This is a genomic window from Yoonia vestfoldensis (assembly GCF_002158905.1).
GTDB lineage: Bacteria > Pseudomonadota > Alphaproteobacteria > Rhodobacterales > Rhodobacteraceae > Yoonia > Yoonia vestfoldensis_B.
Genome location: NZ_CP021431.1, coordinates 57672 through 114200 on the forward strand (window position 1 = coordinate 57672; position 56529 = coordinate 114200).

A 56529-nucleotide genomic window follows, 5' to 3' on the forward strand; every position below is an offset into this window, starting at 1 on the left:
TATGCGGATCAAGGGGCTGCAGCCAAAAACCCAGACGATGTATTTGCGGGCGATGCGCGATTTTACAGGGTTTCTGGGGCATTCGCCGGATAGCGCGACACCCGAGGAATTGCGCGCGTTCCAGCTGGACATGAAGGAGAAGGGCGTCGGCGCACCGACCTTCAACAACCGGCTGACGGTTCTGAGTTTCTTCTACGCGACCACCTGCCCGCGTCCGGAGATGAAGCGGCACATGCGGTATCAGAGGGCGGCGAAGAAGATCCCGGTTGTGCTCAGCGCCGAGGAGGTCACCCGCATTCTCGAAGCGGCACCTGGACCGGGGCTGAGATACCGGGCTGCCTTCAGCGTGGCCTACGGTGGCGGGCTCCGAGCGAGCGAGGTCACACATCTCAAGATCGGCGACATCGACAGCGACCGGATGCTGATCCGCATCGACCAAGGCAAGGGCCGCAAGGATCGCCACGTGATGCTGTCGCCGAGCCTGCTTGTGCTGCTGCGCGATTATTACCGCGAAGCACGGCCAGCGGGCTGGTTGTTCCCGGGCCGCAACCGGGTCGACCCGATCTCGACGCGGCAGTTCAACCGGGCCTTCGGAGTGGCCTGTGATTTTGCAGAGATCAAGAAGCGGGTCTCGCCCCATACGCTGCGACACAGCTTTGCCACGCATCTGCTGGAGGGAGGGACGGATATCAGGGTGATCCAGGTGCTGCTGGGCCATGCCAAGCTGGAGACCACAACGATTTATACCAAGGTGGCGATCAAGACGATCCGGGATGTGACCAGCCCGCTCGACCTGCTGGTGCGACGGGAGGCCGGTGCCGGATAGACCCCGGATCCGATGCCTCGTCCCAGACTGGAGGTCGCGGATATCTTCCGCGATCATGGGCCGGCCTATCGCCGCGAACATGCCGGACACCTGAACCTTCCACAGTTGAAGGTCATGTCCGCGATTGAGAACTGCCGCACCGCCGCTCTCGGCGGGCATGTCGCTGCCTGCACAGAGTGCGATCACCAGCACATTGCATACAACTCCTGCCGCAATCGGCACTGCCCGAAGTGTCAGGGAGCAACCGCAAAAGACTGGATGCAGGCGCGCATCGAAGACCTTCTGCCGGTTGAATACTTCCATGTGGTGTTCACGCTGCCGGCCCAGATTGCGGACATTGCCTTCCAGAACAAGGCGGAGGTCTATGGTCTGTTGTTCAAGGCATCCGCGCAGACTCTGCTGACCATTGCGGCCGATCCAAAACACCTTGGTGCGCGGATCGGTATGACCTCGGTCTTGCATACCTGGGGCTCGGCGATGACGCACCACCCGCATGTGCATGTCATTGTGCCGGGTGGCGGGCTGTCGCCGGACGGGTCCCGCTGGGTCGCCTGTCGCCCGGGGTTCTTCCTGCCGGTGAAGGTCCTGTCGCAGCTGTTCCGGCGTTTGTTCCTCGAAGGGCTGATCAGACTGCACCAAACGGGCAAGCTGGCCTTCTTCGGGGAACTGGCCGGACTGGCCGATCCCGATGCCTTCGCCTCCCATCTCGCGCCGCTGCGCAAAGCCAGCTGGGTTGTTTATGCCAAGCCACCCTTCGGCGGGCCAGAGGCGGTGCTGGCCTATCTGAGCCGATACACCCACCGGGTCGCGATCTCGAACCACCGCCTCGTCAGCGCGGATGCCGAGACCGTCGCGTTCCGATGGAAAGACTACCGCATCAAGCGCGGCGACCGGATGAAGGTCATGCGCCTGCCCACGGGCGAGTTCATCCGGCGGTTCCTGATCCATGTCCTGCCATCTGGCTTCCATCGCATCCGCCACACAGGGTTCCTGGCCAATGGAATCCGTCGTGACCGGATCGCGGAGATCAGGCGTTTGCTCAATACAGAACCAAAACCCGGCCAAACGCCAGTCGAGGGGGAAAGTGACAACCCCGCAGGTCTTGATGCCCATCAGCCTTGCCCAAAGTGCGACGGCGCCATGATCGTCATCGAGACCTTCACACGGGGCCAAACACCCAGATCCCGCGCACCGCCACGGGAGAACGCCGCATGATACGACGCAAAAACCCGGCGCTTTCCTGTGCAAACACCGGACCAGTCAGTGCGGCCACCTCACCAGACCCCGCGTTGCACCAGGCCAGTAGCGGCAGGACGGAGCACTGGTCGGCCGTGTCCTGTTGGGAAAACCGACTTATCTGCGCGGCCTGTCATCACAATGTGGTTCGCTCTGCTCCTCAGGCGATGCAGCCGTAACGCTCAATCCCCATAGCTCCGAGATCCGCCCGCGCTTTCCTCCTTGTCAGATTTGTCGCCGCTGCAGCTCACGCTGACAGCAGCCACAAACCTTAGACAAAGCTGACCTTGGGTTTTCCGCTTTTGCTCACGCAGCATTTCTTCGCGTTTGCGGCGACGATTGTTTGGTGGTGCAGCATATTTCACAGAAGCTGCCATTCAAACGGGTCAACCGCGCCGGATCTGATCTTTCGCTGCACGGTGCATGAACTCACATGTCGCGGGACCAACTCGACATTGCTGCATCATAGATGAACGGCCACTTTATAAATTTTATTTCAATGCGGCATGGGCCACCTAAGGTTCAGAGTTTTAAGGTTAGATCGCATGGGGGACCCATTACCTGGGCTATCTTTGCTTTAGACCAGATGTCGAAAAAGCCTGAAGGATTACCTTAAACAACGCGATGGCGCGTTGCCTTTGATCGGTTGCTAGGAGGTGGTTCTGATAGCTCGCAAATTACTGGTTCAATTCGGCAAAGCGAGATTTCAGCATGGCTTCGTCATATTCGCCCTGCGCTGTACTGTCGTAGACTACGCCACCACCGACATTCATTTGAACGGTTTGGTCTCGGCGACAGATTAGAGTGCGGATTGCGACGTTGAATTCCATCGCGCCGTTGGGGGCAATCCAACCGATAGAGCCGCAGTAGGCCTCGCGCGGCTGCGCTTCAACTTCACGGATGATCTGCATGGCTCGCACTTTGGGTGCCCCAGTGATTGAGCCACAGGGAAAAAGTGCTTCAAACAACTCTTTGAACGTTGTCCCTTGGCTGATTTGGGACGTGACGCAGGATGTCATTTGATGCAATGTTTCAAACCGTTCAACTTCGAACAACTCCGGAACTGTTACGCTGCCTATTTCTGACACACGGCTCATGTCATTGCGCAACAGGTCGACGATCATCAGATTTTCGGCGCGGTTCTTTTCAGAGATCCGCAGCTCTTCTCGGAACGAGTCATCCTCGGCCATCGTTTTTCCGCGCGGTGCTGTACCCTTCATTGGGCGGGTGGTCAACTTACCATCCACTGACAGCGAAAAGAACAGCTCCGGCGAGCGAGACAGTAAAGCAGTGCCACCCAAATCAACCAATGCCCCATGAGGGACCCACTGACGGCGCTGAAGCTGTGTGTATAACTGCTCAATGGTGCCCGTAAAACGCGAGGCCATCGGAAAGGTCAGGTTCGCCTGATAATTATCACCTGCCGCGATGTAGTCATGCACCGTTTGGAACGCGTTTGCATAGCGCGCAAAATCCCAAAGCGGTTGCGGTTGGTCCAATGTTGCGGGTGCCTCGTTCAATGCGCCCCTGCGCGGGACCGGAGCATCGAACACACCAAAATGGATCAGCGGCAATTCTCTGGCAGGAGGCAACAAGGGTGCGAGCTTTGGCGACAACAAATAGCCAAGCTCGTAGGACATATATCCTGCCAGCCATTTGCCGTCCGACTGCGCCTGCTGCATGGCATCGAACGCGCGATCAACGTCAGCCGATGCGCTTGCCTTAATCACTGCATTTGGCGCGGCAAAGACCGAGCCCCCGGCTAGGGGGCCGCAATCAAAGACCACCTTGGCTTCGTGCACCAAGGTCAAAAGTCTGCAGCGATCCGCATTTCCCGCAGCGGCCTCACGATATCAATCGCTTGCTGGTAAATTGGGTGCGCCTTGTAAGCCGTCAGTGCAGCATCATCTTCGAACTCTGCGTAAACGACCACGTCGATTTCACGCGAGAGCTGATCGACGCGGCTGTTTTGAACGACCTCAAAAACCGAGGCATGCGGGATATTTCTGAGCAAAGACAAGCCATCAACAATGCGCACGACGTCATTTTCGTCTACCGCACTGAAGAAGACAACATGCCGGATGAAAGTTCTGTCTGACAAGGTGAAACCTGCGTTCAAATTTCTAGTGGAGCTCCCCAAGCAATTCTCGAAATCCAACTCAAATTGCAAGGGGTATAACCATGTCGTAACGGTTCATATCAAACATGCTTGATCGCAACCCGTGCGGCGGAAAGCGCATCCGAGCCCACATGTTCATCGACCAACTCGTGCGCCGCTAGGACTGTCAGCTTTCGATATGTGCCATAGTTTCAAACAATGCGTCGTCGAGCGGCAACCCACTGTTAGGTGCCGTGAGCAATACATCTCCATAAAAGATCGAGTTTGCCCCTGCCATGAAACACAAAATCTGATCACTTACTGAAAACCCGTCGCGACCCGCTGAAAGCCGCACGCGGGTCTTGGGGATCAAGATGCGGGCTGTTGCTACCATACGGACCATTTCCATCGGGTGAATGCGCGGCAAATGCCCTAAAGGTGTTCCAAGAACTGGTATCAAAGCATTGATAGGTACACTTTCCGGTTGTGGGTCAAAGCTTGCGAGCACCGCCAACATCTCAGCGCGATCACGCAGGCTTTCGCCCATACCGATGATCCCGCCACAACAAATCGTAATCCCAGCCGCCCGAACGTAATTCAGTGTTTCAAGCCGGTCACGGTAGGTTCTTGTGCCGATAATTTCGCCATAAAATTCGGGACCGGTATCAAGGTTGTGGTTGTATGCAGTCAAGCCCGCGTCAGCCAGTGCTTCCGCTTGATGTGGTTGTAACATGCCAAGTGTGACGCAGGCCTCCATCCCCAACTGTCTGACGCCGCGCACCATATCGAGAACAGCGTCAAATTCCGCGCCATCGCGCACTTTGCGCCAGGCCGCGCCCATGCAAAACCGATCCGCCCCCATCGCGCGCGCCTGTGCCGCCATTTCTATGACCAGATCGGGGCTCATGAAATGTTCTTTTTGCAATCCGACCTCTTTGTGGTGTGCAGATTGCGGGCAGTAGGCGCAGTCTTCGGGACAGCCGCCGGTCTTCACGCTAAGCAAGCTGGCCTTCTGAATGTCTTCTACATCGTGATGCGTCCGGTGAACGGACGCCGCGTTGTGCAATAGCGTCAGCAACGGGCTGCGTAGCAAGGCTTCGGCTTTGTCAGCCAAAGGTGCTATATCTAGGCTTGCGAGATCAAGCATAAGATCAATTCCTAACCCAGCGCCTCAAGCCTGCGGGTGCATACGCAACGAGTACCGCAGCCAGAGCAACTTTTACAAGATCGCCAAGAAGAAAGGGCGTCAGGCCAAATGCTAGAAGTTTGTCCGCGGGGACGAACTGCGCTAGCCAAACCAGTCCGGCACCATAGATTGCAGCCAAACCAAGAGGCATTGCAAACCAAACAGCTTTTATACCGAAGCGATCAACGGCCCAGCCCACAAGAGCCGCCGCAATAAGAAAGCCGAACAAATAACCACCAGTTGGACCAGCCATGTATGCAAGACCTACGCCTTTTTCGGGGGTGCCGGCGAAGACGGGCAGTCCGGCAGCCCCTGCCATTAGATATGCCAACATGCTTACTGCGCCCAATTGAAGGCCGCCGATACCGCCGATCAGAAGAACAGCGGCAACCTGCATCGTCATCGGCACTGGAAAGAAGGGGACCGTCACCTTCGCCGAAACCGTCAGGATACAAACAGCCAGAGCGACTTTAAGTAAGCGGCTGTTGGCGAGGGACATATGGCGTGGCAGAGTTTTTTGCATCGGTTTCTCTTTTATCTATAAAAATGCAATCCGCGATCGCGAATCATATTATTTATAGATTTAAATTCAAGGCACGTACAAGAGGTAGTCAGCGGCGCAAGTGCCGTATGAGAACTTGGCAAGCTGCTTGAGCATCCGCGCGCGCCAAAGCATGAACAATTGCGCCGTGGTCCCGATCTGATGATTTGACCCAATCTTCACGCCATCGAGAGTGGAAACGATGCGCCGACAGGCGTTGCAGTTGCGCAATGCGTTGGAGTAAGCGTGGACGCTCGCACGCGTCGAGGATAGTTAAGTGGAAAGTTCGATTAGCCTTTTCCCAGCCAATTGGCTCGGATGCATTGTCGCAAGATGTTCTTGCCGCCTCGATTTCGATAAGTTTCGCAGACGTCATTTTGCTCGTCGCGCGATGCAGGGCGAGAGGTTCCAACGCCAGTCTCATTTCCTGAATCTCAAGATGGTCTTCTGGCGATAGAGAAAACACACGGACGCCGCGACGTGGCTCCGTAGTTGCCAGTTCCATCTGAACGAGCCGCTGTAATGCTTCGCGCACCGGTACGTGGCTACTTTGAAAGCGGTCGGCAATATGATCCTGTCCAAGACGTGATCCGGGTGGAATCTCACCGCGAATAATTTCTTCAGCCAGCGCTTCGGCGATAAGGGCGGGTTTTGTAGATAATTTCGTCATGAACGTGGTCTATCGCAATGAATACACTTTGCGAAGTTAAGATCTGACAATCATTCCGCCCATGCGTCTGAAATTTGTGAACCCATTTGGTGCTGCAGGGCTCAGATGAATTTTTTGCGGCACCTTCCGACGCGTGCTTATTTGCCCAACGGATCAATTGCGATATTGTCGATCAATCTCACACCGGCCAGCCACGCCGCTGCCAGAAGCCGCGCGGGACGCTCTGGGCTGTCCATCAATTCAAGTTTATCCGCCGATCTTAAATCGAGATACTCGACCTCGGTGAACCTGGCCCGCTCGATCCGCTTAATCGCTTCGGTCTTCAAAACGACTAGATCACCCCCTGCGGCCAACCCCTCAGCCATTTCTTCCATAGCGCGGTTCAGCTCTGGCGCCCATGCGCGCGCTCGGTCTGACAACAGCAGGTTGCGCGACGACATCGCCAATCCGTCTTCTTCGCGAATTGTTGGGCATGCAACGACTTGTATTGGCAAATCCAAATCCCGCGCAAGCTGTGTAACAACCTGTAGCTGCTGGTAATCTTTCTCACCAAAATAGGCCCGATCCGCTTGGGTTTGGCTGAACAGCTTTGCCACAATTGTTGCTACACCATCAAAATGCCCGGGCCGATGTGCGCCGCACAGCCCTTGTGTGATAACTTCAACAGAGACAGTTGTTGCAAACCCGACCGGGTACATCTGCGCCCCGTCTGGAACGTAAACCACATCTGCCTTAAGCGAGATCAACTTGCGCGCATCCTCTTGCTCTGTGCGCGGATAGTTTTCGTAATCGGCTGGCGTGTTGAACTGCTTTGGGTTGATGAAAATCGTCACAATTGCGCGATCACACTGCGCCTTGGCGGCCCTAACAAGGCTTAGATGCCCCTGATGCAACGCGCCCATTGTCGGGACAACACCGACGCTTTCCCCTGAAGCCTTCCAACCGGCAACAACTTCGCGCAGTTCAGCCAGCGTTCGAATAATCTTGGGTGTCATGTTTCGGAAACCTGGTCAGCAAACACATGCTCGGGCCCAGGAAACGCTCGTGCCTTCACCTCGTCTGCATAGGCTAGAACAGCGACTTTGGCCTCGTCGCCCAAATATGCGTAGCGCTTTACGAATTTTGCCTTAAACGCGGTGAACAGTCCCAGCATGTCGTCGACGACCAAAATCTGCCCATCGCATTTTGCCGACGCGCCAATACCGATGGTCGGGATCGGCACGTCGCGGGTTATCTGATCGGCCAAGCTTTCGGGCACTTTCTCCAGCACAACCGCGAACGCGCCCGCTTCTGCGACGGCCTTTGCATCTGCCATCAATTGATCACCGGTATCCCCACGTCCCTGCACTTTGTAGCCACCCAAAGTATGAATAGATTGCGGCGTCAGTCCGATATGGGCCATCACTGGGATGCCCCGCTGGGTAAGAAACGCGATCGTCTCGGCCATGACCTGTCCGCCTTCTAGCTTAACCGCGCCAGCGCCTGTTTCTCGCATCAGAATGGCGGCGTTGGCAAAGGCTTGTTCTGGGCTTTGTTCATAACTGCTGAACGGCATGTCTACGACCAACATGGATCGCGACAATCCTCTTCTGACAGCTTGGCCATGCAAGATCATCATCTCCATCGTCACATCGAGTGTAGACGCCAAGCCATGCAGTACCATCCCGACGGAATCCCCAACCAGTACGAAATCACAAACCCCATCCATGACTTCGGCCATCGGCGTCGTGTAGGCGGTCAAGCTTACGATAGGCGTCCCACCCTTTTGGCCCAAAATATCCATCGGCATCGGGGCAGTCTTGCGAGCGGTGGAACTCATGCATGCAGTCCTCTCTGAGCGAGTTTTCGATTACGTACTAATATTCTGTCAATCTGCATGGGAACAACCCACTACTATTCTAAAACCCTAAAGGTACCGGCAGAGGTTGAAGAATCCAATGTCAAGGCGGCCATTGGTTCTATCCGCTGCATCGGTCAAAGTGGGCGCTGCCGTAAGAAGTATCAAACGATCATGACCGCTTCAAAATGACGAACGGCTCCAACCATTCGTCAGAATTTTCAGATATCAATCCTTTCTGCTATGCTCGGCGCGTCTTCGAGCTCGACCCCCAGATATCTGACGGTGCTATCAACCTTTGTGTGGCCATGCAGAAGCTGAACAGCACGCAGGTTGCCTGTCTTGCGATAGATTTCCGCCACTTTCGTTTGGCGTATAGAATGGGTGCCGTAGCGACTTGGTTCCAAACCAACCGAGACGACCCAATCCCGAACCAAACGCCTATACTGGCGTGTTGATATGTGCGGCCGAAGAAATCGGCTCGGAAATAAGAACTGTGCATCCGGTCATTTCCGGAGACTTGATCCAGTCGGTCACCGTTTATGCGTGTTTTCAGCAAGTTCAAACTGCACAGGCTTGTTCGTTTCGCTTTGAACGACGGACGCGCGTTCACGAATTCGGACGTCCCTGAGAAGGTCAATGACCTTCAGAGACACCAAGTCGCAACAGCGCAACTTGCTATCGATTGCGACATTGAACAGAGCCAGATCGTGAAGATTGCCTGCGAGTTCAAGGCGTGCGCGGATGGCCCAAACCTGTTTGGGAAGTAGCGAACGCTTTTGCCCGACAAGGCGGCCCCTATTCCAAGCTCTGCGGTTAGGGGTGACGGCGGGAAGTTGGACTCTCGGCATGATTTGCCCTCCACCAACCCTCCAGCCCAAACATCAACATAGCGCTGACGACGTATTATGGCCTAAAAACTTATGTCGGCTTCGCTGCTGGCGCACGATCAAGTGTTTCTGCAAAAAGCAAAAGGCGGCTTAGAGTCCACATTGACCAATTCTGCGTCTTGCGCGAAGGTCTGCTCTTAATGACAAGTCTTGATGGGACCTTCGAACAGAGAAGTTTTTGGTCGCTGGCCCTCATGAATTTGTCTCAGGCTGAGTTATTGTGATCTGGCGCGTTCAATGGAGATGACCAATGCGAGGCAGTTGCTTGTGTAGTACAGTGAATTTTCAGGCGTCTAGTCGCATGAGGTCGGCTGCTAACACACGTTCTTCGAGAATACCGCATGATTGAGTTGTCAGACATCCATGTCACCTTGGGGCGCGGCAAAGGGCGCACGGATATTCGCGCCCCAAACCTGAGCGTGGCGGCGGGTGAAGCGGCGTGTCTGTCAGGCCAAAATGGGAGCGGCAAGACAACGCTTTTGCGGGTGTTGGCAGGGTCGGTCAGCCCAGCGACAGGACAAGTGCGTGTCCAGCGTCCAACAGTCGCTTTCACAGATATAGACCGCCAATTGCAGGCGTATTTTGGCCGTTCGCTTCCAGCATTTACGATGACTCATCAGAGTGGTCCTTGATCTTCTGAAATCTATTAGATACGTAAGTTTCACGCAGGGGAGTCCCAACTGAGGGACTGAGAGGCGACTGACAGCATTGCTGTAGTGTCGCGACCCTTTGAACCTGACCCAGTTGATACTGGCGTAGGAAGCAATGGTCGCTTTTCCCGAGTTGGGGGCGCGGCCAGACAGGGGGCATGCCCCCGTTTCCAAGCCAAAAATCGTCTGTGTCTTTTTGAGTTATCAACTTGAGGAGCACGCCATGACTATTCCAAATCCTAAAATAACCACGGGTGAATTGCCTTCATCGCGCAAAATCTATGTGAACGGCAATCTATATCCCGAGATCCGCGTGCCCCTGCGCGAAATTTCGGTTCACCCGACCGCAGGTGAGCCGCCCCTGCCAGTGTACGACAGTTCTGGCCCATATACGGATTCCAACAGTCTGCCAGACATTAGACAGGGCCTGCCCGGAGTGCGCCAAGACTGGATCATCGGGCGTGGCGATGTTGAACCCTATCAGGGGCGCAACACGCAGGACGCCGATAATGGGTTTGTGAAGGGGGATCGCCTGACCCCAGAATTTCCGGTAAAACCACGGGCCTATCGCGCAAAAGAGGGCAAAGCGGTGACGCAGCTGGCCTATGCGCGCGCTGGTATTGTTACCCCCGAAATGGAGTTTGTGGCCATTCGCGAAAACCAGCTGCGTGAACCGATCTCCGGGCCGCGTGACGGCAATGACTTTGGCGCAAACATCCCGGATTATGTCACGCCCGAATTTGTGCGCGACGAAATCGCCGCAGGGCGGGCGATTATCCCCGCCAACATCAACCACCCAGAGATCGAACCGATGATCATCGGGCGCAATTTTCTGGTTAAGATCAATGCCAATATGGGCACGTCCGCCGTCACGTCGTCGATGGAAGAAGAGGTGGATAAACTTGTCTGGGCGATCCGCTGGGGCGCCGATACGGTCATGGACCTGTCGACGGGGCGCAACATTCACAACACCCGCGAATGGATCATCCGCAACAGTCCCGTGCCCATCGGGACCGTGCCGATCTATCAAGCGCTGGAAAAAGTAAACGGCGTTGCCGAGGATCTGACGTGGGAGGTTTTTCGCGACACGTTAATTGAACAGGCCGAACAGGGCGTCGATTACTTTACCATTCATGCGGGCGTACGGTTGCATATGGTGCCAATGACGGTGGGCCGCGTGACAGGAATCGTGTCGCGCGGCGGATCGATCATGGCCAAGTGGTGCCTGCATCACCACAAAGAAAGCTTTCTGTACACGCATTTCGCCGAAATTTGCGATATTTGCCGCGCCTATGATGTCTCGTTCAGCCTTGGCGATGGCCTGCGACCGGGGTCGATTGCCGATGCCAACGACGAGGCCCAATTTGCCGAACTGGAAACACTGGGCGTGTTGACGAAAATCGCTTGGGCCAAGGATTGTCAGGTGATGATCGAAGGGCCAGGCCATGTCGCCATGCACAAGATTAAAGAAAACATGGACAAGCAGCTTGAGTGTTGCCACGAGGCGCCGTTTTACACACTTGGGCCACTAACGACCGATATCGCGCCGGGGTATGATCACATCACATCCGGCATCGGGGCTGCGATGATCGGTTGGTTCGGCTGTGCGATGCTGTGTTACGTGACACCAAAAGAACATCTTGGCCTGCCGGATCGTGACGACGTGAAAATCGGCGTGATCACTTATAAAATTGCCGCCCACGCCGCCGATTTGGCCAAAGGGATGCCCGGTGCACAACGCCGCGATGATGCCTTGTCTCGTGCCCGGTTTGAATTTCGGTGGGAGGATCAGTTCAACCTGTCGCTGGATCCGGAAACTGCGCGTGATTTTCATGATCAAACCCTCCCGAAAGAGGCGCACAAGGTGGCGCATTTTTGTTCCATGTGCGGGCCGAAATTCTGCTCGATGCGGATCAGCCATGACATTCGCGCCGAGGCCCAGAAAGACGGAATGGAGGCGATGGCCGCAAAATTTCGCAACGGTGGTGACCTTTATGTGCCGGTAGATGATGAGACTGACGCATGATCACCATCGCGGGGGCCGGTCTTGCCGGATTGGCCTCTGCTCTTGAACTGGCACGGCGCGGGGCAGAGGTGCGGGTGTTTGACGTCGGCGATAAACCGGGGTCGCACAGCGTTGCGCGGTTTGCGGGTGGCATGCTTGCGCCTTGGTGCGAGGGTGAAACGGCGGATCAGCAGGTTGTAAAACTTGGGGCAATGGCGGCGGATTGGTGGGCACAAATCACGCCGGTCACGCGGCGCGGAACACTTGTGCTTGCCCCGCCGCGCGACCGGGGCGAACTGACGCGATTTGCCAGACGCACCACTGGTCACCGCACAATCCCTGCGGGTGACATCGCGGAACTGGAACCTGCGCTGGCGGGCCGCTTTTCGTCGGGGCTTTATTTTCAGCGTGAGGCGCATCTTGATCCGCGCCAAGCGCTGCGCGATTTATACCGTGTCGCGCGGGCATTGGGGGTCGCGTTTTCGTTCGACACACATGCACCCGCAAAGGTTGATCTCGATTGCACCGGCATCGCGGCCGATCTGCCCGATCTACGCCCCGTGCGCGGCGAAATGGCGATCCTGCACTGCCCTGATCTGCACATTTCGCGCACCATCCGGCTGTTACATCCGCGCATCCCCCTCTACCTTGTGCCGCGCGGAGACGGGGTTTATATGATCGGCGCGACGATGATCGAAAGTTCATCCACGCGCCCGCCAACGGTGCGATCGCTGACGGAATTATTGTCAGCGGCGTACGCCCTGCATCCCTGTTTGGCCGAGGCTGCGGTGATCGAAATTGGCGCGGGTCTACGCCCGGCTTTTCCCGATAATTTGCCGCGGATCGTGCAGCTAAACGACAGGCTTTATCTGAATGGCCTTTACCGCCACGGCTTTCTGCTTGCCCCTGCGATGGCGCTGAACGTGGCTGATATTCTTATACCGGAGGTTCGTAATGAAAATTATACTCAACGCACAACAGCATGACGTTTCGGCTTTGACGTTTGCGTCCGCACTTGATGAACTTGGGTATTCAAACCCTGCCATCGCCACCGCGCTGAATGGCATGTTTATCCCACGCGACGCCCGCGAAATGACGCAGATAAACGAAGGTGACCGCCTCGAAGTCCTCGCTCCGATGCAGGGAGGCTGAAATGCAGCTTTATGGCATTGAAATCACCTCCCGGCTTTTGCTGGGCACCGCGCAATACCCGTCGCCCTCGATCCTTCGGGATGCAATCACCGCCAGTGGTACGGAAATCATCACCGTTTCGCTGCGACGGGAAACTGTTGATGGGTCGGGGGCAGGGTTTTGGGCCGGTTTGCGCGCCCTAAATATGCACATCCTGCCCAACACCGCCGGATGTTATTGCGTACAAGAGGCCGTGACGACCGCGCATATGGCGCGTGAGGTTTTTGGAACGGACTGGATCAAGCTGGAGGTGATCGGTCATGCAGACACGTTGCAGCCGGACGTTTTCGCGCTGGTCGAGGCCGCGCGCGTGCTTTGCGGCGACGGGTTCAAAGTTTTCCCCTACACGACGGACGATCTTGTGGTGGGTGAAAAGCTGATTGAGGCTGGCTGTGAGGTTTTGATGCCGTGGGGGGCGCCGATTGGGTCGGGCCAAGGTTTGCGCACGCCGGATGCACTGCGCAGCATGCGCGCCCATTTTCCGGACATTCCGTTAATCGTGGATGCAGGGATCGGGCGGCCATCGGACGCCGCCCATGCGATGGAACTTGGCATGGATGCGGTTTTGTTGAACACGGCCGTGGCCAAGGCGGGTGAACCGGCAAAAATGGCGCATGCCATGGCCTTGGCGATTGAAGCCGGGCGCGCGGGCTTTGCCGCCGACCTGATGGAGCCACGCGACATGGCCGTGCCATCAACGCCCATCATGGGGCTGGCGAAATTGGCATGATGGAACGGTTTTATCTAATTGTCAGTCATGTTGCCCGCCTGGAATTGTTGGTGCCTCTCGGGGTGAAGCTTGTGCAGTTGCGGATCAAGGATCAACCTGACACCGAAATCCGCCGCCAGATAACGCGGGCCCGCGATTTTTGTGCCGTGCACGGTGCGCAACTGGTTGTGAATGATCATTGGCGCGCCGCCATCGATTTGCGCTGTCGTTTTGTGCATTTGGGGCAAGAGGATATGCAAACCGCGGATTTCGTGGCCTTGCGAACAGCCGGGGTTCGCGTTGGGCTGTCGACCCACGATGAGGCGGAATTGGATCGCGCGCTGTCGCACGATCCGGCTTATGTCGCACTTGGGCCGGTCTATCCGACGCTGTTAAAGAAAATGAAATGGGGGCCACAGGGGCTAGAACGGGTGGCGCAGTGGAAAAAAATCGCTGGTCAAACGCCCGTGGTCGCCATTGGCGGGCTTACGCCGGATCGATTGCCGGGCGTGTTTGCAGCAGGGGCTGACAGCGCGGCAGTGGTGACGGACATCCAGATGGCAGATGATCCCGAAGCGCGGACCAGAACATGGCTGACGGCGTGTGCGTCATGAACCGGTATGCGCGTCAAATAATCCTGCCTGAAATCGGGACTGAGGGGCAATCAAAGCTAAGCCGCGCCCGTGTTCTGGTGGTGGGGGCAGGCGGGCTGGGCTGCCCCGTGTTGCAATATCTTGTCGGGGCAGGGGTCGGGCAGATTACGGTGCTGGATCCTGATATCGTCGAAGAAAGCAATTTGCACCGCCAACCGCTTTATACGATGTCGGATGTGGGACGGCCCAAGGTGTTGGCCGCCCGTGATCACCTGTTGGATGCCAATCCCGCATCGTCATTACAGACACATATGACGTCACTTTACCCCGGTAATGCGGCGGCACTGGTGAACGATGCAGACGTGGTCGTTGATGCGGCTGACAGTTTTGCCGTGACTTATACGCTGTCGGATGCCTGCAAAATTGCCGGTGTGCCCCTGATTTCCGCCAGTGTCCTTGGCCAATCCGGTTATGCGGGCGGGTTTTGCGGGCCTGCGCCGTCAGTTCGCGCCATTTTCCCTGATTTGCCAGCGCGCGCGGGCACATGCGCCACGGCTGGTGTGATGGGGCCGGTCGTGGGCATGATCGGCACGGTGCAGGCGCAAATGGTGCTTCAAATCATACTGGGCCACGCGCCCAGCCCGCTTGGGCGGATCGTGACGTTTGACGCGTCTACGTGGCATTTTGGGGGCTTTTGTTTTGCCGGTACGCCGGAACCGCAACATCGGCCTTCGTTCGTGGGGCGTGCGGACATTTGCGGCGATGACCACGTAATCGAATTGCGTACCGAAGAAGAGGCGCGGGATACCATCACGTCGCAGGCCGAAAGATGGAGCGTTGAAACGATCCCTGATTTTGTGCCGCGGGCCGGACGCCGCGTGGTTTTGTGTTGTGCAACGGGGGTACGGGCGTGGCGCGCGGCATCAATCCTCAATGAAAACGGGATCACAAATACAGCCTTGCTTGCAATAAGGTGCTGCGAATGACGCGCGTGCTTTTGATTGGTGGAACGGACAGCAGCGGCGGCGCAGGATTGATGCGGGATGGGGCCGTGACATTTGATTTTGACTGCGTGCCTCTGCCGATTGTGACAGCGGTTACCGCGCAAACAGATCAGGCCGTTCAGGTTGTTCATCTGGTCCCGCCGGAGATCGTTGTTGCGCAACTGAAAACTGCTTTTGTCGGTGATCCACCGGATGCAGTTAAGATCGGAATGGTGGGGACCCGTGAATGTGCGCGTGCCGTCGCAAGTGTGTTGATGAACTATCGGATCCCGATTGTTTTGGACCCGGTGTTGCACGCAAGTTCTGGCGCGGCTCTTTATGCTGGGGGGGGGGTTAGCCCGCTTACAAAAATTGCAACGCTTTTGACGCCAAACCTGAATGAGGCAGCGGCGTTGCTTAACCGTCGTCCGGCCACTGACGATGACGACATTGCGGACCAGGCACGGGCGTTGCGCGCTCGCGGTGTCAACGCAGTGTTGATGAAAGGGGGACATTCACAGGACCATGAGTGCACGGATCACCTGTTTGATGCCGGCGGACATCACCTATTTACGGGCAAGCGGCAGCCAATGACGCGCCGCGGCACCGGATGTACCCTTGCGACCGCCATAGCGTGCCGTTTAGGGGCACATCGACAGCTTGTTGATGCGTGCCGGGATGCGTTTGACTATACGAAAATGTGGATTTCGGCTGGCCAGTTGCCCTGACCGCAGAGGCCCAATTCACAAGGCCCACGCCTTGCGACGCATAATTTCAGCCTTGTGTCTGGTGCTGATCCATGTGCCTTTGGTCGTGTCTGGTGCCCCGAATTGGGGAGAATCGGGAAGCTGGTGAAAGTCCGGCACGTGCCCAACGCTGTGAAGGTGATGATCTTTGTTTATGCCACTGGAGCAATCCGGGAAGGCGCTCAGATCAGAAGACCCTAAGTCAGAAGACCGGCCAGACAGCATAGCCTGTTCCACGCGGACGGTGGGGCGGGCGATTACAAGTATTGTTGGGGATAAAACAATGCCAAATACGTCCGCGCTGGCGCAGGCCGCGCCCTTTTCTAAAGCCGAACGCGACGCCGTTTACAAAGCCATTTATACCCGCCGCGATGTGCGCGATCAGTTTTTGCCAGATCCGATTCCGGACGAAGTTCTGCACAAGTTGCTTGATGCGGCGCACCATGCGCCCTCGGTCGGGTTTATGCAGCCGTGGAATTTCATCGTCCTCCGTGCGCCGCAAGATCGCGAACGCATGTGGCGGGCGTTTAATACGGCGAACGAGGAAGCCGCTGGCATGTTTAGCGGTGAACGCCAGTCCACGTACCGATCCCTAAAGCTGGAAGGCATCCGCAAGGCACCGGTAAACATCTGTGTGACCTGCGACCGCTCGCGCGGCGGCGAGGTGGTGCTGGGCCGCACGCACAATCCGAACATGGACCTATACAGCACGGTCTGCGCGATCCAGAACCTTTGGCTTGCTGCACGGGCCGAAGGGATCGGAATGGGCTGGGTCAGCATTTTTCATGACGCTGACGTTAGGGCGCTTCTCGATATCCCTGACCGGATCGAGATCGTCGGTTACCTGTGTCTCGGCTATGTCGAGCAGCTTTATGAACGCCCCGAACTTGAGGTCAAAGGCTGGAACCGGCGCACGCCGCTTGAAGAGCTGATCTTTGATGGGAAATGGCAAGGCGACCCGTAAGGCCGTCTTACCCACGCCCGCGATAGGTCGGGACACCTTGATCAGGAATCCAGACGCCGCTGGGTTGCGCGCCGGTCTGGAAAAAGACATCAATCGGGATGCCGCCGCGCGGATACCAATAGCCGCCCACGCGCAGCCATTTCGGCGCTAATGACTCAATCAGGCGCTTGCCGATCGTCACGGTGCAGTCTTCATGAAACGCGCCGTGGTTTCGGAACGAGCCCAAAAACAGCTTCAGTGATTTGCTTTCCACCAACCAGTCGCCTGGTACATAATCCAGCACGATATGGGCAAAATCCGGCTGGCCGGTCATGGGGCAAAGCGAGGTGAACTCTGGCGCGGTAAAGCGCACGGCGTAATCGGTCCCCGCCTGCGGGTTCGGGACCCGTTCCAGCACAGCCTCTTCCGGGGTTTTCGGCAGCGTGGTTTGGCCGCCCAACATGGTGAGGTTTTTGTAGATATCTTCGTTTGACATAATCAGTTCCTTGTCTCACACGCCGCGCTTGTTGCCCCAGATCAGGGTATGAAGCTGCGGCAGAATATGGGGGGTGAACCAGCGGTCACCCAGTGTTTTGTCGACCAGCCACTGCATGCGGTCGATGATACCATCTATGTCGATGACGGCGTCCTGCGCATCTGGCGGCGGTGGGGTATGATTGCCCGGCTGAAGATAAAGAGGCAGGGCGGCGTAGCGGCCGGCCACGTCGCGGGCCCAATTATAATCGACCTCGTCGAATATAACGATCTTCAGGACTGTCCGCGCGGTTTTGGCCTGCGCGAGGCAATCGTCAAACTTGTCCCAGTCCACGGTTTCACCCGATGAGGGCGGTTTGGGGCTGAGCACCAGAAGATCGAGGTTCTCAAACCAGTCCTGCGCAACCGACCCCTGCGTTTCCAGTGCAAACTTGTACCCCTGCGCGTGGCCCATACTCATCAACGGACCAAAGTTCTGGATTGCAGGGTTGCCGCCCGAGAGGGACACGGTCAAAGGTGTGCCGCCCGACAGATCCCAAACCTTGGCCCAAATGTCGTCGGTTGTCATTTTGGCCCAGTCGTGGCGGTATTCGCTGTCAACGGCGTGCAGGCTGTCACACCAGCTGCACCGATAATCACAGCCACCGGCCCGAACAAAGACCGTCGGCGCGCCGATCAACGCGCCTTCGCCCTGAATGGTGGGGCCGAAAATTTCGGCGATGCGTAATGCGGTCATGGCCGGTATTCCGCCCAGGTCTTGGGCGTCTCGCTGACCTTAACGGCGCTGGTCTGGTCCCAGCGCGCCTTGCACCAGTCATACAACATCTGCGCCATCCATTCCGATGTCACCTTGTCGTGGCCAAACACCTCGTTCAGATGGCGGTGGTCCATCTCGTCGTCGATGTAGCGTTTTAGCGGGGCAAGCGCGTTGTAATCCAACACGAACCCGTCCTCGTCGAGGGTGTCACACGCCAATTCAACCACGACGATGTAATTGTGCCCGTGCAGCCGCGCACAGGGATGATCCTGATGTAGATGGCACAGCTGATGGGAAGCCGAAAAATGGAATTCTTTAGTAATTCTGAACATTACAATTGCCCCTTTTCGACAGTGGTCTTCCAGAAGTCAGGGTCGTCGTATTCGGTCGGGTCAATAACCTCTGCCAAGGCAAATGCCTCTTGGCGCTCAACGCAGGTGCCGCACCGCCCACAATGTTTTTCACCGCCTTTGTAGCAGGACCATGTGTCGCCAAAGGGTGTGCCGTGGGCCGCGCCTTCGATCACGATGGCGGATTTCGGGATGTGCACGAATGGCGTGTAAAGCCGGATCGCGGCGTACCCATCCAGCGCGTGTTTCTGCATGGCTTCGAAGGCGTCGATGAACTCGGGGCGGCAATCTGGATAAATGAAATGATCGCCCCCATGCACCGCCGCCGCCACTGCGTCCGCCCCCTTAGCCGCACCAATCCCGAAGGCAATGGCCAGCATGATCGCATTGCGGTTGGGAACAACCGTAATCTTCATGCTGTCCTCCGCATAATGCCCGTCCGGCACATCAACATCATCCGTCAACGCCGACCCGCTAAGATGTTGGCCAATATGGCGCATGTCGATCAGATCATGCGGCACGCCCAGCCGGTCCGCACAGCGCGCTGCAAATTCGACTTCTTTCTTGTGCCGCTGGCCGTAGTCAAACGAGACGAGGCCAATGAGGTCGTTTTCGTCGGCCACTTTATGGGCAAGCGAAACAGAATCGAGACCGCCTGAGCAGATTACAATCGTTTTCATGTCATATCCTTGTTTTCTAAACCGGGTAGGCTGCGACCGGTGTCTGGGCTTTCCAGACACCGCATCTTTATCAACCACATTCTGGAATGTGAAGACGATTGGCAGCCACACGCTCTTGCGTCGGCTGTGGAGCGCGTCTCCGCAACTCGCGGAGTCTGCTTACCGCGCTTCGCTTCAAATTGATTGCAGTAAAGCGTCCGGAACTATGGATTCAATGCCGCCACATACCCCGCCTTGATACATAACCGGCCCGGGAAGGCGAACAGCATAAAGCCGTTCTACCACGCATCAAATGTCGATCTTCTCGGCGATGCTCAGCGCATCTTCAAGTTCGACACCGAGATATCGCACTGTACTGTCAACTTTGGTGTGTCCAAGCAGAAGTTGGACCGCGCGGAGGTTGCCAATTTTACGGTAGATCGACGCCGCCTTCGTGCGCCGCATCGAATGCGTACCGTATCCACTCGGATCGAGACCAATCGCTGAGACCCAATTCCGAACCAGACGACCATACTGCCGTGTCGACACGTGTGGCCGATCATGGAAACGGCTCGGAAACAGGAAACTGCACCCGAGCATTTCCGGACTGCAAACCCAATTCCACAGAGAATCGCGCGTGCTTTCAGAGACTTCGAACTGTACTGGCCGATTGGTTTCACTCTGGATGACCGAAACACGTTCGCGAACCCTATCGTTGGAGACGAGATCAGTGACTGTCAGTCGGACAAGATCGCAGCCCCGTAATTTGCTATCAATCGCGAGGTTGAACGGCGCCAAATCTCTGAAACTTCCTGCGAGTTCAAGCCGAGCACGAATGGCCCAGACCTGCTTGGGCAGCAATAGGCGCTTTTGACCAATCAGCCGCCCCTTGTTCCAGGGTCGGCATTTAGACTTGACGGCAGGAAGTTGGATTCTGGACATGAGTTTTCCTCCATCCATCCCTCCAACCCAAGGCATCGACACAGTGTCGACGGTCGAATTCGATCAAGAAAGGTAAATGGCCGCTCTCAGGGTGGCGTGATCGCGCTGAACCGCAGCGTTGCGAATGGCAGTGATGAGCCCAAACAACCGATTTTCGGGATATAGAGAAGGCTAGACGCGTTTGGTGGCCTGCTCCTTCAAGCATCAAGCGCGCATCTGTAGATTTCTTCGAAAACTCCAATTGAACATCAAGATGTCATTCGGGCATAATGCCCCCATCAAATATCCAAGAATGGAAAGCAGTTAACACATGGCCAAAGTAGCGATTATCACGGGTGGTTTGTCAGGGATGGGTCTGGCAAGTGCCAAGCGGTTGATCGCTGATGGCGTGACTGTTTGTATCGGCGCGCGGCGCGGCGATGATGCCGATGCAGTAGCCGCGCTACATGCCAAACTGGGCGTCGTGGTGTTTGTCGCCAAGCTAGACGTGCGCGACAGCGACAGCGTTGCGGGTTTTGTGTCGGCGGTTGTCGCGGCCCATGGCACGGTTGATATCTTGCTCAACACGGCGGGCGTATACGAAGAGTCCGCGGTCATCGATCACCCTGATGACATGTGGGATGCTCATATCGACACCAACTTGACCGGCACGTTCAAAATGATCCGCGCAGTGATGCCAATTATGAAAGCCAAAGGCTGGGGCCGGATCATCAATCTCGCCTCGACGGCGGCCCATGAAGGGCTGGAAAATAACGTGGCCTATTGCACCTCTAAGGCCGGACTTTTGGGGCTAGGCCGCTGTGTCAGCCTTGAGGGGGCGGCCCATGGCATTACCTGCGTCAGCATCAGCCCAACTTGGGTCGAAACCGAAATGCTCAAGTCCTTTGTGGATCAAGAGACCACTGAAACAGGTCTGCCTCGCGCCAAAATTCAAGCTAAATATGAGGCCTCAAATCCGCAAAATGCCTTGGTCCAGCCGTCCGAAATCGCTGATCTTGTCGCGTTTTTGGCCAGTGATGCGGGTCGCGCGATCACCATGGAAGACATCAAGGTGAACGCTGCGACGAACTGGTAAAGCGGCGCGCCACCAAGGCCTGTGGGTCAGCGGCCGCCGCAAGAGGTGTTCCGGTGATCTGACCCCATGCCGTTTGCGCCGCCCCATGATCAAAACAAGACGCCGCACGCAGCACGCTGGTGTCCGAGGCGATCAAGGCGCGCTCTGCCTCTGACAAAGGCGCGTCGCGCAGCCATGTTTGCAACGGGAGCACTGCAAACCCTGCCGGGATCATCTCGGGTGTGACAAAGGCATCAGGGGCAAAGTTGTAAAACGCTTGCCCCTTGCCTGCGGGGAGCCCGACGAGGAAATTTGCGACCTCATGCACATCTACCATACGAAATGTGAAACCCTCAGGCACCGCGTTCATGGCCATGCAAGCTTTCATGATGATCTCGTAGATGTCTTTGGCATTGGGCGCCGCAAGGTCGTAAAGCGACGGCAGGCGCACAATGGCTGCCGGGACATTTGACGCTGAAATCTGGGCCTCGGCTTCGATTTTTGCGGCCCCATAGCCAGAACTCCCATCGAAGACTGTTGTTCTGGCCTCTGGGTACGGGCCGCCGGTATCAGGGAACACCGCAGACGATGAGGTGAAGCGCAAATCCGCGCCCGCATCGTCGCAAAACTGCAAGATAATGGTGATACCCGTTTGGGACCATGTCTGCGTATGTCTGCGATCCACCGCAAGATTAACCATCGCCGCACAATGGATCACCGAAGTTACACAGGAGACCAACGCGCCATAGCCGGGTGCATCCAATCCAAACCGCGCCTCATCAATAGAACCGGCAATCAGAACCAAGCGATCAGGGTCCACACTTTGGTCTTTTGCAATCCGCAACAACCGATCTGTGGGTGCATTGCGTTTTTCACGGATCACGCAGTAGATCACTTGATCAGCAGGTAAGGCACGTGCGGCGGCTGCCAGCACGCGACTGCCCAAAAATCCGGTGACTCCCGTTAGTAAAATCCCCTTGCGGGTAAAGGCGGTGTGGGGCTCTGGCGTGCTTTCAGTCTTAGCAAGAATGTCATGCAAACGTCCCAACGGCACATTCAGCGCAAAGTCAAAATCCACGCTTCGGCTGTAAATCTCTTCCAGTGCCAACAGCAGGGTTACGGCCATCAATGAATCACCACCTTGGGCGTGAAGGGACAACGCGGGGTCAAGGTCGCTGACCGAACAGCCCATGACCTTTGCGCATTGCACGATAGTCGGGAGCGCGTCCAATGCGGCGTGGTCATCGATTTGGGCCAACGTGATGTCGGGCAAGGATTTGAAATCGCATTTGCCCGACACAGCATGGATTGGTATCTCGTCCAGCCGCACCAGATAACTGGGGATGCAATAGGCTGGCAGGTCCTTGCGCATGACTTTGGATAGGGCGGATGGTATGCGTATTTGGCCTGTGCCCAAGGCCCAATTGCGGTCATTTTGCGCGGCTTGATCCGCATCACTGCTATAATAAATGATCAGGGCTTTGCCACGGCCTGCGATATCTTTGATCCAAGGCACGGCCTGACCAAATCCGATATAGGCACGCAGCGTTTCCACCAACTCACGCGTCTGAATACTATGCCCTCGGAGCTTGAGCATATGGGCAATGCGCCCCATGACAAACACGGCTCCTTGCGCATCCACATAGCCCTGATCACCGGTGTCATAGAGCCGCACGCCGCGACCTTGAAGCGTGAGATTGCGGAATCGCAACGCTGTTTCATCAGGTCTGTTAATGTAGCCCGGCCCCAGCATTTGCGGCCCCTCAAAATGCAACAATCCCGGCTGTCCTTCCGGGCAGACTTGATCGCTGTCATCCAGCACAACTGCGCGTAGATGTGGCATGGGCACCCCCACAGACACTGGCCCGCTGTTGGATTGACGCTGTGTGACATCAGTTATCGCAATGTCATGGGTCTCGCAAATACTATATAGGTTCCAGAGCTTCACATGCGGCAACTTTGCATGCACCGCCGCGATCAGATCATCACTGACGACTTCACCGTTGAGGATGATGCGCTGCAACGCTACGCCTGTGATGGCCGTTGCAGGCAAGGCCTGCAGAGCGTTCTCTAAGGCCGATGGGGTGAACAGCATTTCCGTCACGGCGTGGCGATGCCAAAATTTTACCAAATCAAGCGGGCTCATGAGTTCGTTGAATTGGGCAAAGCAAATGGTGGCACCTTTTCGCAAAGGGCGGAACATTTCCCAAATCGCAAAGATATAACACCCGACCCGGTCATCAGGGCCATAAGGCGTATAGGCGTCACGCCATTCATAGGACAAAAACGCAGAGGTCTGTGTCACAGGAATACACTTTGGTTTCCCAGTCGTGCCAGACGTCGCCACGATATAAATGATGTCATCTGGTGCTACTTGTGCTCCGACGACGGGACGCGCAGGCTGGTCATTCAGATTTTGAGCAAGCGCCGCGACATCAAAGCAGGCGCAGCTTTGTGGCAATTGCCCTGTCGCGGGCGGCTCGGCGTGAAAAATCACGCCGATCCCAAGCTCGTCGATGATATTGCGTAACACATCATGTGGCATCGCAGGATCAAGATGTACAAAGGGGCGTCCAAACACGACACAGGCTGTCACCGCAGCGCCAAAAGCAGCGGACGGTTTCCCGAAGACTGCAACCGGTGCTGCCGTTGGCATATACGTTTGAAGCCGCTCAATAAAATCTGCCAGCTGACCATACCGTATCGATGTATTCACATCGGTCAGGGCAATGAGATCATGGTGATTTTGGAGGGCCTGTGCGATCTGCGCGGGAACATTTGAAAGTGCGGTCAATGAGTTTATCACTTTATGGGTTCCTAACGACGCTTTAACTAGGGATTGCGACACTCATCATCGTATCTCTTTCGAAGATCAAGGCGCAAAACGGCAAGGTCCGCTGTAAAAAAAGAAATAGGCCATTAATGAGGAAGCTGGATGCAAAAGGCATCCACATGGTTGCTGGTCAACGACGTAATCTCGCAATGCCAAGTGAGGCTGCAGACATTGAAACTCGTGAAGGGAGTGTTGAGTTTGTTCCGAGGGGCAGTCCCAAAACGTCCTACTTGCAAAGTGCCCAAATGACAGATTTTCAGTGATCATATCGTTGATACCGACTTGCCTCCGTTATTCTGAAAGTCCGGAAATTCATCGCTAAATGCTAGCGCAACGCAAGCGTCAAAAATCCAAACCAATATCAACGGTAGCTGCCGAATGCGTCAACGCGCCGGATGAGATGTAGTCAACGCCCGTCGCTGCGATCGACGCGATACGACCGCGTGTGACGTTTCCGCTTGCTTCCGTCTTCATGCGCCCATCAACAAGTTCAATTGCTTCGTGCAGCATTTCGGTGCTCATATTGTCCAGAAGAACGACTGACGCCCCACCTACCTCAAGGACGTCTGCCAATTGATCTAATCGGTCCACTTCGATCTCAACAGCCATCATGTGGCTTGCATGAGCCTTGGCGGCTTCAAGCACTTGCCGCACACCACCCGCTGCCGCGATGTGGTTATCCTTGATTAAGATTGCGTCCGACAATGAGTAACGGTGATTGAACCCGCCGCCGTGGAGCACCGCTAGTTTCTCGACCAAGCGCAGGCCCGGCGTCGTTTTGCGGGTGCAGGTCACGCGGGCAGCCGTGCCTGCGGTTTCCGCGACAAAAGAGGCCGTCTTTGTTGCAATACCCGTTAAGCGCCCCGCAAAATTTAAGGCCACCCGTTCCCCTGACAAGATCGACGCTGCACTGCCTTTAATGGTCATCAGGGTGTCGCCAGCTTTACAGGGCTGGCCATCCACAACATGAGTTTCAATCTCAAGCGTTGCATCCACCAGATGAAATGCAATACGCGCCACCTGCATGCCCGACACAATGGCGTCGGCCCGAGCATTCAGACATGCTGTGTATGTCGTCTCGGCCGGGATCACTGCGCGGGTTGTTACGTCGCCGTAGCTGCCCAGATCTTCCATGAGTGCGTTACGGATCATCGGTTCTAGGATCATGTCAGGAACACAGGAAAAGCTCATGATGCTTCCTCGCAAATTTGGGACCGTATAGTCATGGCGTCGTTTAGCGTGAGGCGTGACCGTTGGCCGTCGCCGGGGAATATATCTGGAAAATCTGACCGTTCATGCGCGCCTCGGCTTTCTTCACGGGTGAGTGCTGAGGCCGCGATCAAAGTAGCGGTCGCCGTCATATTTAGAAATGAGACACTTGCCCCGAAGGTCGTCTCAAGCTCAGCGATCTTGCGCAGTGCCGTCTTGAGGCCATTTGCATCACGCACGACGCCCACAAAAGTTGTCATGGTTTGGCGTAACTCTGTCACCGCATCAGGATCAGGCGGCGCACCGCCGTCTTCGAACGTGATGTTGATCTCAGGTGCCGTGCCGTCTGGCACTACTGCTGCTATACTTTCGGCGCAAATACGCGCGTAGACCAAGGCCTCAAGCAAGCCGTTTGAGGCCAGACGATTGGCACCGTGTAATCCGGTTGAAGATGCCTCGCCGCAAACCCAAAGATTACCTAAAGACGCGCGGCCATCGGTGCCCGTTTCGATCCCTCCCATGTGATAATGCGCGGCGGCGGCCACCGGAATGGGCATCATCGCAGGGTCGATTCCGTTCCGGGCGCAGGCTTCTGCGACGGCAGGATAATCTGTCTTGATTGTCTCGCCCAAGACATCACGTGTATCAAGCATTGGACGCTGCCCAGCTTGGGATTGGGCAAATATCGCGCGAGCCACGACATCACGCGGCGCAAGCTCAGCATCGGGATGCAAGGCCTGCATGAACCGTTCACCTTGATTATTGATCAAGATAGCACCTTCACCGCGCAGAGCTTCGGTTGCCAGTGGGGCAGGATCTTCACCAACGTTCATCGCGGTTGGGTGGAATTGAACAAACTCTGGGTCTGCAATCGTAGCACCTGCACGGGCAGCCATACCAATCACCTGCCCACGAATGCGGGGCGGGTTTGTCGTCACAGCATAAAGCCCACCGGAGCCACCACCCGCTAGCAACACGGCACTGCCCCGCAGCATCACAGGGGCAGAGCACAGGTCATCGGAAGATTGAATCGCGATGCCGGTAACCTGCCCACCCGTGACTTCCAGATCACGCGCCATGGTGCCTTCTAAAATCTGAATTGACGGGGTCTTGCGGACCTTTTCGATCAATGCGCCCATGATCTCGGCACCAGCTTGGTCTCCTTTGACGCGGACGACACGGGCAAAGCTATGGGCGGCTTCTCGCGACATGACGTAGTCACCGTTTTCGGCTCGGTCAAAGGGTGTTCCAAGAGCCGTCAGATCAAGGATGTGGGTACGCGCCTCTTGTGTGACCAAATTGGCGACGACGGGATCAACGGTTCCGTCACCTGCCTTGATCGTATCGGCGGCATGGCTTTGGGCACTATCATTGACGTTCATCGCCGCGGCAACGCCACCTTGCGCCCAAGCCGAACTCGCCCCTTCCCCCAAACACTCGGGAGAGATCACCACAACGGGCCGCGGCGCGAGTTTGAGCGCCGCATAAAGCGCAGCAAGCCCTGCGCCGACAATGACAATACGATCGGTCTGAATGGTTTTCATCTGTGTCAAAGGCCCAGTTTGCGCGACATGTCGATCATCGCTTGCACGGATTGGCGGGCCTTTTCAGCGACGGTAGGGTCTACGAGCACTTCGTTTTCACCGCTATGCAGAACCCACAAGATTTTCTCAAGTGAGATTTTCTTCATATAAGGACACATGTTGCAAGGGCCAACAAAGTCTACCTCTGGCAGGCGATCCGCGATATTGGACGCCATTGAGCATTCGGTGATTAGCATTGCCTTTTCGGGCTTTTCGTCCGTGACATACTTAAGAATACCGCTGGTCGAGCCAGAGAAATCTGCCTCTGCCACAACGTCTGGCGGACATTCAGGATGCGCAATTAACCGTGTGCCCGGATTCCATTCGCGGAATTCGCGCAGGTCTTTGGCGGTGTATTGTTCGTGAACGATGCAAGAGCCGGGCCAATATACCACGTTCTTATGGCTTTGACTGGCGACGTTTTGTGCAAGGTATTTATCTGGCGTCATAATAACCGTGTCGCTTTCCATCGCGTTCACGATTTGCAGCGCATTTGATGAGGTGCAACAAATGTCTGACGCGGCCTTCACTTCGGCGGTTGTGTTCACATAGGTCACGACCGGCGCGCCTGAGTATTTAGCACGCATCTCATCAATACCAGCCGCCGTGATGCTCTCCGCCAAGGAACATCCGGCATCCATATCGGGCATCAAGACCGTCTTTTGCGGGCTGAGAATTTTCGATGTTTCCGCCATGAAGTGAACGCCAGCTTGAACGATCACATCCGCATCAACGTCACTGGCCTTCATCGCAAGCTGTAAGCTGTCGCCAACGAAGTCAGACACGCCATGAAAAATCTCGGGCGTCATGTAATTGTGCCCAAGAATAACAGCATTGCGCTCTTTTTTTAAAGCGTTGATTGCCTTGACATAGGGCGCATAAGTGACCCAATCTGGCGGCGACACGACGCGCGACATACGCGAGTAGGTATCTTGCAATTCCGAAGCACATTCGAGTGAAGGGGTAAGATCATAGTGACCTGAAAGAACGGTGCGAATATGCGAAAGGTCTAGCATTGAGGGTGTCTCCGGTTATTTTGGACATCCAATACACGGCAAACGCCCGCAGGCCAATCTCTTGCTCATGTAACAGTGATTTTCGGCGTGACTTCCAAAACCAGCCATTGGAACAGCGGCAACCAACGGCGGATTTGTCCGCAGTGTGTGAATTCAGGTCTTCAGAATTGCTGCAAAATGCCCCAATGACCGCATTCACCTCTGCGGCGCGGCGACGATTTCGCGGCGGCGCAGCAGGTTCTCGTGCTGCGTGCGCACGCAGCGAATTTTTGACACTTCCGGTGTGGGCTCACGGACGAAGCCGCTCGCGCGGCAATGGCGCTCGTGGCTGGTGTTGGTCTTGATCTGATAGACCAGCGCATTTTGCGATTTGGCTGACTTGTTTGACGATTGGGGTTTCTCAATCGACGGACAGGAGGATTTCATGGTCAGTGAGAGAACAACGCCGCTTCGTGAGCGGATGATCGAAGACATGCGCATTCGGGGGCTGGGGCACCAATCCCAGCGATCGCATATCCGGGCGGTGAAGGATTTTGCTTCGTTTCTGGGGCATTCACCGGATACGGCCACGCATGAGGAGCTGCGCGCGTATCAGCTTCATATGACGGATACCGAGGTCACGCCCTCAGTTTACAACGCGCGGATCACTGCCTTGCGTTTCTTTTTCTCAATGACCTGCGGACGTGATGAGGTGAAGAAGTACATGCAATTCCGCACCGAACCGCGCAAGCTACCCGCTGTGCTCAGCGTCGAAGAGGTTTCCGAGCTTCTGGCCGTCGCACCTGGTCCCGGGCTTAAGTACAGCGCGGCGCTCAGTATCTCATATGGTGCGGGGCTGCGCGCCTCAGAGGTTTGTAACCTCACCACCGGCGATATCGACAGTGATCGCATGCTGATCCATGCCCTGCAGGGCAAGGGGCGTAAAGACCGCAAGGTGATGCTGTTGCCCGGATTGCTCGACCTGTTGCGGGATTATTGGTGCGAAGCACGGCCTGAGGGGTGGATGTTCCCTGGCAAACCGAAGATTAATCCGATCTCACCGCGTCAACTCAACCGGGCCTTCACATCGGCTAAACGCATGGCCGGGATCAACAAGCCCGCGACGTTGCATACACTGCGGCACAGCTTTGCCACCCATCTGCTGGAAGCAGGTACCGATGTGCGGGTCATTCAAGTGCTGCTTGGCCATGCCAAGCTGACGACCACAGCCCAGTACACCAAAGTCGCCACCAAGATGATCCGGGATACGACCAGTCCGTTTGAAGCCCTCAAACAGTTGAACCTCCAGACCCGCAAAAAGCGACCGGAGTGACGGACGGGGATTGCCGCGCGCAAGGCTGGAGGTCGCTGACATATTCCGCAAGCATGGTCCCGCATGGCGGCGGGCCAATGCAGGGCATGTCAGCCTGAGCCAGCTTAAGGTGATGTCAGCGATAGAGGCCTGCCGGACCGAGGCGCTCGGTGGGCATGTGGCAGCCTGCACCAAGTGCGATCACCAGCATATCGCCTACAATAGCTGCAAGAACCGGCATTGCCCGAAGTGTCAGGGACCTGCTGCGCGCGACTGGATGGCGGCACGGGCCGAAGACTTGCTGCCCGTTGAGTATTTCCATGTGGTCTTCACCCTGCCAGCCGAGATTGGCCTAACTGGACCGAACGTGCATATTTGGGCATCTTGAAGAACAAGTTGAGAACATTCGGCGTTCGCTGACTTTCGCTGCGCCAGCCACGAACTGGTGAGATGCGGACGAAGCGTAAATTCGCTGCGCATGCGTGTACGGCTGCTTAAGCGCGCGTTGCGGCCTTTCAAGATGGTTTGCTGACCTTCATTGGTAATGGTCTCTATCGGGTAAGAGAGTCTGCTCATCGTTCCGACTTCGAGCCATAATCCAAACTTCTGTCACATAGCTGACCGCCACGCCATGTGAAGTGGCGATCAAAGCACGTGACTTAGGTGGTTAGACCTACGAATGGCGCTCAAACACAATGGTCTCTCCACCATGCAATACAAGTAGCGTTTCGAAAGCATCGCGCTGGTCCCCCATCTCCATGCCGGGCGAGCCGATCGGCATTCCGGGAACGGTCAGGCCAACGGCATCTGGACGCTCAGCCAACAGGCGTTGGATGTCAGCCGCCGGGACATGGCCCTCGATGACGTACCCTTCTATGAACCCTGTGTGACAGGAGCTAAGCTCGGGTGTTATCCCTGCATTGTCCTTGGCGGCCCACAAGGCATCTTGCGTGATGTCTTGCGCATCGACGTCAATCCCGGCGGATTCAACGTGGGCGATCCATGCCGAGCAGCATCCGCAAGTCGGGGATTTGAGCACTTTCATGCTTGGCGTTGCGGCAAAGACCGGACCAGCGGCAAGTGCTGAGCCAGCGGCGATCATTAGGAAGTTTCTACGGTTCATTGGATTTCTCCTTTGGTGTTTTATTCTGGCGCTACGTGGTTCACGCCACGCGCAGCCATGTCATCATTCCGCCTGCAGAATGCTCCAGCATGTGGCAATGCAAAAGCCAATCTCCGGGATTGTCGGCAACAAATGCGATCTGCGCGGTCTCGCCTCGGTCCATAAGAAGCGTGTCACGAAGCGGACCTGCCGTCCCATTCGAGCCGATCTGGCGGAAATGGTGACCATGAAGATGCATCGCGTGGGGCCAGGCCGTATCGTTGGTGATGTCGATCCGAACGGTTTCGCCCCGATCAGCCGCAACCAAAGGCTCATCCGGCATGTCGGCCATGCCGTTGAAGGCCCAGACTTTACCGGCTCCGGCCATCTCGCGCATGCCCATCATCTGTCCGCCCATCATGGCACCACCCATACGTCCCATGGCCCCGCCTTCCATCAGAAGGGCTGCCTTTCTGGCAGTCTCCAAAGGGCCAAGCTGCGGCACCGGGTTGGGTGGCAGTGGTGACGGAGCGTCCAGACGTTCGGATCGGGCGATCGCTGTGACATCAAATGTTGCGATTGCATAACCGCCGTCACGCTCGAAACTCACAAGGAAAGCTTCCTCGCCAACGCTCGCTGTCACGTCAACAATGATATCCGCCCGTTGTGCCGGTGCCAGTGTCAGGCGATCCAACGGTTGTGGTGCATCAAGCGGCATGCCGTCCAACGCAATGATCCAGCCCCCAAGGCCCTGAGCCTCAAGCGAGAAAATCCGCGCATTTGCGGTGTTCACAAGGCGCCAACGATGACGACTGTGCTGCTGAACAGGTTTCCGCCAGTCACCCAATCCGTTCACAGTGATCCAGTTCCCGATCCGACCGGCATGCGCCCAATCGTGCATATCACCGAAACCGCCCGCGATCTGGGCATCCTCCGCCAGACGCCAGTCATCAATTAAAAGCACCTCATCGTTATCGACTTCGGGGCCTCCCCCGGCCTCTTCGACGACCAGCGCCCCGGATAGCCCCCGCGCCATCTGCTCATAAGACCGATTGTGGGGATGATACCAATAAGTTCCGGCATCTGGCACAACGAAGTCATAGAGAAATGTCGCTCCAGGTTCGACGACGTCTTGTGTCAGACCGGGGACGCCATCCATCGCGTTGTCGAGGCGGATCCCATGCCAGTGGATGGTGCTCGGCTGCGGGAGTTCATTTTGAAATCGGCGCGTCATTCGGGCGCCTTGCGGCAGCCTGATCATAGGACCCGGAACCGCTCCGTTGTAGCCCCACACCTGTGTTTCAGGGTAGTTCGCGGGCGCAAGTTGAAGCACGCCTTCACGCGCGATCAGGTCTGGCGGCGTTCCAGCCTGTAGAGCTGTCGGACGAAAGCCAGTTGCCGCCAATGCCGCAACCATCCCACCTCCAAACCTCCGACGTGTGATCGTTTTCATAAGAAACCCCCTCTGTTCGTTTCTGTGGTCTGACCGCTGGCGGCCGCACTCCCGATTTGGTTTGTCGCTTCGGGCGCGCTTATCGTTGTCAGGATTGCTGTTGTCACAAGGATCAGTGCCACAAGCACCGATTCCATTTGAATGCTCCGACGCAGATGCGCGCTGGCACCCGGCTCTTGCCGGAGCAAGGCAGGCGTAAGCCGCAACTTGTTCCATGCGGCAAAGCCAATGATGCCGAGAAAAACGCCCAGCTTGATTGCAAAAAACTGCCCGTAGGAGGTAAAAAACGCATCCAGTACGTTGCCAGTTAGCAGCCATAGGGTAACTCCCCCCGCCAAGGTCAACGCACCAACGACCCAGACGGCAATCCGGCCAAAATCGTGGCTGACCTGCCCGGCGACACTGGCCGTGTCCGCCCCCGAAAGGCGGTAGAGCGGCGTGAAGGCCCCAATCCAGAACGCCAAGCCCAGGATATGGAGCGAGATGAGTGCGGCAAGCAAAAAGCGTGGTTCTTCCAGCGCATGGCCGCGAAACACGAAAGATGCCGCCACGACAAGGACGCCGAAGACCGCGAGCGGTCGCCCTTGGCGTGCGGGCAGCAGGATCGCACAAATCAAAGCCAGTCCGACAAGCCGCAAAACGATGCTGGAGCCCAGGGGGCTTTCCGAAACCATCGTCAGCATCATCGGATCAGTTGCGCCCTGCCATGTGCCGCCCATCAGGAAACTCGCACGCAGCGGAAGTCGCAACAGAGACAAAAGGGCTGCCCCAATGGCGCAGAAGACCGACAACCGGCGCAGCGTTTGCACCTCGGGTGCGGGAAGACGGCGGAGCATTAAAATACTCAATATGCTGCCCATTGCGATCAAGGCCGTCGCGTAGACAAGCGCCTTTACGCAAATGGACAGCCAAGTGACCAAGTCAGCTGAAGCGAGCGCGCTCAGCATCGGCTCTCAATTCGAGATTTCAAAACTGAACGTCCCTTGCATTGGATGACCATCGGTTGCCAGTCCCCGCCACTCGACCTTGTACTGACCTGCTGGCAACGCTGGCGGCGCGGCACTGAATTCACTGACAGGCTGCATATTGTCGCTGCGCGTCACATCATGCGAAGCTCCATCCTGATCGGTGAGAGAGATCAGAGTGACGCGCATTGGCATGTCAAAGCGCATTGAAATTGTCGGCGGAGACGTCTCCAGAACGGCCCCATCCGCTGGCTCCGTTGCCTCTTTCTTGGAATGCGCATCTGCGCTTGGAGATGCGAACGCCAGCGAAAGTGCCGCGATCGCGGCAAAGTAAACGGCAGGTTTCATATTTTGCTCCTGAGCCTGGATTTGAAAAACGCTGACCGGAAACCAGGTCTCCGGCCAGCCGTCGCCGCCTTATTCAGGCATCATCGCGCCAATTGCATACATGCCGTCGTCGCCCTTGATCAGCATCAGCGTGACGGAATCTCCAGCCGCAATATCGCCCATCATTTCCGCGTCGGGCATCATCGCCAAATCCATCGTCATGGCGGGCCAGCCGATTTCAGGGATGGGTTCGTGACTGACATTGGCAGTGCCTTCGCCGATGGAATTCACCACGGCCTTGGTATGTACGGCACCTTCCATCATTTCGTCACTCATCGGCATGTTCGAATGGTCCATGTCCGAGTGGTTCATTTGCGCAAACGCCAGTGGCGCGCTCAGAACGAGAACGGAGAGGGCAAGAGGGAGAGTTTTCATGGGTAGTCCTTTCAGGTTGGGTTTTGATTGGCAGGTCCTATTCCGCCGGTACAGGTGCTGCGGGTTCTTGAGCTGGTTGCAGCAATTCTCTGTTGACCCGTTTCAGGGCCAGCCTTTTCCAGATCACGAAGATCGACGGAATGACAAAGAGCGTCAGAAGGGTCGCGGTCGCCATGCCACCGATCATCGGAGCCGCGATCCGCTGCATGATCTCGGACCCGGTTCCGGTGCCGTACATGATCGGAATCAGTGCTGCGAATATGGTTGCGACTGTCATGACTTTGGGACGGACGCGTAGGAGCGCGCCTTCAAAAACAACCTCTTCCACATCTAGCGAGGTCATTTCGCGCCGCTCAGTCGCGGCTTCTTTCTTGCGTTTTTCCCATGCCAGATTGAGATAGAGCAGCATCACGATGGCCGTTTCGACCGCCACGCCAGCCAGCGCGATAAAGCCCACCAGAACAGCGACCGAAATATCGAAGCTGAGATACCATAGGAACCAGACGCCCCCGGCCAGGGCGACCGGGAGGGCGGCAAGGATAATCCCCACCTCGATTACCCGATTGAAGGCCATGAACAGCATCAGGGTGATAATTAGAAGTGTCGCCGGAGCTACGAGCTTGAGCCGTTCCTGCATGCGTTCGATGTATTCGTACTGCCCGGACCACGTGATCGAATAACCCGTTGGTAGTGTGACCTGATCGGCGACGAGCGCACGAGCTTCGTTGACATAACCACCCAAATCACGCCCCGCGATGTCAATAAAGACAAATCCGGTGCGTCGGGCGTTCTCAGAGCGGATCATGGCAGGTCCATCGACGACTTTGATTTCCGCCAGACTGCCGAGCGGAATGTGCGCACCCGAGGGCGTCACCACCGGCAGATCGCGCAGCCGTTCGGGGCTGTTGCGCCATTCCTGCGGGTAGCGCAGGTTAATCGGGAAACGCTCAAGACCCTCGACGGATTCAGATACCTGCATTCCGCCTATGGCAGTCTGCACAACATCCTGAATGTCGCGGACAGACATCATGTAGCGGGCAGCGGCATCGCGATCCACGTTGATCTCAACAAAACGCCCGCCAATGGGGCGTTCAGCGTAGGCCGATGCCGTACCATCAATATTGGCCACCACGCGCTCTACCTCGATCCCGATCTGTTCGATCACACTGAGGTCTGCGCCGGATATCTTGACGCCCACGGGTGTCTTTATGCCGGTCGCCAGCATGTCGATCCGGTTCTTGATCGGTTGAATCCAGACATTGGTAACGCCGGGGATCTGTACCACACGATCAAGCTCGTTGCGGATCATCTCCATCGTCATGCCGGGGCGCCACTCGTCCTCGGGCTTCAACTGAATGGTGGTCTCGATCATCGTCAACGGCGCGGGATCGGTGGCGGTGTCCGCCCGGCCCAGCTTGCCATGCACGGTCAGAACCTCGGGCACCGTCGCAATCAGGCGGTCCGTCTGTTGCAAGACCTCGCGCGCCTTGCCGATAGACACACCGGGATAGAGCGATGGCATATAGAGGAAATCGCCCTCGTTCAGTTCGGGCATGAATTCGGTTCCGATACGCTGAAGCGGCCACATCATCGAGGCGACAAGTGCGCCCGCCAGCACCGTCGTGGCCCATGGCCACGCCACAGCGGCGTCCAAAAACGGGCGGTAAATCCAGATGACGATCCGGTTCAGCGGGTTCTTTCGTTCAGGCAGAATGCGCCCGCGCACGAAGTATCCCATCAACACCGGCACCAGCGTGATCGACAGGATTGCAGCAGCGGCCATTGCGTAGGTCTTGGTGAAGGCGAGCGGTTTGAAAAGCCGCCCCTCCTGGCTTTCCAGCACGAACACCGGCAGGAAGCTGACCGTGATGATCGCAAGCGAATAGAATAGGGCGGGCCCAACCTCTGAGGCACATTCACTGACGATGCGCCAACGATTTTCGTTCGTCAGTTTCTCCTTTTCGATCCGCCGGTGCATCGCCTCGATCATGACGATCGCGGCGTCCACCATGGCGCCGATGGCAATGGCGATGCCGCCCAGCGACATGATATTGGCGTTCACCCCTTGCAGCTTCATGATGATAAAGGCCGCAAAGATGCCAAGCGGGAGCGACAGCAGGATCACCAGCGACGACCGGATGTGTAAAAGAAAGGCGGCACAGACCAAAATGACGACGATGAATTCTTCAGTCAGTTTCTTTTGCAGGTTCTCGATCGCACGCTCGATCACGCCCGCGCGGTTGTAAGTGGTGACGATCTCGACACCTTCGGGCAGGCTGGATCGTAGCTCTTCGATGCGGGTTTCCACGGCCTTGATCGTGGCCAGCGCATTGCCGCCCCAGCGCAGGATCACCACGCCGCCGACGGCGTCACCCTCTCCGTTGAACTCGCCCACACCCCGTCGCATCTCGGGGCCAAGGCGAATGTCGGCGACATCGGCCAAAGTGATTGCCGCACCGCGCGCATTTACCATCAAAGGCGCTTTGGCCAGATCGGCCAGTTCGTCGACATAACCCGTGGAGCGGACCATGAATTCGGCCTCGCCCATCTCGATCACGCTACCGCCTGTCTCGCGGTTCGCGCCCTGGATAGCGTTGCGGATCTGGGCAAGCGTTACATCATAGGCGCGCAGTTTGTTGGGATCGACGACGACTTGGTATTGTTTGACCATGCCACCGATGGTGGCGACCTCGGACACGCCGTCGACAGTTTGCAGCTCGTACTTCAGGAACCAGTCCTGAAGCGTGCGCAACTCGGCCAGATCATGGCCGCCGGTGCGGTCGATGAGCGCGTATTGGTAGATCCAACCTACGCCCGTCGCGTCCGGTCCAAGCTGGGGTGAGACACCTTCAGGCAGATCGGCAGCGATCTGGCCAAGGTATTCCAGCACCCGCGTGCGCGCCCAGTAGAGATCGGTTCCGTCCTCGAACACCACATAGACATAGCTGTCGCCGAAGAACGAAAACCCGCGCACGTCGCTGGCCCCCGGCACGGCAAGCATGGCGGTTGCAATGGGATAGGTGATCTGGTCCTCGACCACCTGCGGCGCTTGACCGGGATAGGGCGTTTTGACGATCACCTGTACATCCGACAGGTCAGGAATCGCGTCTACGGGGGTTTCCCGAATTGCCCAGATACCCGCAACGGCCATCATCACCGCAAGAGCCAGAATGATCACGCGGTTCGCGATGGAGGCACGAATGATGGCCGGGATCATTGAATCACCTCGGGGGCCGCAGCCACGCCAACAAGCGTCAATGAGAAGTCCGCGTTGCGCTTGAGCAGAAGCGTGATCTCGTCTCCCTCCGGCAGGCGCGACACATCAACTGACGGATCAATGGCAAAATCCATCGTCATCCCCGGCATCCCGATCTCCATCATCGGGCCGTGGGTGATGTTTGCCACACCCGCCGCGGTATCGATGGCATTGATCGTGCCTGGCACTTCCATCGGTGGGGCAATGGGTTCGGCTGAAGCAAGGATCATTGTCATACCATCCGGGCGGGCGAAGGTCAGGGTCATCTCCTGCCCGGTAATCAACGCGGCAGGATCAAGCGCCGCCTCCAAGGCGAAGCCCATGGTCATGCCGGGCATCCCGATCTCGACAATTGGTCCGTGCGCGATCGTGGCCATGCGGGTCTCTGGATCAACGCTCTCGATCGTTCCAGACACCACAATCGGCGAGGCCGCAGCATCGTCTGTTGCCGCTTCCATCGGCTCAGACATGTTCATCTCGTTGTCGCTCATCATTCCGTCGCCTCTCACGGCGACGATTGTGAAGAGCCCATCCTCCCCTTTGGACAAATCAAACTCGACGGGCTGATCGAGCGGCACCTCTGCAACGTCGAACCCTGCAACTGGCATGTCCATCTGCATTGAAGGCCACCCCAATTCCGGGATCGGATCATGAGATAGTGTCAGTTTGCCATCCGCCGTAACGGCCATGACAGTTCCTGTGCCTGTTGCGGCAATTCCATCGTCGCTGCCAAGCTCGATCAGGCTGAGCAACCCGTCCGCGCCGCGTGCCGCGCGGAACGCCACCTGCAGACCCGGTTCCAACCGGCCCAGCGGAACATCGGCGCGCAACGGAAAACGCGATGTCATCGCAGGCCAATCCAGCGCGTCCAGTGCCGCATGTCTGATCGTGGCGCTGCGGTTTTCGATATCGAGCGCAATCAACTCGCCTGTCCCGCGCGCAGGAGCCTCATCCGTCGGTGCCATTCGCATCAGACCAGCGCTCAAAGCGCTCTCGCTGTCGATCAAAAACTGAGCGGAGGCCACGACTTCTTCACCGGGGGCAAGGCCCTGCACGACTTCCGTCCGGCCGCCTCCGCCAAAATTGTCCCGCAAGCCCGTTGTGATCAGGCGGGGCTTGAACGTGCCCTCTCCGGTTTTCAAAATGACGCGTTCGGCAGCGCCTGTGCGAATGATCGCCTCGGTCGGAACCGTCAGCGCCATGCGGGTCTCGTTCGGGATCAAGCTGACATTGCCGAACATGTTGGGCCTGAGCAGCCCTTCGGAATTGTCGAACCGCAGGCGCACGGGCAGCGTGCGGGTCTCGGCATCAAGCTCGGGATAGACGTAATCGACCACGCCCTCGAAGGTGCGTCCGTGCAAGTGCTCGAACCGCGCGACGGCACGCATATCTTCGGTCATGCGGGCGATGTCGCGCTCGAACACATCGACGATCAGCCAGACGGCACTGAGGTCGGTCAAAGAGACGGCGCGAACACCAGGTTGCAGGAACATCCCATCTGCTGCCTCGAGGGAGATGACCACCCCGTCCTGCGGGGCCAAAACCTCAATGTTGCGCGCAAGCACACCTTCGGCTTCGATCCGGGCGATCTGGTCGTCCGACATGCCGAGGCTCCGCAAACTGCTGCGGGCGGCTTCGAGGATGCGGGGGTCGCCATCTTCAACCGCGCGCACCAGATCGCTGCTGGCAGAGCCGATCTGGGGCGAGAACATTTCGAATAGGACGTCGCCCTTGCGCACCGGATCTCCGACGGCGCGGACGTTCAACGCCTCGATCCAGCCCTCGACGCGGGTATGCACATGGCTTGTCAGGTGTTCGTCATAGCCCACGAAACCCACCGTCTCGATCCGCTGCGAAATCTCGGCGGTCTGCGCAATCGCGGTGCGGACACCGATCGCATTGATCTCGGCCGCTGAAAGCGTCACCTCGGATGGATCGCCGGAGGGCTCCTCACCTGCAAAAACTGGCACCAAATCCATTCCCATGGGGGATTTGCCGGGACCCGGCTGCCGGAAATTGGCATCCATCGGCGCAACCCAATAGAGGATTTCTGGCCCTGTCGATCCGGCCATGTCCGAAGGATTGAAGTACAGTCTTTCCAGATAGATGCCACCAGCAACCCCGGCGGCAAGCGCCAGAATGCTCAGGGCTGAATATCGTCCACGCATTGTTGCCTCGACCCCAGTTCCGACAACGGAACTGTTTCTAATCAATTGCAGTCGCGCAGTCGCAGGATGCGGCCACGGTTCGGAAATCAATCAGAAGTGTCTTGGGGGTCGATCTTTTGAGGAGCTGACGCTGGAAGTTATAAGCCTGCCGCGATCCAGCAATGTGGCATCGGGCAAAAGCATGCCCGCAGCGAGGGGTTCCGATGACGGGAACGTCATGTGAAAGCAGCACGTTGAAGGCACGCAGTGCGCGCACTTCTCCTGTGACACACCATTTTCTTGGGCGGTTTCGGCAGTGTTCGCCATCTTTGCCAAGTGCATCGGACAGTCACTCTCTGTACCCGACATGACCTGGTGGTGCGCCTGGCTATCGAACATAGAGGCAGCGGCATGTGCAGAAGGCGATATGAGCTGAAAAACGAACACCAAGATCAGGAGCAAAAGCCCCATCGGTCGCAAAGCCGACCCGATCCCGAATCTTTCATTCAGCCATGTCATGCAGAGGTCATCCAGTGTTCAAGACCGAAATGCAAGTCAGATCGGCGTGAACGAGCTGATCAGCGAAGATCTGCAAACGCTAAGGCTCTGCAAATAAAAGCTGATTGATCGTTCACACGAAACGCTTTTCAAAGTCTGCCGTATCCAACCTGCTATAGTTTTCCTTTTTTGTTCGGAACCTTCCATCGCAGGAATGTTGTTTGTTTCCAAAGGCTGCAGTTTGGAGAATGAAAAATGAGCTATACGAGATTCATTTCAATGATCGTCACATCGACGGTCGTAATGTTCGGGTTAATGTATCTGAATACATATGCGTTGGGACACATCCAGTTCAGCGAAACACGGGCGTATATGGCGCTTTATATGGGTGCGGTGATGGCAGTCATAATGCTGCTTTTCATGTGGGGCATGTATAAAAAGAAAGCGTTCAACTATGCCATCATCGGATCGAGCGTGGTTGTCTTTGCCGTATCGCTCTTCTTACTGCGATCACAAACAACCGTTCAGGATGTGTCTTGGATGCGGGCGATGATTCCGCACCACTCCATTGCGATCTTGACCAGTGAGCGCGCGGAAATCTCTGACCCACGAGTGCAGCGACTTGCCCAAGACATCGTTGAAGCGCAACGCCTCGAGATTGCGGAAATGAATGCCTTGATCGCTGACCTTCAGGGAGGACCGCCCGCGACGCCGGAAATAGATGGGCGATGAGGCGGCCTTGACCTTCCAGTCACTGGAAGGACTATGTTGAGCCTATGGAGGACCTGAGCATGTCGGAGACAGCACTCGCCGAGAAAATCATCACGCGCGATCCCGTATGCGGAATGACAGTCGACGCGGACGCGGACAAACCGCGTCTGGAGCATGATGGGCATGTCTATCATTTCTGCCACGACGGATGCAGGGATAAGTTCGTCAAAGATCCTGAGGCGTATATCGAGGCGACCGATCCCGTTTGTGGGATGACCGTCACGCGGGCGACAGCGCAGTTTCTGTCAAAACATGCGGGTGATCGATTCTATTTCTGCTCGGAACGCTGCCAGCACAAGTTCGATGAAGCTCCCAACGACTATCTGGGGGATCGTGCCGAGAGTGAGCCGATGCCGGAAGGCACCATGTATACCTGCCCAATGGACCCTCAGATCGTTCAGGAAGGGCCGGGTGACTGTCCGATATGCGGCATGGCACTCGAGCCGATGATGCCCACAGCTGATGCAGGACCAAACCCCGAATTGGTCGACTTTCGACGCAGGCTCTGGATCGGAGGACCATTGGCGCTGGCCGTCCTCGCGCTTGAAATGGGCGGGATGATCGGCATTCCGTGGGCTGGGTGGTTCGGCGCTGAAACCGTCCGCTGGCTTCAGTTCCTGCTCGCTTCACCGGTTGTCCTCTGGATCGCGCTCCCATTCTTCAAGCGTGGCTGGTCGTCGATCGTGACCGGCAATCTCAACATGTGGACGCTGATCGCGATTGGCACGGGTGCCGCCTATGCCTTCAGCCTCGTTTCTCTCCTCGCACCGGGTATTTTCCCTGCCAGTCTATTGGGCGATCACGGTCCGCCACTCTACTTCGAGGCTGCGGCCGTGATCCTTATCCTTGTCTTGGTCGGGCAGGTGATGGAGCTGACGGCCAGAGAACGGACCGGTGACGCGATCCGCGCACTCATGGATTTGGCTCCCAAGACGGCGCGACGCGTGACGGATGCTGGCGACGAAGATGTAGCACTTGATGACGTGGTCAAAGGCGACAAGCTACGGGTGCGGCCCGGTGAAGCTGTGCCCGTGGATGGAATTGTATACGAAGGCCGATCATCAGTAGATGAAAGCATGCTCACCGGGGAACCTGTCCCGGTCGAGAAGGCTGCGGGAGACGCGGTCACGGGCGGCACTCTCAACAAGACCGGTTCGTTCGTGATGACAGCGGAGGCCGTGGGCAGCGATACAGTACTTTCAAGGATCGTTGCAATGGTTGCGAGTGCTCAGCGTTCGCGTGCGCCAATCCAGGCGATGGCAGACCGGGTGGCAGGCTACTTCGTGCCGATCGTCATCGGTATTGCAGTGCTGGCTTTCGTTGTCTGGATGGTCATCGGCCCAACACCAGCACTCGGCTATGCGGTTGTGGCTGCCGTCAGCGTTCTGATCATCGCTTGCCCCTGTGCCCTCGGGCTAGCCACACCGATGTCGATTATGGTGGCAACTGGACGGGGCGCTCAGGCAGGTGTCCTGATCCGAGACGCAGAGGCGCTGGAACGATTTGCAAAGGTGGATGTTCTCGTGCTCGACAAGACAGGCACGTTGACGGAAGGAAGGCCGACTCTGACGGATGTTGTCGCCTTGGGCGATAAGACAGAGAAAGAGGTGTTGGGGTATGCGGCAGCTCTTGAACGCGGCTCAGAGCACCCTCTTGCCGAGGCTATCCTGAAAGGTGCCGGGGAGCGCGGGGCCGGGAAGCTGGACCTAGCGGATTTCAGTGCGGTCACTGGCAAAGGTGTCCGCGGCAGAATTGACGAAACCGAAGTCGCCCTTGGCAACACGGCACTGATGCAAGGCCTCGGCGTCGACATTTCTGCTGTCAAAGATCAACTGGCCGCGTTCCAGAACAGCGGAAAAACCGCCATGCTCCTGGCTGCAGACGCTAAACTTGCCGGGATTGTCGCAGTTGCCGACCGGATCAAAGACACGACACCTGCGGCCATTCGTGATCTGCATGCAGCCGGTCTCAAGATCATCATGGCGACAGGAGACAGTCAAGGCACCGCAGACGCCGTCGCCCGAGACCTCTCGATCGATGAAGTGCGTGCCGAGGTCTCGCCCGAAGACAAGGCGGATCTGATCGCGGAACTGAAAGCGAAGGGATATTCGGTCGCTATGGCTGGCGACGGCGTGAATGACGCGCCCGCCCTTGCGGCGGCGGATGTCGGCATCGCAATGGGCACTGGCGCGGATGTTGCGGTGGAGAGCGCTGGCGTCACCCTGCTGAAGGGCGACCTCGGCGGCATCGTGCGTGCGCGGGTTCTGGCGCAAGCCACGATGCGCAATATCCGCCAGAACCTGTTTTTCGCTTTCATCTACAACACGGCGGGCGTCCCGATTGCAGCGGGCATCCTGTTCCCGGTTTTTGGCGTGCTTCTGTCACCCATGATTGCAGCGGCGGCAATGAGCCTGTCGTCGGTATCCGTAATCGGTAACTCGCTGAGACTGCGGAGTATCAAATTGTGAAGCTGGTCGTCTCAATCGGAATCGCGACTGCACTGGCGGGTATGGTTGCATTCTTTTTCTTTGACGCAGGTCCGCAGACCTCTGTAACCAGTGGAGACTATCTGCCGAACCTTGCGCGCGGTGAAGCGGTCTATGCGGAGGCATGTGCTTCATGTCATGGCGCAAATCTAGAAGGGCAACCGAATTGGAGATCACCGGGACCAGATGGACGTCTACCTGCACCACCGCATGACGAAACCGGTCACACATGGCACCATCCAGATCGATTGCTGCTTCAAATCACCGCTTTGGGCACTGCAGCCGTGGTCGGAAATGGATATGAAAGCAACATGCCTGGTTTTGGTGAAATGTACTCAGAAGATGAGCTTCGAGACGTGCTGGCATGGATCAAAACCCAATGGCCCGATCGTGAGCGCGACCACCAAGTGCAAGTCACCGCGCAGGACAGCCAAAGCAATTGACATGCGTTGACCGCCAGGTTCGTATTACAGGAATAAGCCGCTATGAGACGAGGCGCACACGTCCGCGCGCCGGCCTAATCACCCGCCCTTGTTTCTCAAGTCTGGCGAGTGCCCGGTAAAGTGCAGGTGCCGTCACATCCAGATCCTGCGCCAATGAAAGAAGCGGAACGTCTTCGGGCAAATCATCATTCTCATCCACCACCTCAATGAGCCTCGCGATAATGCCCTCGGTCAAAGGCTTGGTTGCCCTCAGTTCGAGCAATCGTCGGGACTGCATCAGCGACTTTGACAAATAAGCAGCAAAGCGCTGTGCGAGGTCAGGTGACGTCGCCAAAGCATCCAGAACGGCCTTCCGAGGCAATAGATCGACTGCGGCTGGTGTGCGTGCGACAGCGTCGCAATGGCAGGTTTCAGCAAAAAGGGATGCTTCAGCGAAGGTTTCGCCCTGCCCTGCCGCGTGAATGCGTATCGAACGCCCCGTCTCGGACCACCTGACCAGATCAATCCGGCCTTCATGCACCTTCATGAAACCCGGGCTCGTTTCTCCTTGGCGAAATAGGACTTCACCAGCGTTCAGCATCACCCGCCTTGCTTTGGCCGGTGCGCAATTATGGCTCAGTTCAGCAAAAAAATCGACAGTCGACATGACCATAATCATATTCGCATAGAGCGCTCGACGCTACCTATCATCCCAACCAAGAAAGGAAACTCCTGTGAAAGTTCTGTATCTCCCTTGCCTTATCCTGACTTGGACGCTTGCGACGGCGAGTACGACGTCAGCCCAGCACAGTGATCATCAAAATCATGGAAGCATGCATTCGACCACGACCATGCCAACGGAACCGGGCGATGCCTCTTTTGCCGCAATTAGCGAGATCGTGAAAATTTTGGCGCAAGACCCGGACACCGATTGGGAGCGCGTTGATATCGACGCCTTGCGCGTTCACTTGGTCGACATGACCCAGCTAATTCTGGGCGCGAGCGTTGAAACAGAAGAGATACCGAATGGCCTTCGAATGACAATATCGCGGTCGGGCCGTCCGGGGGGAGCCGCATCCCGCATGGTCCCCGCGCATGGTCCCGTCCTTGCGAGTGAAACCGGTTGGTCATCGATAGTCGTTTCCAACGAACGATCGATCACTTGGACCGTGACCGACCCCGAAGACGGCGATGTCTCTCAGATAAGGTCACTTGGTTTTTTTGGTCTGATGGCGACGGGGGACCACCACAGAGCACACCATATCGCTATCGCAAAAGGTGTTTCGACTCATTAGCGAGTGACCGCTTCGACCACATCGCTAAAGCTGATCCATATCTCTATCAAAGGCTACGGTGTGCTTATCGTATGCTCGGCCAATGCTGATGATAATCATCAATAACAATTGGGTGGCTGATCTTGCCCCCGTTTCACCGGACACTCAGGCGGTTGCGGTTTGAGCTGCGATGAACTCGCGTGGTGAGCGCATCTTCAGCCCCGAGTGCGGGTGGTTTTCATTGTAGTCTTCGAACCACCCGGCAATCAATCCAAGGACGGTGACGGCGTCTGGCAGCGGCGTGACATTCACGTAATCCCGCTTCAGGGTGTTGACGAATGCCTCTGATATTCCATTGCTCTGGGGGCTCTTCACCGGCGTATAGCAGGGTTTCAGGCCCAGCTGGCGGGCGAAGATGCGTGTGTCCTTGGCGATGTAGGGCGAGCCATTGTCGCTGAGCATCTCGACTTGGTGCGGCGCGCGATAGCCGCCGAACCGCGCCTCCACCGCCGCCAGCATCATGTCTCGCACGTCGGAGCCACTGATGCCCGCGTTCACGACGACGCACCAGGCGATGATTTCTCGGTCGTGGGCATCGATGATGAATGCGCCACGAATGATGTCGCCGTTCCAGCAGGTGAACTCGAAGCCATCACTGCACCAGCGAAGGTTCGATCGCATGGTCACGATCTTGCCGTTATGCGCGCGGTCAGGCCGCTCGGTGTAGTGGCGTGCCAGCAGCAGGTTCTGGGCCCGCATGATCCGGTAGACGCGTTTGTGGTTAACAGGCGCTGCGCCCGCGGTGCGTAATTGCCGGTTCAGGATGGCCGTGATGCGACGATATCCGTAGGTCGGTCGCGCCGCCACGAGTGCAGTGATGAGCGGCACCACCGCCGCATCTTGCGCTTTGTGATAGCGCCGACGCGGCTTCGCGCTTCCTGTCACCCGGGCGTGCAGGTTCGATCTGGAGACGCCCAGGGTCTCGGCCACGACGCTCATCGGGAACCGTCCTTCGGCTGCGACTGCGCAAGCCACGTCAGTTTTTTTGAGCGTGACTTGTCGAGCGCCTCCTTCAGGATCTCGACTTCGAGGGTCTTGCGTCCCAGTTGGCGCTCCAGCTCGCGAATGCGATCCTCCATCTGCCGGACAGCGCGATTGCTTGTGACGTCATCGTCTCCTGACACGGCCACGGCTCCCCCTTCCAGCATTAGACGCCGCCAACGATACAACAGGTTGGGCGCCACGCCATTCCGGCGCGCAACGACCGAGATGCTGGCGGTCTCGTCCAACGTTTCCTCCACAATCCGCAGCTTCTCGGATGACGACCAGCGACGTCGGCGGCCGCCATCGGTGATGATTTCATAGTCAGACATAAGCACGTGCTTAGGGCTATCCCTAAGCCTCCATGGTTATGCCTGAGTGTCCGGTCGAAAGGGGGGCCAGTTCAGTGGCTGTGTGATCGGCCGCCGCGAACATGCGGGTGATCTTCTGGAAGATCATCATGAACATGTTCGAAAGTTCCAGTATCGTCACGCGCCCAAAGTAAGACCCCACAAATTATCCCAATGGCTGCGAGCAATGCCAAGAATGTAAAGGCCGTTGTGGGTCCCGTGATGGTAATCAGCCAGCCTGCAAGCGGGTATGTCACCAGCCAGCAGGAGTGTGATAAAGCAAACTGAGCAGCGTAGACGGCGGGTCTGTCTTCAGCGTGTGCGGATCGTTTGAGTAGCCGCCCTGATGGGGTCAGCACGACAGAATAGCCGATCCCGATAACGAACCATCCCGCAAGCAGTGGGAGCCACTGCGTGTAGTAGATCAGTGAGATCAGCGACAGACTGAGCAGCGAGATAACCAGCACTGCCGCACCGCCGATCATCACCGGGCGGTCGAGGAAGTTGTCCAGAAGTCGGGGAAGCAAAAGGGCGGCCAGCATTGACCCGCCACCGAATGCACCAAGAGCAATGGCGACTTGCGCATCCCCAAGCCCCAGATCGGCGCGGACCAGCACCACGGTGTTGACCAACACCATAGAACCCGCTGCTGCCGCTGCGAGGTTGAGCGACAACAGCCCGCGCAGGCGCGGTGTGGCGAGGTATATCCGCATCCCGCGCGTGGTGCGATCATAGATGCCCCGATGCGCGGTTGGTTGCGGGCTGGGCAGCAGAACCGACACGACCAGAAAAGCCGAGCCAACGAATCCGATCACGGTGCCGAAGAACAACGCATGATAGCTCACGAAGGTCAGCAGGATTGCGGCTAACATCGGGCTGATGATGTTCTCAAGGTCGTAGGCCAGCCGTGAGAGCGACAGAGCCCGAGTATACCGGTCTTCCTCTGGCAGGATGTCGGGGATGGTCGCCTGAAACGTCGGCGTGAACGCGGCAGATGCGGATTGCAGCACAAAGATCAGGATGTAGGCCTGCCAAACCTCGGTTACGAATGGCAGGCACAGCGCCACAGCGGCGCGGACCAAGTCGAGGCTGACCAGCATCGTGCGGCGCGGCCACCGATTGGCGAAGGCCCCAGCGATGGGCGCAATTCCGACATACGCCACCATTTTGATGGTGAAGATCGTGCCCAACACCAGCCCTGCGCGTTCGCCTGACAGATCATAGGCCAAAAGCCCCAGAGCGATTGTTGCAAGACCTGTCCCAAGCAGGGCCACGATCTGTGCAAGGAAGAGATGCCGGTAAGTGCGATCAGCCAGGACAGAGAGCATGGGCCTTCCTCATAAGTACTTGGTGATCGCCTTGAACTCTGCTGTTGCGGGCGCGCCGTCCCTGCCCGCACCGGCCATTGCAGCATCAAGGCAATGGTCGATATGATCCTGAATCAGGGTGCGCTTGGCCTGCGTGATGGCCTTCTCGACAGCATGGAGTTGCTGCGCGATGTCGGTGCACGGGCGCTCCGCCTCGATCATCTCGATCACGCTGAGAAGATGGCCGTTGGCACGTTTCAGCCGCTTGATAATATTGGGGTGGGTTGCATGGGGCGTGTGTTTTGTCATAAACAGACGGTATCCCCCCTGGGGGGATAGAGCAAGCGGGCCAAGACCTGCAGAAACGGGCACATGAAACGACAGGTGAACTCAGTCCTGCGCTATGCAATGACCATCGCTTTGGCGGTCGGGATCATGGTGTCGTCTTATGCGCAGAGCGAGCTGCATGAATTTGCCGAGTTCGCAGAACTCCTGGCCGAGCATCAGGCCGAGATCGAAGACCATGGCCATTCCCATGATGATATCGTGGATATTCTGCACATTTTCCAAGGCCATGCCCATGAGATGGCCGATCACGACCACAACACCGCCTATCTATCCCCCAGACGCGGCTTGGGTTTCGTTGCGCCTTCAAGCACCACTTGGTCTCTGATTGAAATTGCAGCGTCCGACCGCAGCGCTCACGATTTAGATCGACCGCCACGAGTGTGATGTCGCGCCTATCCGGCGCTGTCCTCCATCAAACTCAATAAACGGAAAATCAAAATGAAACCCAACCGATCCTATCGGTCAGGGCACCCGTCGCATGCTTTGCGGCAGACCCTGATCCTATTTACCACTATCGTGCTGATACTGATCGCTTTCGCGACCTCGGCTTACGCCCATGCCGTGACCCCCGGTGACGCGGGCTATATCCAGGAGATTTTCGGGGTGCATATCATCTCGTTCATCTATCTGGGCGCAAAGCACATGATTACGGGATATGACCATATCCTGTTCCTGCTCGGCGTCGTCTTCTTCCTATACCATATGAAAGACGTGGCGATTTATGTCAGCATCTTTGCCGTCGGCCACTCCGTCACCATGATTGCGGGCGTCTGGTTTGGCTGGGGCATCAACGCCTATATCATCGACGCCATCATCGGCCTGTCGGTTGTCTACAAGGCGCTCGACAACCTTGGCCTCTATCAGAAATGGCTCGGGTTTCAGCCAAACACCAAGGCCGCAACCCTGATCTTCGGTCTGTTCCATGGCACCGGCCTTGCGTCAAAAATCCTGGATTATCAATTGTCCGAAGACGGGCTGCTCGCGAACCTTCTGGCCTTCAACGTGGGCGTCGAGGTGGGTCAGCTTTTGGCGCTCTTCGTGATCCTTATCGTGATGGGGTACTGGCGTCGCAGCCCCAACTTCATGCGTCAGGCTTCTGTCGCGAACATCATCATGGTCGGCCTTGGCCTTCTGCTCACCTACCAGCAGATCGCAGGCTACATCGCCAGCACATAGAGATTGGAAAGAAAAATGAACAACGCACCGAAACCCAACATCGAAGACCTGCCGACCCCCACCCAATTACGCCGGTCCACCATCATTGCCAGCCTGACGGCAGTCGCCATAGGCGTTATGGTCTACCTGCCCGCCGAATACGGCGCCGACCCCACAGGCGTAGGGAGCATCCTTGGCCTTACGGAAATGGGCGAAATCAAGCAGCAGCTTGCCGCAGAAGCGGCGGCGGACGAAGCGCTTCATGGCAACGATGACAGCTCATCTCTGATGAATGATATCTTCGGCCTATTCGTCGGGGCAGCGCACGCACAAGAGGCCTGGCAGGACGAGATCACATTTACCCTCGCGCCCGGCGCATCCACCGAGATCAAGGCCACGATGGAGGAAGGTGCCACTATGAACTACTCGTGGGTCGCTACAGGCGGGCGGATCAACTTCGATCTTCACGCTCATGCAGATGGTGAGGAAGTGACCTACGACAGAGGTCGCGGCCAAACATCAGGTGACGGCAGTTTTGAGACCCCCTTCGCGGGGGATCACGGCTGGTTCTGGCGAAACCGTGATGATGCTGACATCACCGTGATCCTGCAATTGCGTGGTGACTACAGCGAGATCGTTCGTAGCGAGTGATGCAAGAAACCAGCCACCCGCTCAGGGATGTGCGGGTGGCCGCAAGGCCAGTACTGGAAGGTTAAGCCGACATCCAAACGGTGTGCAGCATCGGTCAGGTTGGGCTCCTAGCGGCCGGTCGCCGCCCGCCGCCTCAATGTCGGCTTTATTGATCAACAAGTTCGGCGGTTTTGCTGCGTGGCTTTCTCTTTGTTGCTGAGGAGGGCGGATTGCGTTGACGGCCCGCCCTTCTTAATAGCTTTTGGGCCGGATCCCCTGAAAAGCGAAAGATGCCGTAATGGGGCTATCGGCGAATCGAGCACGTTTCGCTTGCTTGACAGCATGATGTGGAGTGCCGTTGCCCTTGATGCGCCTGCAGCGCGTCTACGAGGTCGTATGTTTCCATGCGCCTCAATTCCTAAGAATAGAAGGGCAACGACATGAATGTATTTATCGGACTGGATGTATCTCTGGCAAGCACGGCGATTTGTGTGCTGGGGCCACAGGGGAGGATTGTTGAAGAATTACAGGCGGAAAGCGAGCCTGAGGCATTGGTACGTGCAATAGCGTCATTGTCATATTCGATCGATGCGATCGGGCTCGAAGCCGGACCTTTGTCCCAATGGCTGAGCAAGGGAATGGAAGAAGCTGGCTTTGACGTGGTCATGATGGAAACGCGGTTGGTGAAAGCCGCTTTGAAAGCCATGCCGATCAAAACCGATCGGCGCGATGCTCAGGGCATTGCGCGCTTGCTTCAAATGGGATGGTACAGGCCCGTGCACCGCAAATCGGTGTCCTCCCAGGAAATCCGCGCGTTGCTGACAGCGCGCAAGTCAGTTCAGCAGGCCATCATCAACCTTGAGCTTTCCATGCGGGGTGTTTTGCGGAACTTCGGTCTGAAGCTGGGACACGTCACCCGGATCAGGTACGAGGCCCGGGTGAGGGAACTGGTTGAGCAGAATGAAATCCTGTCGGTGTCGACAGAGGCCCTTTTGCGCGCGCGTGCGCAGTTGCGCGCCGAGTTGGCTGAAATGGATGCGACAATCGCGGATCTGGCAAAACAAGACGACGTTTGCCGTCTGATGATGACGATGCCGGGCGTCGGTCGGATCGTCGCCCTGACGGTCAAATCCGCGATCGACGATCCGACCCGCTTTGCGCGATCGAAGGATGTTGGTCCGTGGGTGGGGCTGACGCCGAAGCGCACTCAATCCGGAGAGATGGACATCGTCGGGCAAATTACGCGAGCCGGCGACCGGGCCCTTCGAACGGCCTTGTATCAAGCGGCGATGATCTTGATGCACCGTGGGTCACCAAACTGGCTCCAGGCCTGGGCGCTCAGAGTGGCCCATCGGCGTGGATCGAAACGGGCTTTGATTGCACTTGCGCGGCGCATTGGCGTTGTTTTGCACCGCATGTGGCGAGACGGCACACCATTCCGCCATGCGCAGAGCTCCCCGGCAACGGTCTGAGTAATACAATTCCAGAACTTGATCGGACGGAGGAATGCACTGCACCTGACGACAGGTACGACGAGGTCCCTTGCCGGGACGGGGTTCCTGGAGATGCCGAAAGCCCGCTAGTTATCGGCTAACGCTGAATACGCGTAAAAGATGGGCACCCAGGACCAGATTTGGACCAGGCATAGAGTGGCAGTCATGAGGCTGACTACGGACGGAAGAGCGAAGCCCGTGCAGGGGGTGTCCTTCAGTCCTGACGTGCGGGTGCAGTGAAAAAGAAAAAGTAAGCTTCTGAATTTGTGTCTTAAAACTCGGCGAGGAATGAGATCTTCGCCGGGATTTTTGACTTGCCCGAAACCCTTGACAGAGGCCCGCCCCATTACGGAAGCGGGCTTTTTGTCCTTTGGAACTCAGACCCTGATCCAAAGGAAACCCCCATGACCAAGCCCAATCCGGCAAACCCGGCATTCCCAATCTCCGACACTGATCTCGTCTCTGCCATCGCGCAGATCGGCGCGGAGGTCGACCACCAACCCCTGCGCAGCTCAGCGCTCGCGCGCATCATGCGCGAGACGTTTCATGGCAGCGATGCCGGCGGTGCCTGGGACTGGCGCATGGCATATGACCTGATGCAGGCCGCGGCTGTCCAGGTGCTGCTGCGTGGGGACGGCGCGGCAGGTGACATGGCCGCTGCAAAGCTGCTTGCCTCACGGCTCCTGACGGAAACGCGCCGGTCAGAGCAGCAAATCCGGCTCCAGCAGTTTTCCACGCCGCTGGCATTCGCGGCGCTGGTCTTACGGGCGGCGGCGATCCGCAAGGGCGAGACCGTGCTGGAACCCTCGGCTGGCACTGGTGCCCTGACCGCTTTCGCTGCCCGGGCCGGTGCCACGCTTGTGCTCAATGAAATCGACCCCTTTCGCCAGCGCCTCCTGCGCGCGGTTTTCGGCGGCGAGGTCACAGGCCATGACGGCGAGCATATCGATGATCTGCTGCAGACGCCGGTTCTACCCGACGTCGTGGTGATGAACCCGCCCTTCGCCTCCTCGGTCGATCGCTCCCGAGACAAGCACATCGCCGCCAAACATCTCATCGCGGCAGCAAAGCGCCTGGCGCCCGGTGGGCGGCTGGTGGCGATCATGCCGCCGGGATTCACGCCCGAACGCGATGCCGCGCATTGGTCCCGCGCCTGCAGCCTCCTGACGCCGCGACTGGCGTTGACGATGCCGGGGCAGGTCTACCGCAAGCTCGGCACCTCTGTCGAAACCCAGCTGATGGTCTTCGACAAGGTGCAGGAGGATGGCGAGATGATCCGCGCCATTGTGTGCGATCTGGATGAGGCCCTTCCTTTTGTCGACGCCGTGGCCGCGACCCGGCCCGAGATGCGCCCCGTACAACAGGCAGCGGCGATCCCTCATGCTCAGCCGACCGTTCCATCATCTGCCCCGCGCAACCGCCGCGCTGCGCCTGTTGCCGCCTCCAAACCCCGGGCCAATGCCGTCCGTCCGCTCAGCTTCACAAGCTTTGAGACCCCTCGCGACAACACGCCCATCTCGGACATCTATGCGCGCTACCGTCCTCAGCGGATCGAGATTGCGGGTGCGCAGGAACACCCCACGCCGCTCGTCGAAAGCATCGCCATGGCCTCGGTTGCCCCGCCCATGCCCTCAAACACGGGCAGTGATGACTTGCGCTTGCCCGCACGGTTGATCGAGGAGGGACATCTCTCCGAGGCGCAGCTGGAAACCATCATCATGGCGCATGACGCCCATGGGCGCGACCTGCCCGGTCAGTTTACCATCGATGACGACCAGACCAAGCTGACGCGCGCCGATGATGACCCGGATGCACGTGCCTATCGCCTTGGCTATTTCCTCGGCGACGGCACCGGTTGCGGCAAGGGGCGCGAATGCGCGGGGCTCATTCTTGTGAACTGGCTTGCCGGGCGCAGGAAGGCGATCTGGGTTTCCAAATCCGCCACGCTCATCGAGGACGCGATCCGCGACTGGACCGATCTTGGCGGCTCGCCAGCTGACATCCAGCCGCTCTCCAAATGGAAACCGGACCAGCCTGTCCCTATGGGTGACGGTATCATCTTCGTCACCTACGCCACGCTGCGGTCCGCGGGCAAATGCGGCACCACGCGCCTGAGCCAGATCCTCGCCTGGATGGGTGAAGACTTTGACGGCGTTCTTGCCTTCGATGAGGCCCATGCCATGCAGAACGCGGCCGGGTCCGAGCAGGGCAGGGGGGTCAAACCCTCCCAGCAGGGCCTTGCTGGCCTGCGGCTGCAACTGGCAGCACCCCGCGCCCGCGTCTTCTACATCTCGGCCACGGGCGCCACGAGCGTGCACAACCTGGCCTATGCCGCGCGGCTGGGGCTCTGGGGGCAGGGACCCGAATACCCCTTCCCGAGCCGCGAGAGTTTCGTGTCGGCGATGGAAGCCGGCGGCGTTGCCGCCATGGAAGTGGTCGCGCGTGATCTCAAGACGCTCGGCCTCTACACGGCGCGCGCCCTCAGCTTCGATGGCGTGGAGTATGACGTGCTCGAACACGCACTTACTCCGGCCCAAATCGAGATCTACGACGCCTATGCGGGTGCCTTCCGCACCATTCACCACAATCTCGAGGCGGCGCTGACGGCGACCGGTGTCAACGATGCCTCGGGGGAGACCAACGCCTCCGCCGCACGTGCCTCGGCCAAGTCCCGGTTTGAAAGCACCAAGCAGCGCTTTGAACCGCCCTGGGTTTACCGGAGAGTAAAACACTCAAAGGATGAACCCTATGACAAAGAATCGACATACCCCCGCCTATCCTGCCGAACTGCGTGAACGTGGTGTTCGGCTTTTCAGAGAGAACCGTGCTGACTATGCCAGCGACACGGCAGCCTATAAGGCAATTGCGCCGAAGCTTGGCTGTTCACCGGACAGCCTGCGCGTCTGGTGTCAGCAGGCCGAACGCGATGCCGGGCAGCGGGCTGGGCTGACAATTGCCGAGAAGGATCGGATCAAGGAACTTGAGCGTGAGGTCCGTGAACTGCGCCAGGCCAACGAGATCCTGAAGAAGGCCAGCGCATATTTCGCAGCGGCGGAGCTCGACCGCCCGTTTCGCAAATGATCGTGTTCATCGACGATCACCGTCGTGTCCATGGTGTCGAGCCGATCTGCCGGGTTCTGGGGATCGCACCATCGACGTATTACGCCCTCAAGGCCGTGGAGCGTGATCCGGACCTGGCATCGGATCGGGCTAAGCAGGATCAACTGGACATGGCCGCCATAAAAGAGGCCTTCGATGGCAGTCGGGGCCGATACGGCGCGCGCAAGGTTTGGCACCAGTTACGCCGCAGCGGGCACGATATCGCTCGCTGCACTGTGGAGCGGCTTATGAAGGCTATGGGATTACAAGGGGTTGTGCGGGGCAAGAAAGTGACCACGACCAACCCCGATACGGCACAACCTTGCCCGGACGACAAGGTGAACCGGGCTTTCGTGGCCGCTATGCCGAACCAGCTCTGGGTCAGTGACTTCACCTATGTCTCCAGCTGGCAGGGCATGGTCTATGTGGCCTTCGTCATCGACGTCTTCGCCCGCAAAATCGTCGGCTGGCGCGTCTCGACCTCGATGACCACCGGTTTCGTGCTCGATGCCTTGAACCAGGCCATCTGCCAGCGCGCCCCGTCCGAGGCGGACAAGCTCATCCACCACAGCGATCGTGGCAGCCAATACCTGTCGATCCGATACACCGAACGGCTGGCCGAGGCTGGGATTGATACTTCGGTGGGCAGCGTTGGTGACAGCTACGATAACGCCCTGGCCGAAAGCATCATCGGCCTGTTCAAGACCGAGGTCATCAAGTTTCTCGGTCCATGGAAATCGGTCGGCCAAGTCGAATGGGAAACTCTCAAGTGGGTCGACTGGTATAACAAAACGCGCCTGCACAGCGCCATCGGATACATTACACCGAACGAAGCAGAGGAGGCATTCTACGCAAACTTGAACGTTGACGAAAAAGCAGCGTAATCATTGAACCACAAACTCTCCGGTAAACCCGGGGCGGTTCACTTCTTCAACCATCTCCTGATGGGCATGAAAGCCCCGACCATCATCCGCGCCATCGAGGATGACCTCGCGGCGGGCCACGCTTGCGTCATCCAGGTGGTCTCGACAGGTGAGAGCCTGCTGAAACGCCGGCTTGAAACGATGGACCCCGACGACGAGCTCGTCGAGGGTGCCTTGACGCCGCGCGACTATGTCTTATCCGGAGTTCCGGATAAAACATAATATGCCGCGTCACCGTTATGCGGAGTTCGGGATTTCAACCTGTTGTTCTGCTGATTCATTTTCGGGTTTCCACTTTGGATAATCATGATGCCTCTGCTCTCAACCGCAGAAGGACATCCCCCATGAACTCCCCCTCCAACTCTCCGCTCGGCGGCCGTGCTGACGCCGACGACGTCGCTCTGGTCAGTGCCTATCTCGCAGACAATCCCCGGCTCTCGAAGGGCGCCGTGGGTGCCGCCCGGCATTTTCTGAAGTGGGCACGCGCCCGGAAGATCCCGACCAGAGACCTCGACGCATCGGCGGTGGATCGGTTCCTTCGCCATCGCTGCCGCTGCGGCCGCTACAGCCCTGCGCAACTGTGCAAGCCTGCCTACGCCACAGATACACGCAGATTCCTGAGCTATCTCGAAGCCACCGGGGTGGTCTTCATTGCAAATGAAGTCGCCCGGCTCGGGCAATATCTGGAGGCCCATGCAGAGAAGCTCTGCGCCACCGGATATAGCAAGGTGACGTACTCGACGCAGCTGACTCAGGCCCGCCATTTCGCGGAATGGGCGCTGCTGATGCGTGTTCCGGCCCACGGAATCGATGAGGCTACCATCGATCATTTCGCACGGCATAATTGCCGTTGTGGGGAGAAGACCAAACATGGCAAGGACATGCTGGGCTCGCGCCTCAAGAACCGCCGCCGTGGTGCGCGTGCTTTTGTCCGGTTCCTGAGAGATGAGGGTCTGATCCCGCCTGAAGCGCCTGACTGCGTTACCACCTGCGATCCGCGCCTGACCGAGTTCTCGGAATGGTTGCGCCGCGAACGTGGGGTGACGCACGAGACCGTACGGCGCTTCTTGTACGAAGCGAGCCGCTGGCTGGATAGCCTCGGGGCAACCCCGAAAGACTACAACGCGGCGGCAATCCGCTCGATCGTTTTGAACCAGGGCGAAGAGCGCTCAAGATCTTCGGTGCGGATGACGGTGACCGTTCTGCGCGCTTTCTTGCGCTTCACGATTGTTCAGAATCAATGCGCCCCGTTGCTCCTGTATGCTGTGCCATCTGCCGTTTCGCGCAAGCTGTCAACGGTACCACCGACGATCCCTCGAACCAAAATTGAAGAGATAATAGCGTCCTGTGGAACCAAAACGCCTGTCGAGATACGGGACCGCGCCATACTCCTTCTGCTCGCGCGGCTGGCTTTGCGCGCCGGTGACATCTGGCAATTGCGGCTGTCAGACATTGACTGGCGTGCGAGTCGGTTGCGATTGCATGGCAAAGCCAGACGCGAAGTTTTGGTACCAATACCACAGGATGCTGGGGATGCGCTGCTGACCTATATCGAAGATGTGCGTCCGGTCGTCACAACTGACAGGGTCTTTCTGCGCATTCAGGCGCCATTCACTCCGTTTCGGTCCTCTGCTGAGATCGCCGGGATCGTTTCCCGTGTCCTTGCCCGGGGTGGCTTCACCGGTCTGCCGACGGGCGCGCACGTGTTTCGCCATTCACTGGCATCGGCCTGGTTGCGCGGCGGCGCGGATCTT

At 57.5% G+C, this 56529-nt stretch carries 52 protein-coding genes, 3 pseudogenes, 2 riboswitches and 1 other annotated feature (2 of these 58 running past the window's edge); of the genes and pseudogenes, 26 read left to right on the forward strand and 29 right to left on the reverse strand.

Annotated elements, in window-relative coordinates; genetic code table 11:
• Both LOKVESSMR4R_RS00260 and LOKVESSMR4R_RS00265 read left to right on the forward strand, forming a co-directional pair.
• A protein-coding gene (locus tag LOKVESSMR4R_RS00260) for a tyrosine-type recombinase/integrase (protein ID WP_012187142.1) crosses the window boundary here: on the forward strand, positions 1-826 show its 3' portion. 47 nt of this gene lie to the left of the window's left edge; 826 of the gene's 873 nt are visible here — the last part of the coding sequence; its start codon lies beyond the left edge, outside the window; it ends in the stop codon at positions 824-826.
• A gap of 12 nt (positions 827-838) precedes the next feature.
• Complete coding sequence (locus tag LOKVESSMR4R_RS00265) at positions 839-2041, forward strand: IS91 family transposase (RefSeq protein WP_012187141.1); 1203 nt, start codon at positions 839-841, stop codon at positions 2039-2041.
• A 698-nt stretch (positions 2042-2739) separates the two neighbouring features.
• Here the strand turns inward: LOKVESSMR4R_RS00265 and LOKVESSMR4R_RS00270 are convergent.
• The 8 genes and pseudogenes from LOKVESSMR4R_RS00270 to LOKVESSMR4R_RS00305 all read right to left on the reverse strand — a co-directional run bounded on the left by LOKVESSMR4R_RS00270 (position 2740) and on the right by LOKVESSMR4R_RS00305 (position 9245).
• Positions 2740-3867, reverse strand: coding sequence for an aminodeoxychorismate synthase component I (locus LOKVESSMR4R_RS00270; RefSeq protein ID WP_237331863.1), 1128 nt, complete (start codon positions 3865-3867; stop codon positions 2740-2742).
• A gap of 2 nt (positions 3868-3869) precedes the next feature.
• On the reverse strand, positions 3870-4163 hold the full coding sequence (locus LOKVESSMR4R_RS00275; protein ID WP_087212272.1) for a Dabb family protein: 294 nt from the start codon (positions 4161-4163) through the stop codon (positions 3870-3872).
• Between the two features lie 184 nt (positions 4164-4347).
• A complete protein-coding gene (bioB, locus tag LOKVESSMR4R_RS00280; RefSeq protein WP_087205675.1) occupies positions 4348-5307 on the reverse strand; it encodes a biotin synthase BioB in 960 nt (319 codons plus the stop codon).
• Positions 5308-5311: 4 nt separating this feature from the next.
• On the reverse strand, positions 5312-5869 hold the full coding sequence (locus LOKVESSMR4R_RS00285) for a biotin transporter BioY (RefSeq protein ID WP_087205676.1): 558 nt from the start codon (positions 5867-5869) through the stop codon (positions 5312-5314).
• An 88-nt stretch (positions 5870-5957) separates the two neighbouring features.
• A complete protein-coding gene (locus LOKVESSMR4R_RS00290) occupies positions 5958-6557 on the reverse strand; it encodes a GntR family transcriptional regulator (protein ID WP_087205678.1) in 600 nt (199 codons plus the stop codon).
• A 137-nt stretch (positions 6558-6694) separates the two neighbouring features.
• Complete coding sequence (gene panC, locus LOKVESSMR4R_RS00295; protein ID WP_087205681.1) at positions 6695-7552, reverse strand: pantoate--beta-alanine ligase; 858 nt, start codon at positions 7550-7552, stop codon at positions 6695-6697.
• A complete protein-coding gene (panB, locus tag LOKVESSMR4R_RS00300) occupies positions 7549-8376 on the reverse strand; it encodes a 3-methyl-2-oxobutanoate hydroxymethyltransferase (protein WP_087205683.1) in 828 nt (275 codons plus the stop codon). Before panB ends, panC begins: the two co-directional genes overlap by 4 nt.
• 239 nt (positions 8377-8615) lie before the next feature.
• Positions 8616-9245, reverse strand: a pseudogene (locus LOKVESSMR4R_RS00305) (tyrosine-type recombinase/integrase).
• A 380-nt stretch (positions 9246-9625) separates the two neighbouring features.
• Here LOKVESSMR4R_RS00305 and LOKVESSMR4R_RS20770 point away from each other — a divergent pair.
• The 9 genes from LOKVESSMR4R_RS20770 (at position 9626) to bluB (ending at position 17125) form a co-directional block, all read left to right on the forward strand.
• On the forward strand, positions 9626-9916 hold the full coding sequence (locus LOKVESSMR4R_RS20770) for an ATP-binding cassette domain-containing protein (RefSeq protein ID WP_087205685.1): 291 nt from the start codon (positions 9626-9628) through the stop codon (positions 9914-9916).
• Positions 9917-9941: 25 nt separating this feature from the next.
• Positions 9942-10063, forward strand: a riboswitch (TPP riboswitch).
• 94 nt (positions 10064-10157) lie between these two features.
• Entirely contained in the window at positions 10158-11960 is a 1803-nt protein-coding gene (gene thiC, locus LOKVESSMR4R_RS00315; RefSeq protein ID WP_087205687.1) for a phosphomethylpyrimidine synthase ThiC, read from the forward strand.
• Positions 11957-12925: an FAD-dependent oxidoreductase gene (locus LOKVESSMR4R_RS00320; RefSeq protein WP_087205689.1), complete on the forward strand. Its 969-nt coding sequence runs from the start codon at positions 11957-11959 to the stop codon at positions 12923-12925. The genes thiC and LOKVESSMR4R_RS00320 overlap by 4 nt, the downstream gene beginning before the upstream one ends.
• A complete protein-coding gene (thiS, locus tag LOKVESSMR4R_RS00325) occupies positions 12894-13091 on the forward strand; it encodes a sulfur carrier protein ThiS (protein WP_087205692.1) in 198 nt (65 codons plus the stop codon). The genes LOKVESSMR4R_RS00320 and thiS overlap by 32 nt, the downstream gene beginning before the upstream one ends.
• 1 nt (position 13092) lies before the next feature.
• Positions 13093-13860 (forward strand): thiazole synthase, encoded by a 768-nt coding sequence (locus tag LOKVESSMR4R_RS00330; protein WP_087205694.1) that lies wholly within the window; start codon positions 13093-13095, stop codon positions 13858-13860.
• Entirely contained in the window at positions 13860-14453 is a 594-nt protein-coding gene (locus tag LOKVESSMR4R_RS00335) for a thiamine phosphate synthase (protein WP_087212275.1), read from the forward strand. The genes LOKVESSMR4R_RS00330 and LOKVESSMR4R_RS00335 overlap by 1 nt, the downstream gene beginning before the upstream one ends.
• Positions 14429-15418, forward strand: a complete 990-nt coding sequence (locus LOKVESSMR4R_RS00340) for a ThiF family adenylyltransferase (RefSeq protein ID WP_237331864.1) — start codon at positions 14429-14431, stop codon at positions 15416-15418. Before LOKVESSMR4R_RS00335 ends, LOKVESSMR4R_RS00340 begins: the two co-directional genes overlap by 25 nt.
• The gene (gene thiD, locus LOKVESSMR4R_RS00345; RefSeq protein ID WP_087205698.1) at positions 15415-16143 is read left to right on the forward strand and encodes a bifunctional hydroxymethylpyrimidine kinase/phosphomethylpyrimidine kinase; all 729 of its coding nucleotides are present in this window, start codon (positions 15415-15417) and stop codon (positions 16141-16143) included. Before LOKVESSMR4R_RS00340 ends, thiD begins: the two co-directional genes overlap by 4 nt.
• Positions 16144-16216: 73 nt before the next feature.
• A riboswitch (cobalamin riboswitch) is annotated at positions 16217-16395 on the forward strand.
• A gap of 49 nt (positions 16396-16444) precedes the next feature.
• The gene (bluB, locus tag LOKVESSMR4R_RS00350; RefSeq protein ID WP_087205701.1) at positions 16445-17125 is read left to right on the forward strand and encodes a 5,6-dimethylbenzimidazole synthase; all 681 of its coding nucleotides are present in this window, start codon (positions 16445-16447) and stop codon (positions 17123-17125) included.
• Positions 17126-17132: 7 nt separating this feature from the next.
• On the opposite strand, the gene queF is transcribed toward bluB, so the two are convergent.
• The 5 genes from queF to LOKVESSMR4R_RS00375 all read right to left on the reverse strand — a co-directional run bounded on the left by queF (position 17133) and on the right by LOKVESSMR4R_RS00375 (position 20307).
• The gene (gene queF, locus LOKVESSMR4R_RS00355) at positions 17133-17600 is read right to left on the reverse strand and encodes a preQ(1) synthase (RefSeq protein WP_087205703.1); all 468 of its coding nucleotides are present in this window, start codon (positions 17598-17600) and stop codon (positions 17133-17135) included.
• Between the two features lie 15 nt (positions 17601-17615).
• Positions 17616-18335 carry a 7-carboxy-7-deazaguanine synthase QueE gene (gene queE / locus LOKVESSMR4R_RS00360; RefSeq protein ID WP_087205705.1) on the reverse strand — a complete coding sequence of 240 codons (720 nt, stop codon included), beginning with the start codon at positions 18333-18335 and terminating at the stop codon, positions 17616-17618.
• On the reverse strand, positions 18332-18688 hold the full coding sequence (gene queD, locus LOKVESSMR4R_RS00365) for a 6-carboxytetrahydropterin synthase QueD (RefSeq protein WP_087205707.1): 357 nt from the start codon (positions 18686-18688) through the stop codon (positions 18332-18334). Before queD ends, queE begins: the two co-directional genes overlap by 4 nt.
• Complete coding sequence (gene queC, locus LOKVESSMR4R_RS00370; RefSeq protein WP_087205709.1) at positions 18688-19386, reverse strand: 7-cyano-7-deazaguanine synthase QueC; 699 nt, start codon at positions 19384-19386, stop codon at positions 18688-18690. The genes queD and queC overlap by 1 nt, the downstream gene beginning before the upstream one ends.
• Positions 19387-19674: 288 nt before the next feature.
• The gene (locus LOKVESSMR4R_RS00375) at positions 19675-20307 is read right to left on the reverse strand and encodes a tyrosine-type recombinase/integrase (RefSeq protein ID WP_087212278.1); all 633 of its coding nucleotides are present in this window, start codon (positions 20305-20307) and stop codon (positions 19675-19677) included.
• 310 nt (positions 20308-20617) lie between these two features.
• Here LOKVESSMR4R_RS00375 and LOKVESSMR4R_RS00380 point away from each other — a divergent pair, with 310 nt between their 5' ends.
• A complete protein-coding gene (locus tag LOKVESSMR4R_RS00380) occupies positions 20618-21382 on the forward strand; it encodes an SDR family NAD(P)-dependent oxidoreductase (protein ID WP_087205710.1) in 765 nt (254 codons plus the stop codon).
• On the opposite strand, the gene LOKVESSMR4R_RS00385 is transcribed toward LOKVESSMR4R_RS00380, so the two are convergent.
• The 5 genes from LOKVESSMR4R_RS00385 to LOKVESSMR4R_RS00405 all read right to left on the reverse strand — a co-directional run bounded on the left by LOKVESSMR4R_RS00385 (position 21354) and on the right by LOKVESSMR4R_RS00405 (position 28428).
• Complete coding sequence (locus LOKVESSMR4R_RS00385; RefSeq protein WP_087205713.1) at positions 21354-24155, reverse strand: AMP-binding protein; 2802 nt, start codon at positions 24153-24155, stop codon at positions 21354-21356. The two genes, LOKVESSMR4R_RS00380 and LOKVESSMR4R_RS00385, sit on opposite strands and share 29 nt — an antisense overlap.
• A 381-nt stretch (positions 24156-24536) precedes the next feature.
• The gene (gene nadC, locus LOKVESSMR4R_RS00390) at positions 24537-25385 is read right to left on the reverse strand and encodes a carboxylating nicotinate-nucleotide diphosphorylase (protein ID WP_087205715.1); all 849 of its coding nucleotides are present in this window, start codon (positions 25383-25385) and stop codon (positions 24537-24539) included.
• Positions 25382-26947, reverse strand: a complete 1566-nt coding sequence (locus LOKVESSMR4R_RS00395; RefSeq protein WP_087205717.1) for an L-aspartate oxidase — start codon at positions 26945-26947, stop codon at positions 25382-25384. Before LOKVESSMR4R_RS00395 ends, nadC begins: the two co-directional genes overlap by 4 nt.
• Positions 26948-26952: 5 nt before the next feature.
• Positions 26953-28002, reverse strand: a complete 1050-nt coding sequence (nadA, locus tag LOKVESSMR4R_RS00400) for a quinolinate synthase NadA (RefSeq protein WP_087205719.1) — start codon at positions 28000-28002, stop codon at positions 26953-26955.
• Positions 28003-28197: 195 nt separating this feature from the next.
• On the reverse strand, positions 28198-28428 hold the full coding sequence (locus LOKVESSMR4R_RS00405; RefSeq protein WP_087205721.1) for a hypothetical protein: 231 nt from the start codon (positions 28426-28428) through the stop codon (positions 28198-28200).
• On the opposite strand from LOKVESSMR4R_RS00405, the gene LOKVESSMR4R_RS00410 reads away from it, so the two are divergent.
• Both LOKVESSMR4R_RS00410 and LOKVESSMR4R_RS00415 read left to right on the forward strand, forming a co-directional pair.
• Positions 28427-29314 (forward strand): tyrosine-type recombinase/integrase, encoded by an 888-nt coding sequence (locus LOKVESSMR4R_RS00410; RefSeq protein WP_087205722.1) that lies wholly within the window; start codon positions 28427-28429, stop codon positions 29312-29314. The genes LOKVESSMR4R_RS00405 and LOKVESSMR4R_RS00410 overlap by 2 nt on opposite strands.
• A gap of 10 nt (positions 29315-29324) precedes the next feature.
• Positions 29325-29642: pseudogene (locus LOKVESSMR4R_RS00415) on the forward strand (IS91 family transposase); the annotation flags it as partial.
• Positions 29643-29966: 324 nt separating this feature from the next.
• On the opposite strand, the gene LOKVESSMR4R_RS00420 reads toward LOKVESSMR4R_RS00415, so the two are convergent.
• From LOKVESSMR4R_RS00420 to LOKVESSMR4R_RS00450, 7 genes are all read right to left on the reverse strand, one after another.
• On the reverse strand, positions 29967-30416 hold the full coding sequence (locus LOKVESSMR4R_RS00420) for a DUF411 domain-containing protein (protein ID WP_087205724.1): 450 nt from the start codon (positions 30414-30416) through the stop codon (positions 29967-29969).
• A gap of 40 nt (positions 30417-30456) precedes the next feature.
• Positions 30457-31848, reverse strand: a complete 1392-nt coding sequence (locus LOKVESSMR4R_RS00425; RefSeq protein WP_087205726.1) for a multicopper oxidase family protein — start codon at positions 31846-31848, stop codon at positions 30457-30459.
• On the reverse strand, positions 31845-32795 hold the full coding sequence (locus tag LOKVESSMR4R_RS00430; protein ID WP_087205728.1) for a copper resistance D family protein: 951 nt from the start codon (positions 32793-32795) through the stop codon (positions 31845-31847). Before LOKVESSMR4R_RS00430 ends, LOKVESSMR4R_RS00425 begins: the two co-directional genes overlap by 4 nt.
• Positions 32796-32801: 6 nt before the next feature.
• The gene (locus LOKVESSMR4R_RS00435; protein WP_087205730.1) at positions 32802-33161 is read right to left on the reverse strand and encodes a copper resistance CopC family protein; all 360 of its coding nucleotides are present in this window, start codon (positions 33159-33161) and stop codon (positions 32802-32804) included.
• 69 nt (positions 33162-33230) lie between these two features.
• On the reverse strand, positions 33231-33575 hold the full coding sequence (locus tag LOKVESSMR4R_RS00440) for a copper-binding protein (protein WP_087205731.1): 345 nt from the start codon (positions 33573-33575) through the stop codon (positions 33231-33233).
• A 37-nt stretch (positions 33576-33612) separates the two neighbouring features.
• A complete protein-coding gene (locus tag LOKVESSMR4R_RS00445) occupies positions 33613-36792 on the reverse strand; it encodes an efflux RND transporter permease subunit (RefSeq protein ID WP_087205733.1) in 3180 nt (1059 codons plus the stop codon).
• A complete protein-coding gene (locus tag LOKVESSMR4R_RS00450; protein WP_087205735.1) occupies positions 36789-38999 on the reverse strand; it encodes an efflux RND transporter periplasmic adaptor subunit in 2211 nt (736 codons plus the stop codon). Before LOKVESSMR4R_RS00450 ends, LOKVESSMR4R_RS00445 begins: the two co-directional genes overlap by 4 nt.
• A gap of 732 nt (positions 39000-39731) precedes the next feature.
• On the opposite strand from LOKVESSMR4R_RS00450, the gene LOKVESSMR4R_RS00460 reads away from it, so the two are divergent.
• Genes LOKVESSMR4R_RS00460 through LOKVESSMR4R_RS00470 form a run of 3 tightly spaced genes read left to right on the forward strand, consistent with a single transcriptional unit; the run spans position 39732 to position 43176 of the window.
• A complete protein-coding gene (locus tag LOKVESSMR4R_RS00460) occupies positions 39732-40208 on the forward strand; it encodes a DUF305 domain-containing protein (RefSeq protein ID WP_087205740.1) in 477 nt (158 codons plus the stop codon).
• 59 nt (positions 40209-40267) lie between these two features.
• Complete coding sequence (locus LOKVESSMR4R_RS00465) at positions 40268-42715, forward strand: heavy metal translocating P-type ATPase (protein WP_087212281.1); 2448 nt, start codon at positions 40268-40270, stop codon at positions 42713-42715.
• Positions 42716-42756: 41 nt separating this feature from the next.
• Positions 42757-43176 (forward strand): c-type cytochrome, encoded by a 420-nt coding sequence (locus LOKVESSMR4R_RS00470; RefSeq protein ID WP_087205742.1) that lies wholly within the window; start codon positions 42757-42759, stop codon positions 43174-43176.
• Between the two features lie 40 nt (positions 43177-43216).
• On the opposite strand, the gene LOKVESSMR4R_RS00475 is transcribed toward LOKVESSMR4R_RS00470, so the two are convergent.
• Complete coding sequence (locus LOKVESSMR4R_RS00475) at positions 43217-43822, reverse strand: Crp/Fnr family transcriptional regulator (protein WP_157898087.1); 606 nt, start codon at positions 43820-43822, stop codon at positions 43217-43219.
• A 67-nt stretch (positions 43823-43889) separates the two neighbouring features.
• Here LOKVESSMR4R_RS00475 and LOKVESSMR4R_RS00480 point away from each other — a divergent pair, with 67 nt between their 5' ends.
• Positions 43890-44450, forward strand: a complete 561-nt coding sequence (locus LOKVESSMR4R_RS00480) for a hypothetical protein (protein WP_157898088.1) — start codon at positions 43890-43892, stop codon at positions 44448-44450.
• A 144-nt stretch (positions 44451-44594) separates the two neighbouring features.
• Here the strand turns inward: LOKVESSMR4R_RS00480 and LOKVESSMR4R_RS00485 are convergent.
• The 3 genes from LOKVESSMR4R_RS00485 to LOKVESSMR4R_RS00495 form a co-directional block, all read right to left on the reverse strand.
• A protein-coding gene (locus LOKVESSMR4R_RS00485; RefSeq protein ID WP_237331867.1) for an IS3 family transposase occupies positions 44595-45802 on the reverse strand; the annotation gives its coding sequence in 2 pieces (ribosomal slippage) (positions 44595-45478 and positions 45478-45802; 1209 coding nt in all).
• Between the two features lie 71 nt (positions 45803-45873).
• On the reverse strand, positions 45874-47148 hold the full coding sequence (locus tag LOKVESSMR4R_RS00490) for an MFS transporter (protein WP_087205750.1): 1275 nt from the start codon (positions 47146-47148) through the stop codon (positions 45874-45876).
• A gap of 9 nt (positions 47149-47157) precedes the next feature.
• Complete coding sequence (locus tag LOKVESSMR4R_RS00495) at positions 47158-47436, reverse strand: metal-sensing transcriptional repressor (RefSeq protein WP_087205752.1); 279 nt, start codon at positions 47434-47436, stop codon at positions 47158-47160.
• Between the two features lie 63 nt (positions 47437-47499).
• Here LOKVESSMR4R_RS00495 and LOKVESSMR4R_RS00500 point away from each other — a divergent pair, with 63 nt between their 5' ends.
• The 8 genes and pseudogenes from LOKVESSMR4R_RS00500 to LOKVESSMR4R_RS00535 form a co-directional block, all read left to right on the forward strand.
• A complete protein-coding gene (locus tag LOKVESSMR4R_RS00500; RefSeq protein WP_157898089.1) occupies positions 47500-47859 on the forward strand; it encodes a hypothetical protein in 360 nt (119 codons plus the stop codon).
• Between the two features lie 54 nt (positions 47860-47913).
• Positions 47914-48651 (forward strand): HupE/UreJ family protein, encoded by a 738-nt coding sequence (locus LOKVESSMR4R_RS00505; protein ID WP_087205756.1) that lies wholly within the window; start codon positions 47914-47916, stop codon positions 48649-48651.
• Positions 48652-48666: 15 nt separating this feature from the next.
• Positions 48667-49281, forward strand: a complete 615-nt coding sequence (locus tag LOKVESSMR4R_RS00510; protein WP_087205757.1) for a transmembrane anchor protein — start codon at positions 48667-48669, stop codon at positions 49279-49281.
• 419 nt (positions 49282-49700) lie between these two features.
• Positions 49701-50732: an IS110 family transposase gene (locus LOKVESSMR4R_RS00515; RefSeq protein ID WP_087205760.1), complete on the forward strand. Its 1032-nt coding sequence runs from the start codon at positions 49701-49703 to the stop codon at positions 50730-50732.
• Between the two features lie 425 nt (positions 50733-51157).
• A complete protein-coding gene (locus LOKVESSMR4R_RS00520) occupies positions 51158-53548 on the forward strand; it encodes a strawberry notch-like NTP hydrolase domain-containing protein (protein ID WP_237331868.1) in 2391 nt (796 codons plus the stop codon).
• A protein-coding gene (locus LOKVESSMR4R_RS00525) for an IS3 family transposase (RefSeq protein WP_420645897.1) occupies positions 53502-54736 on the forward strand; the annotation gives its coding sequence in 2 pieces (ribosomal slippage) (positions 53502-53799 and positions 53799-54736; 1236 coding nt in all). The genes LOKVESSMR4R_RS00520 and LOKVESSMR4R_RS00525 overlap by 47 nt, the downstream gene beginning before the upstream one ends.
• Positions 53789-53905 (forward strand) — a sequence feature (AL1L pseudoknot). It overlaps the preceding gene by 117 nt.
• A 42-nt stretch (positions 54737-54778) precedes the next feature.
• A pseudogene (locus LOKVESSMR4R_RS00530) lies at positions 54779-54997 on the forward strand (hypothetical protein); the annotation flags it as partial.
• A 122-nt stretch (positions 54998-55119) separates the two neighbouring features.
• Positions 55120-56529: the 5' portion of a tyrosine-type recombinase/integrase gene (locus LOKVESSMR4R_RS00535; RefSeq protein WP_087205766.1), read on the forward strand. 117 nt of this gene lie beyond the right edge of the window; only the first 1410 of its 1527 coding nucleotides appear in the window; the start codon lies at positions 55120-55122; the stop codon falls past the right edge of the window.

Excerpts from the sequence above, each read along its gene's own strand:
- LOKVESSMR4R_RS00520 (WP_237331868.1), top strand. The coding sequence starts at position 51,158 with ATGACCAAGCCCAATCCGGCAAACCCGGCATTCCCAATCTCCGACACT.
- LOKVESSMR4R_RS00515 (WP_087205760.1), top strand. The coding sequence starts at position 49,701 with ATGAATGTATTTATCGGACTGGATGTATCTCTGGCAAGCACGGCGATT.
- LOKVESSMR4R_RS00425 (WP_087205726.1), bottom strand. The coding sequence starts at position 31,848 with ATGAAAACGATCACACGTCGGAGGTTTGGAGGTGGGATGGTTGCGGCA.
- bluB (WP_087205701.1), top strand. The coding sequence starts at position 16,445 with ATGCCAAATACGTCCGCGCTGGCGCAGGCCGCGCCCTTTTCTAAAGCC.
- LOKVESSMR4R_RS00380 (WP_087205710.1), top strand. The coding sequence starts at position 20,618 with ATGGCCAAAGTAGCGATTATCACGGGTGGTTTGTCAGGGATGGGTCTG.
- LOKVESSMR4R_RS00330 (WP_087205694.1), top strand. The coding sequence starts at position 13,093 with ATGCAGCTTTATGGCATTGAAATCACCTCCCGGCTTTTGCTGGGCACC.
- queF (WP_087205703.1), bottom strand. The coding sequence starts at position 17,600 with ATGTCAAACGAAGATATCTACAAAAACCTCACCATGTTGGGCGGCCAA.
- bioB (WP_087205675.1), bottom strand. The coding sequence starts at position 5,307 with ATGCTTGATCTCGCAAGCCTAGATATAGCACCTTTGGCTGACAAAGCC.
- thiS (WP_087205692.1), top strand. The coding sequence starts at position 12,894 with ATGAAAATTATACTCAACGCACAACAGCATGACGTTTCGGCTTTGACG.
- LOKVESSMR4R_RS00495 (WP_087205752.1), bottom strand. The coding sequence starts at position 47,436 with ATGACAAAACACACGCCCCATGCAACCCACCCCAATATTATCAAGCGG.
- LOKVESSMR4R_RS00450 (WP_087205735.1), bottom strand. The coding sequence starts at position 38,999 with ATGCGTGGACGATATTCAGCCCTGAGCATTCTGGCGCTTGCCGCCGGG.
- LOKVESSMR4R_RS00335 (WP_087212275.1), top strand. The coding sequence starts at position 13,860 with ATGGAACGGTTTTATCTAATTGTCAGTCATGTTGCCCGCCTGGAATTG.
- LOKVESSMR4R_RS00500 (WP_157898089.1), top strand. The coding sequence starts at position 47,500 with ATGAAACGACAGGTGAACTCAGTCCTGCGCTATGCAATGACCATCGCT.
- panB (WP_087205683.1), bottom strand. The coding sequence starts at position 8,376 with ATGAGTTCCACCGCTCGCAAGACTGCCCCGATGCCGATGGATATTTTG.
- LOKVESSMR4R_RS00470 (WP_087205742.1), top strand. The coding sequence starts at position 42,757 with ATGGTTGCATTCTTTTTCTTTGACGCAGGTCCGCAGACCTCTGTAACC.
- LOKVESSMR4R_RS00465 (WP_087212281.1), top strand. The coding sequence starts at position 40,268 with ATGTCGGAGACAGCACTCGCCGAGAAAATCATCACGCGCGATCCCGTA.
- thiC (WP_087205687.1), top strand. The coding sequence starts at position 10,158 with ATGACTATTCCAAATCCTAAAATAACCACGGGTGAATTGCCTTCATCG.
- LOKVESSMR4R_RS00395 (WP_087205717.1), bottom strand. The coding sequence starts at position 26,947 with ATGAAAACCATTCAGACCGATCGTATTGTCATTGTCGGCGCAGGGCTT.
- LOKVESSMR4R_RS00320 (WP_087205689.1), top strand. The coding sequence starts at position 11,957 with ATGATCACCATCGCGGGGGCCGGTCTTGCCGGATTGGCCTCTGCTCTT.
- LOKVESSMR4R_RS00340 (WP_237331864.1), top strand. The coding sequence starts at position 14,429 with ATGGCTGACGGCGTGTGCGTCATGAACCGGTATGCGCGTCAAATAATC.
- LOKVESSMR4R_RS00410 (WP_087205722.1), top strand. The coding sequence starts at position 28,427 with ATGGTCAGTGAGAGAACAACGCCGCTTCGTGAGCGGATGATCGAAGAC.
- LOKVESSMR4R_RS00505 (WP_087205756.1), top strand. The coding sequence starts at position 47,914 with ATGAAACCCAACCGATCCTATCGGTCAGGGCACCCGTCGCATGCTTTG.
- LOKVESSMR4R_RS00490 (WP_087205750.1), bottom strand. The coding sequence starts at position 47,148 with ATGCTCTCTGTCCTGGCTGATCGCACTTACCGGCATCTCTTCCTTGCA.
- queE (WP_087205705.1), bottom strand. The coding sequence starts at position 18,335 with ATGACCGCATTACGCATCGCCGAAATTTTCGGCCCCACCATTCAGGGC.
- LOKVESSMR4R_RS00420 (WP_087205724.1), bottom strand. The coding sequence starts at position 30,416 with ATGAACCGTAGAAACTTCCTAATGATCGCCGCTGGCTCAGCACTTGCC.
- queD (WP_087205707.1), bottom strand. The coding sequence starts at position 18,688 with ATGTTCAGAATTACTAAAGAATTCCATTTTTCGGCTTCCCATCAGCTG.
- LOKVESSMR4R_RS00440 (WP_087205731.1), bottom strand. The coding sequence starts at position 33,575 with ATGAAAACTCTCCCTCTTGCCCTCTCCGTTCTCGTTCTGAGCGCGCCA.
- LOKVESSMR4R_RS00475 (WP_157898087.1), bottom strand. The coding sequence starts at position 43,822 with ATGTCGACTGTCGATTTTTTTGCTGAACTGAGCCATAATTGCGCACCG.
- LOKVESSMR4R_RS00290 (WP_087205678.1), bottom strand. The coding sequence starts at position 6,557 with ATGACGAAATTATCTACAAAACCCGCCCTTATCGCCGAAGCGCTGGCT.
- LOKVESSMR4R_RS00265 (WP_012187141.1), top strand. The coding sequence starts at position 839 with ATGCCTCGTCCCAGACTGGAGGTCGCGGATATCTTCCGCGATCATGGG.
- queC (WP_087205709.1), bottom strand. The coding sequence starts at position 19,386 with ATGAAAACGATTGTAATCTGCTCAGGCGGTCTCGATTCTGTTTCGCTT.
- thiD (WP_087205698.1), top strand. The coding sequence starts at position 15,415 with ATGACGCGCGTGCTTTTGATTGGTGGAACGGACAGCAGCGGCGGCGCA.
- LOKVESSMR4R_RS20770 (WP_087205685.1), top strand. The coding sequence starts at position 9,626 with ATGATTGAGTTGTCAGACATCCATGTCACCTTGGGGCGCGGCAAAGGG.
- nadC (WP_087205715.1), bottom strand. The coding sequence starts at position 25,385 with ATGAGCTTTTCCTGTGTTCCTGACATGATCCTAGAACCGATGATCCGT.
- panC (WP_087205681.1), bottom strand. The coding sequence starts at position 7,552 with ATGACACCCAAGATTATTCGAACGCTGGCTGAACTGCGCGAAGTTGTT.
- LOKVESSMR4R_RS00460 (WP_087205740.1), top strand. The coding sequence starts at position 39,732 with ATGAGCTATACGAGATTCATTTCAATGATCGTCACATCGACGGTCGTA.
- LOKVESSMR4R_RS00430 (WP_087205728.1), bottom strand. The coding sequence starts at position 32,795 with ATGCTGAGCGCGCTCGCTTCAGCTGACTTGGTCACTTGGCTGTCCATT.
- LOKVESSMR4R_RS00375 (WP_087212278.1), bottom strand. The coding sequence starts at position 20,307 with ATGTCCAGAATCCAACTTCCTGCCGTCAAGTCTAAATGCCGACCCTGG.
- LOKVESSMR4R_RS00435 (WP_087205730.1), bottom strand. The coding sequence starts at position 33,161 with ATGAAACCTGCCGTTTACTTTGCCGCGATCGCGGCACTTTCGCTGGCG.
- nadA (WP_087205719.1), bottom strand. The coding sequence starts at position 28,002 with ATGCTAGACCTTTCGCATATTCGCACCGTTCTTTCAGGTCACTATGAT.
- LOKVESSMR4R_RS00445 (WP_087205733.1), bottom strand. The coding sequence starts at position 36,792 with ATGATCCCGGCCATCATTCGTGCCTCCATCGCGAACCGCGTGATCATT.
- LOKVESSMR4R_RS00510 (WP_087205757.1), top strand. The coding sequence starts at position 48,667 with ATGAACAACGCACCGAAACCCAACATCGAAGACCTGCCGACCCCCACC.
- LOKVESSMR4R_RS00285 (WP_087205676.1), bottom strand. The coding sequence starts at position 5,869 with ATGCAAAAAACTCTGCCACGCCATATGTCCCTCGCCAACAGCCGCTTA.
- LOKVESSMR4R_RS00405 (WP_087205721.1), bottom strand. The coding sequence starts at position 28,428 with ATGAAATCCTCCTGTCCGTCGATTGAGAAACCCCAATCGTCAAACAAG.